Origin of the sequence: Acinetobacter legionensis (assembly GCF_048552295.1) — a bacterium.
Taxonomy (GTDB): domain Bacteria; phylum Pseudomonadota; class Gammaproteobacteria; order Pseudomonadales; family Moraxellaceae; genus Acinetobacter.
Genome location: NZ_JBIMCW010000006.1, coordinates 1 through 57,671, shown reverse-complemented (window position 1 = coordinate 57,671; position 57,671 = coordinate 1). Strand labels below are relative to the sequence as shown.

At 38.8% G+C, this 57,671-nt stretch carries 54 protein-coding genes and 1 pseudogene (1 of these 55 running past the window's edge); 40 read left to right on the top strand and 15 right to left on the bottom strand.

Translation table 11 applies throughout. The features are described 5' to 3' along the window. The 6 genes from ACG916_RS06495 to ACG916_RS06470 all read left to right on the top strand — a co-directional run. A protein-coding gene (locus tag ACG916_RS06495; protein ID WP_419327679.1) for a T6SS effector BTH_I2691 family protein crosses the window boundary here: on the top strand, nt 1-105 show its final stretch. The gene continues 2,880 nt to the left of window position 1, outside the view; the window shows 105 of its 2,985 coding nt (coding positions 2,881-2,985); its start codon lies beyond the left edge, outside the window; the stop codon is at nt 103-105. After that, nucleotides 105-1,100, top strand: coding sequence for a DUF6708 domain-containing protein (locus tag ACG916_RS06490; RefSeq protein ID WP_419327678.1), 996 nt, complete (start codon nt 105-107; stop codon nt 1,098-1,100). The genes ACG916_RS06495 and ACG916_RS06490 overlap by 1 nt, the downstream gene beginning before the upstream one ends. 96 nt (nt 1,101-1,196) lie before the next feature. Beyond that, the gene (locus ACG916_RS06485) at nt 1,197-2,195 is read left to right on the top strand and encodes a DUF6708 domain-containing protein (RefSeq protein WP_419327677.1); all 999 of its coding nucleotides are present in this window, start codon (nt 1,197-1,199) and stop codon (nt 2,193-2,195) included. Between the two features lie 95 nt (nt 2,196-2,290). Continuing rightward, complete coding sequence (locus ACG916_RS06480) at nt 2,291-3,289, top strand: DUF6708 domain-containing protein (protein WP_419327676.1); 999 nt, start codon at nt 2,291-2,293, stop codon at nt 3,287-3,289. Next, a complete protein-coding gene (locus ACG916_RS06475) occupies nt 3,286-4,266 on the top strand; it encodes a hypothetical protein (RefSeq protein ID WP_419327675.1) in 981 nt (326 codons plus the stop codon). The genes ACG916_RS06480 and ACG916_RS06475 overlap by 4 nt, the downstream gene beginning before the upstream one ends. Before the next feature lie 47 nt (nt 4,267-4,313). Further along, entirely contained in the window at nt 4,314-5,321 is a 1,008-nt protein-coding gene (locus ACG916_RS06470) for a DUF6708 domain-containing protein (protein ID WP_419327674.1), read from the top strand. A gap of 35 nt (nt 5,322-5,356) precedes the next feature. Here ACG916_RS06470 and ACG916_RS06465 read toward each other — a convergent pair whose 3' ends face one another. The 7 genes from ACG916_RS06465 to ACG916_RS06435 form a co-directional block, all read right to left on the bottom strand. After that, a complete protein-coding gene (locus ACG916_RS06465; RefSeq protein ID WP_419327673.1) occupies nt 5,357-6,760 on the bottom strand; it encodes an efflux transporter outer membrane subunit in 1,404 nt (467 codons plus the stop codon). Nucleotides 6,761-6,782: 22 nt separating this feature from the next. Further along, complete coding sequence (locus ACG916_RS06460; RefSeq protein ID WP_105714400.1) at nt 6,783-8,774, bottom strand: MacB family efflux pump subunit; 1,992 nt, start codon at nt 8,772-8,774, stop codon at nt 6,783-6,785. Nucleotides 8,775-8,776: 2 nt separating this feature from the next. Beyond that, the gene (locus ACG916_RS06455; RefSeq protein ID WP_419327672.1) at nt 8,777-10,141 is read right to left on the bottom strand and encodes a MacA family efflux pump subunit; all 1,365 of its coding nucleotides are present in this window, start codon (nt 10,139-10,141) and stop codon (nt 8,777-8,779) included. 112 nt (nt 10,142-10,253) lie between these two features. Then, complete coding sequence (holA, locus tag ACG916_RS06450) at nt 10,254-11,246, bottom strand: DNA polymerase III subunit delta (RefSeq protein WP_336953545.1); 993 nt, start codon at nt 11,244-11,246, stop codon at nt 10,254-10,256. Between the two features lie 4 nt (nt 11,247-11,250). Continuing rightward, nucleotides 11,251-11,784 carry an LPS-assembly lipoprotein LptE gene (locus ACG916_RS06445; protein WP_004725857.1) on the bottom strand — a complete coding sequence of 178 codons (534 nt, stop codon included), beginning with the start codon at nt 11,782-11,784 and terminating at the stop codon, nt 11,251-11,253. A 212-nt stretch (nt 11,785-11,996) separates the two neighbouring features. Then, nucleotides 11,997-14,633: a leucine--tRNA ligase gene (gene leuS, locus ACG916_RS06440; protein ID WP_419327671.1), complete on the bottom strand. Its 2,637-nt coding sequence runs from the start codon at nt 14,631-14,633 to the stop codon at nt 11,997-11,999. A 115-nt stretch (nt 14,634-14,748) separates the two neighbouring features. Next, complete coding sequence (locus tag ACG916_RS06435) at nt 14,749-15,144, bottom strand: DUF4124 domain-containing protein (protein ID WP_336953548.1); 396 nt, start codon at nt 15,142-15,144, stop codon at nt 14,749-14,751. Nucleotides 15,145-15,719: 575 nt separating this feature from the next. Between ACG916_RS06435 and ACG916_RS06430 the strand changes: the two genes are divergently transcribed. The 6 genes from ACG916_RS06430 to ACG916_RS06405 all read left to right on the top strand — a co-directional run bounded on the left by ACG916_RS06430 (nt 15,720) and on the right by ACG916_RS06405 (nt 20,924). Continuing rightward, nucleotides 15,720-17,447 (top strand): acetolactate synthase 3 large subunit, encoded by a 1,728-nt coding sequence (locus tag ACG916_RS06430; RefSeq protein WP_336953549.1) that lies wholly within the window; start codon nt 15,720-15,722, stop codon nt 17,445-17,447. Next, on the top strand, nt 17,444-17,935 hold the full coding sequence (gene ilvN / locus ACG916_RS06425) for an acetolactate synthase small subunit (protein WP_004725868.1): 492 nt from the start codon (nt 17,444-17,446) through the stop codon (nt 17,933-17,935). Before ACG916_RS06430 ends, ilvN begins: the two co-directional genes overlap by 4 nt. A 149-nt stretch (nt 17,936-18,084) precedes the next feature. After that, on the top strand, nt 18,085-19,101 hold the full coding sequence (gene ilvC, locus ACG916_RS06420) for a ketol-acid reductoisomerase (RefSeq protein WP_004725869.1): 1,017 nt from the start codon (nt 18,085-18,087) through the stop codon (nt 19,099-19,101). 91 nt (nt 19,102-19,192) lie between these two features. After that, nucleotides 19,193-19,483, top strand: coding sequence for a hypothetical protein (locus tag ACG916_RS06415; RefSeq protein WP_419327670.1), 291 nt, complete (start codon nt 19,193-19,195; stop codon nt 19,481-19,483). Nucleotides 19,484-19,607: 124 nt separating this feature from the next. Continuing rightward, complete coding sequence (locus ACG916_RS06410; RefSeq protein ID WP_419327669.1) at nt 19,608-19,886, top strand: hypothetical protein; 279 nt, start codon at nt 19,608-19,610, stop codon at nt 19,884-19,886. 207 nt (nt 19,887-20,093) lie between these two features. Then, complete coding sequence (locus ACG916_RS06405) at nt 20,094-20,924, top strand: XAC2610-related protein (protein WP_419327668.1); 831 nt, start codon at nt 20,094-20,096, stop codon at nt 20,922-20,924. 109 nt (nt 20,925-21,033) lie between these two features. Here ACG916_RS06405 and ACG916_RS06400 read toward each other — a convergent pair whose 3' ends face one another. Next, nucleotides 21,034-21,564 (bottom strand): SEL1-like repeat protein, encoded by a 531-nt coding sequence (locus ACG916_RS06400; RefSeq protein ID WP_336953552.1) that lies wholly within the window; start codon nt 21,562-21,564, stop codon nt 21,034-21,036. A 140-nt stretch (nt 21,565-21,704) separates the two neighbouring features. On the opposite strand from ACG916_RS06400, the gene ACG916_RS06395 reads away from it, so the two are divergent. The 14 genes from ACG916_RS06395 (at nt 21,705) to ACG916_RS06330 (ending at nt 35,882) form a co-directional block, all read left to right on the top strand. Next, nucleotides 21,705-22,991 carry a glycosyltransferase family 4 protein gene (locus ACG916_RS06395; protein WP_336953553.1) on the top strand — a complete coding sequence of 429 codons (1,287 nt, stop codon included), beginning with the start codon at nt 21,705-21,707 and terminating at the stop codon, nt 22,989-22,991. Between the two features lie 31 nt (nt 22,992-23,022). Further along, nucleotides 23,023-23,574, top strand: coding sequence for a phosphatase PAP2 family protein (locus ACG916_RS06390; protein ID WP_004725875.1), 552 nt, complete (start codon nt 23,023-23,025; stop codon nt 23,572-23,574). 218 nt (nt 23,575-23,792) lie between these two features. Further along, nucleotides 23,793-23,993 carry a Fe-S cluster assembly protein IscX gene (gene iscX / locus ACG916_RS06385; RefSeq protein WP_419327667.1) on the top strand — a complete coding sequence of 67 codons (201 nt, stop codon included), beginning with the start codon at nt 23,793-23,795 and terminating at the stop codon, nt 23,991-23,993. Between the two features lie 143 nt (nt 23,994-24,136). Further along, a complete protein-coding gene (gene ndk / locus ACG916_RS06380) occupies nt 24,137-24,568 on the top strand; it encodes a nucleoside-diphosphate kinase (protein WP_004725878.1) in 432 nt (143 codons plus the stop codon). Between the two features lie 178 nt (nt 24,569-24,746). Further along, nucleotides 24,747-25,991, top strand: a complete 1,245-nt coding sequence (gene rlmN / locus ACG916_RS06375; protein ID WP_419327666.1) for a dual-specificity RNA methyltransferase RlmN — start codon at nt 24,747-24,749, stop codon at nt 25,989-25,991. Nucleotides 25,992-26,056: 65 nt separating this feature from the next. Next, nucleotides 26,057-26,860 carry a type IV pilus biogenesis/stability protein PilW gene (pilW, locus tag ACG916_RS06370; RefSeq protein WP_336953555.1) on the top strand — a complete coding sequence of 268 codons (804 nt, stop codon included), beginning with the start codon at nt 26,057-26,059 and terminating at the stop codon, nt 26,858-26,860. Continuing rightward, on the top strand, nt 26,851-27,639 hold the full coding sequence (locus ACG916_RS06365; protein ID WP_336953556.1) for a helix-turn-helix domain-containing protein: 789 nt from the start codon (nt 26,851-26,853) through the stop codon (nt 27,637-27,639). Before pilW ends, ACG916_RS06365 begins: the two co-directional genes overlap by 10 nt. Before the next feature lie 21 nt (nt 27,640-27,660). Further along, entirely contained in the window at nt 27,661-28,776 is a 1,116-nt protein-coding gene (ispG, locus tag ACG916_RS06360) for a flavodoxin-dependent (E)-4-hydroxy-3-methylbut-2-enyl-diphosphate synthase (protein WP_004725885.1), read from the top strand. Beyond that, nucleotides 28,773-30,068 carry a histidine--tRNA ligase gene (hisS, locus tag ACG916_RS06355; protein WP_419327665.1) on the top strand — a complete coding sequence of 432 codons (1,296 nt, stop codon included), beginning with the start codon at nt 28,773-28,775 and terminating at the stop codon, nt 30,066-30,068. Before ispG ends, hisS begins: the two co-directional genes overlap by 4 nt. Nucleotides 30,069-30,098: 30 nt before the next feature. After that, nucleotides 30,099-30,800, top strand: coding sequence for a YfgM family protein (locus ACG916_RS06350; protein ID WP_336953558.1), 702 nt, complete (start codon nt 30,099-30,101; stop codon nt 30,798-30,800). Beyond that, on the top strand, nt 30,800-31,948 hold the full coding sequence (bamB, locus tag ACG916_RS06345) for an outer membrane protein assembly factor BamB (RefSeq protein ID WP_336953559.1): 1,149 nt from the start codon (nt 30,800-30,802) through the stop codon (nt 31,946-31,948). Before ACG916_RS06350 ends, bamB begins: the two co-directional genes overlap by 1 nt. 200 nt (nt 31,949-32,148) lie before the next feature. Beyond that, complete coding sequence (gene der, locus ACG916_RS06340) at nt 32,149-33,558, top strand: ribosome biogenesis GTPase Der (protein ID WP_004725892.1); 1,410 nt, start codon at nt 32,149-32,151, stop codon at nt 33,556-33,558. A 59-nt stretch (nt 33,559-33,617) separates the two neighbouring features. Beyond that, nucleotides 33,618-34,289, top strand: coding sequence for a 4'-phosphopantetheinyl transferase family protein (locus ACG916_RS06335; protein ID WP_419330225.1), 672 nt, complete (start codon nt 33,618-33,620; stop codon nt 34,287-34,289). A gap of 381 nt (nt 34,290-34,670) precedes the next feature. After that, nucleotides 34,671-35,882: an ammonium transporter gene (locus tag ACG916_RS06330; RefSeq protein ID WP_419327663.1), complete on the top strand. Its 1,212-nt coding sequence runs from the start codon at nt 34,671-34,673 to the stop codon at nt 35,880-35,882. A gap of 94 nt (nt 35,883-35,976) precedes the next feature. Here ACG916_RS06330 and rsfS read toward each other — a convergent pair whose 3' ends face one another. From rsfS to ACG916_RS06305, 5 genes are all read right to left on the bottom strand, one after another. Further along, the gene (rsfS, locus tag ACG916_RS06325) at nt 35,977-36,378 is read right to left on the bottom strand and encodes a ribosome silencing factor (RefSeq protein WP_336953562.1); all 402 of its coding nucleotides are present in this window, start codon (nt 36,376-36,378) and stop codon (nt 35,977-35,979) included. Nucleotides 36,379-36,480: 102 nt separating this feature from the next. Further along, entirely contained in the window at nt 36,481-37,275 is a 795-nt protein-coding gene (locus tag ACG916_RS06320) for a hydroxypyruvate isomerase family protein (RefSeq protein ID WP_419327662.1), read from the bottom strand. A gap of 91 nt (nt 37,276-37,366) precedes the next feature. Beyond that, the gene (locus tag ACG916_RS06315; protein ID WP_419327661.1) at nt 37,367-38,242 is read right to left on the bottom strand and encodes an NAD(P)-dependent oxidoreductase; all 876 of its coding nucleotides are present in this window, start codon (nt 38,240-38,242) and stop codon (nt 37,367-37,369) included. A 36-nt stretch (nt 38,243-38,278) separates the two neighbouring features. Beyond that, the gene (locus tag ACG916_RS06310) at nt 38,279-39,070 is read right to left on the bottom strand and encodes a crotonase/enoyl-CoA hydratase family protein (protein ID WP_419327660.1); all 792 of its coding nucleotides are present in this window, start codon (nt 39,068-39,070) and stop codon (nt 38,279-38,281) included. Between the two features lie 331 nt (nt 39,071-39,401). After that, on the bottom strand, nt 39,402-42,209 hold the full coding sequence (locus ACG916_RS06305) for a GacS-like sensor histidine kinase (RefSeq protein WP_419330223.1): 2,808 nt from the start codon (nt 42,207-42,209) through the stop codon (nt 39,402-39,404). A 314-nt stretch (nt 42,210-42,523) separates the two neighbouring features. Here ACG916_RS06305 and cysM point away from each other — a divergent pair, with 314 nt between their 5' ends. From cysM to ACG916_RS06285, 4 genes are read left to right on the top strand one after another with little or no spacing between them, the layout of a single operon-like run. Next, complete coding sequence (cysM, locus tag ACG916_RS06300) at nt 42,524-43,444, top strand: cysteine synthase CysM (protein ID WP_336953566.1); 921 nt, start codon at nt 42,524-42,526, stop codon at nt 43,442-43,444. Nucleotides 43,445-43,503: 59 nt separating this feature from the next. Then, entirely contained in the window at nt 43,504-44,325 is an 822-nt protein-coding gene (locus ACG916_RS06295; protein ID WP_336953567.1) for a 3'-5' exonuclease, read from the top strand. A gap of 8 nt (nt 44,326-44,333) precedes the next feature. Continuing rightward, nucleotides 44,334-45,728 (top strand): 23S rRNA (uracil(1939)-C(5))-methyltransferase RlmD, encoded by a 1,395-nt coding sequence (rlmD, locus tag ACG916_RS06290; protein ID WP_419327658.1) that lies wholly within the window; start codon nt 44,334-44,336, stop codon nt 45,726-45,728. 27 nt (nt 45,729-45,755) lie between these two features. Then, entirely contained in the window at nt 45,756-48,062 is a 2,307-nt protein-coding gene (locus tag ACG916_RS06285; RefSeq protein ID WP_419327657.1) for a RelA/SpoT family protein, read from the top strand. Nucleotides 48,063-48,208: 146 nt separating this feature from the next. On the opposite strand, the gene ACG916_RS06280 is transcribed toward ACG916_RS06285, so the two are convergent. After that, nucleotides 48,209-48,991, bottom strand: coding sequence for an SDR family oxidoreductase (locus ACG916_RS06280; protein WP_419327656.1), 783 nt, complete (start codon nt 48,989-48,991; stop codon nt 48,209-48,211). Between the two features lie 105 nt (nt 48,992-49,096). On the opposite strand from ACG916_RS06280, the gene mazG reads away from it, so the two are divergent. The 9 genes from mazG to yjgA all read left to right on the top strand — a co-directional run bounded on the left by mazG (nt 49,097) and on the right by yjgA (nt 55,830). Continuing rightward, complete coding sequence (gene mazG / locus ACG916_RS06275) at nt 49,097-49,861, top strand: nucleoside triphosphate pyrophosphohydrolase (protein WP_336953571.1); 765 nt, start codon at nt 49,097-49,099, stop codon at nt 49,859-49,861. Nucleotides 49,862-49,868: 7 nt separating this feature from the next. Further along, a complete protein-coding gene (locus ACG916_RS06270) occupies nt 49,869-50,333 on the top strand; it encodes a ComEA family DNA-binding protein (protein WP_419327655.1) in 465 nt (154 codons plus the stop codon). Nucleotides 50,334-50,480: 147 nt separating this feature from the next. Further along, on the top strand, nt 50,481-51,962 hold the full coding sequence (gene pcnB, locus ACG916_RS06265; protein WP_419327654.1) for a polynucleotide adenylyltransferase PcnB: 1,482 nt from the start codon (nt 50,481-50,483) through the stop codon (nt 51,960-51,962). Then, complete coding sequence (gene folK, locus ACG916_RS06260) at nt 51,959-52,441, top strand: 2-amino-4-hydroxy-6-hydroxymethyldihydropteridine diphosphokinase (protein WP_419327653.1); 483 nt, start codon at nt 51,959-51,961, stop codon at nt 52,439-52,441. The genes pcnB and folK overlap by 4 nt, the downstream gene beginning before the upstream one ends. A gap of 46 nt (nt 52,442-52,487) precedes the next feature. Beyond that, on the top strand, nt 52,488-53,297 hold the full coding sequence (panB, locus tag ACG916_RS06255) for a 3-methyl-2-oxobutanoate hydroxymethyltransferase (RefSeq protein ID WP_336953575.1): 810 nt from the start codon (nt 52,488-52,490) through the stop codon (nt 53,295-53,297). Between the two features lie 2 nt (nt 53,298-53,299). After that, entirely contained in the window at nt 53,300-54,145 is an 846-nt protein-coding gene (gene panC, locus ACG916_RS06250) for a pantoate--beta-alanine ligase (RefSeq protein WP_419327652.1), read from the top strand. Between the two features lie 25 nt (nt 54,146-54,170). Then, entirely contained in the window at nt 54,171-55,022 is an 852-nt protein-coding gene (gene rapZ, locus ACG916_RS06245; protein ID WP_419330221.1) for an RNase adapter RapZ, read from the top strand. Beyond that, complete coding sequence (locus ACG916_RS06240) at nt 55,019-55,288, top strand: HPr family phosphocarrier protein (protein WP_004725933.1); 270 nt, start codon at nt 55,019-55,021, stop codon at nt 55,286-55,288. Before rapZ ends, ACG916_RS06240 begins: the two co-directional genes overlap by 4 nt. 2 nt (nt 55,289-55,290) lie before the next feature. After that, nucleotides 55,291-55,830 (top strand): ribosome biogenesis factor YjgA, encoded by a 540-nt coding sequence (yjgA, locus tag ACG916_RS06235; protein ID WP_004725935.1) that lies wholly within the window; start codon nt 55,291-55,293, stop codon nt 55,828-55,830. 63 nt (nt 55,831-55,893) lie between these two features. Here yjgA and ACG916_RS06230 read toward each other — a convergent pair whose 3' ends face one another. Continuing rightward, nucleotides 55,894-56,505: a hypothetical protein gene (locus tag ACG916_RS06230; protein ID WP_419327651.1), complete on the bottom strand. Its 612-nt coding sequence runs from the start codon at nt 56,503-56,505 to the stop codon at nt 55,894-55,896. 142 nt (nt 56,506-56,647) lie between these two features. Here ACG916_RS06230 and ACG916_RS06225 point away from each other — a divergent pair. After that, nucleotides 56,648-57,577: pseudogene (locus ACG916_RS06225) on the top strand (sensor histidine kinase efflux regulator BaeS); the annotation flags it as partial. Nucleotides 57,578-57,671 lie beyond the last annotated feature (94 nt).

The window sequence follows — 57,671 nt, the reverse complement described above, 5'->3', positions numbered from 1 at the left end:
AATATTCAAATATGGATACAACGATGCCTACTATCGACCAATACTGAAAAGAAAAGATTTAGCGATATCTTCGAGCAAACAGATCAGTTAAAGACGGTAATGTGATGAAAAGTAAAATTAAAAAACATGTGTTTGGTTATGATGTGTTTAAAGAAAACATACCTTTTTCAAAATTAGATAAAGGTGATGTACTTTTAAATCCTCATGATGAATTTAAACGCAATCATAACTGGTCTTTTCTAAGAATGAATGATGATTATATTGAACTGATCGATCAATCTTATGCAAGATTGGGTAAATCACTTAGTATGTTTGTTTTTATATCACCTTTAGTTCTTTTCTTAATTGGTTGTTTAATGTATATGTTGATCAAACCATTTTATAGTGAAGGGATTTATAAATATATATTTGTTATATTTGTTTATTTATTCTTATTGTTTTTTACTTTATATGGTTTTTTGAGTCCATACTTTAAATATGATCATAAGAAACCGTTATGTAAACCGATCTTGTTTAATCGAAAAACAGGTAAAGTATTTTTTTATTTAACTGATGCTGAGTATATCGAGCGAGATTGGAAAGATGTTGTTTATGTTATGGGGACAAGTTTTGGTCTTTCAGGATTTACCTTAAGAGAGCTTAGAGCGCATATTGTAGATGATGGCCTGTTAAAACATACCTTTGTTATTGGCTTTCCAATGATTGGTTGGGATAATACCCAAGGCTTATGGTCATTTATATGTCATTTTATGCATAAAGGACCAGCAGAACTTTATCCAAAGCCTAATCCGATGTATGGAACAATAGATCCGTTTACACAATTAACGTTTTGCCAACAGGTCGTTGGAGCAAAAGAAAGTTATCGAGATACATGGAAGTCATTTCGAATCATTTATCATGATAACTGGGTTCCTGCCTTATTTTCCTATCCTTTCGATGTATGTAATTTTATTGCAAGACGAATATTGCTCAATATAAAACCTCTACCTGTATGGAATAAAGAAGTCATTCTTAAGAATAAAATGGAACAACAACGTCCAGAGGAAATCAGCTTTAAAGACAACTTTGAATTTATTATGTTTGAGATGAAAGATAAATGATAAAGCGCGTAAGCGCTTTGATCTTTAATGATTAAAATGAAAATTATATTTTTTTGTGAGCTTAATATTTGGAAGCATCAGTAAAATGGTTACATAATGAAAAGTAAAATTAAAAAACATGTGTTTGGTTATGATGTGTTTAAAGAAAACATACCTTTTTCAAAATTAGATAAAGGTGATGTAATTTTAAATCCTCATGATGAATTTAAACGTAATCATAACTGGTCTTTTCTAAGCATGAATGATGATTATATTGAGCTTATTGATCAATCTTATGCAAGGTTAGGGAAAGGAATCAGTCTTTTAGTTTTATGTTTTCCTGTATTGTTATTAATATTTCATATCCTATATTTGTATTTTACACTTGGTGGAGGTCCTAACGAGTCTATTTATTTTTCAATATTTGTCGTTATTTCTGCATTGATTACCTTCTTTTTACCACTATACGCATTTTTGAATCCTTTCTTTAAATATGATTATAAAAAGCCAATATGTAAACCGATCTTGTTTAACCGAAAAACAGGCAAAGTATTTTTTTATTTAACTGATGCTGAGTATATCGAGCGAGATTGGAAAGATGTGGTTTATGTGATGGGGAATAGCTTTGGTCTTTCAGGTGCACCTTTAAGAGAGCTTAGAGCGCATATTGTTGAAGGTGGTCTGTTAAAACATACTTTCGTCATTGGCTTCCCGATGATGGGTATATTCCGTACCCAAGGCTTATGGTCATTTATATGTCATTTTATGCATAAAGGGCCAGAAGAATTGTATCCAAAGCCTAATCCGATGTATGGAACAATAGATCCGTTTACGCAATTAACATTTTGCCAACAGGTCATTGGTGCAAAAGAAAGTTATCGGGATACGTGGAAATCATTTCGAATTATTTATCATGATAATTGGGTTCCTGCTTTATTTTCTTTTCCTTTTGATCTTGGTAATTTTATTGCAAGACGAATATTGCTTAATATAAAGCCTCTACCTGTATGGCATAAAGAGGTTATCCTTAAAAATAAAATGGAACAACAACGTCCAGAGGAGATCAGCTTTAAAGACAACTTTGAATTTAGTATGTTTGAGATGAAAGATAAATGATAAAGCGCGCAAGCGCTTTGATTTTTTGGAATTAAAAAGAAAATTATATTTTTTGATAGCTTGATATTTGGAAGCATCAGTAAAATGGTTACATGATGAAAAATAAAATTAAAAAACATGTGTTTGGTTATGATGTGTTTAAAGAAAATATAGCTTTTTCAAAATTAGATGAAGGTGATGTACTTTTAACGCCGTATGATGAATTTAAACGCAATCATAACTGGTCTTTTCTAAGGATGAATGACGATTATATAGAGCTTATAGATCAGTCTTATGCAAGACTTGGGAAAGGATTGAGTCCATTTATATTTTCATTCCCTCTGATTTTAATTGCATTATATTTTTTATATTTATATTTTAGTCTTGGTGGTGATAGTAATGATTCTATTATTATAACTTTTATAATTGTAACTTCTGTTATTTTCATAATATGGTTTTGCATTTTTGTTTTTTTTCGTCCTTTTTATAAATATGATTATAAAAAAACGTTATGTAAGCCGATCTTATTTAACCGAAAAACAGGTAAAGTATTTTTTTATTTAACTGATGCTGAGTATATCGAGCGAGATTGGAAAGATGTTGTTTATGTGATGGGGACAAGTTTTGGTCTTTCAGGATTTACCTTAAGGGAGCTTAGAGCGCATATTGTTGAAGATGGTATTTTAAAACATACCTTTGTCATTGGCTTTCCAATGATCGGTTGGGATAATACCCAAGGCTTATGGTCATTTATATGTCATTTTATGCATAAGGGACCAGCAGAACTATATCCAAAGCCTAATCCGATGTATGGAACGATAGACCCGTTTACGCAATTAACATTTTGCCAACAGCTCATTGGTGCAAAAGAAAGTTATCGAGATACATGGAAGTCATTTCGAATCATTTATCATGATAATTGGGTTCCTGCTTTATTTTCTTTTCCTTTTGATCTTGGTAATTTTATTGCAAGACGAATATTGCTGAATATAAAGCCTCTACCTGTATGGCATAAAGAGGTTATCCTTAAAAATAAAATGGAACAACAACGTCCAGAAGAAATCAGTTTTAAAGACAACTTTGAATTTAGTATGTTTGAGATGAAAGATAAATGAAAAACCCATGGTATTTTGTTCCTCGTACTAAGGTGGGAGAAAGTGTAAAAAAGTATCAACTTTTTAAACTGGATACTTTTGAACTCAAACGAGTGATTAATCATAATTTTTCATTGGTTCAAATGAATTCTGCTTATATTGAATTAACAAATAGAAACTATGTGTGGAAAGGAAAAAATTTAATCTTTTTATTTTTATTGGCTATTCCTTATGTTCTTTTAGTTCTGTTTGGTAGTTATTTTATTTTAAAAGATGGTGTCGAAGATGAAAAAATAATTATTTATTCAGGTGCAATTTTGCTAATGGCTGGAGGATTGTATATTTTTTTTACAATGTTAACTCCCTTTTTGAAATTCGATTTTTTAAAGCCCCTTTATTTACCAATTTTAATACATAGACAAAAAAAGACCATGACCGTATGTTCCGATGTGAAGAACGCCACTCAATTTTCATTAGATGATTTGTATTTTGATATCGTTCAATCACAAGGTGTCGTTGGACTACCGCTATATGAGTTACATGCCTATATACTTGATGGTGAAGTGATAAAACATGATATACAGTTGGGTACACCCAATATTCATAAAGACTATATAGAAGGCTTTTTACTATTTATAAAAACTTATGCAGAACAGGGACCTGAACCACTGTACTATAGAAAAGGGATAGATGATCCTGAGCAAGATTATAAAAGTAAATTAACATATTGTTATGATATTCAAGAGAAAAAAGAATCCTTTAAGCAAAGTTGGCAAACCGTGTTTATCAATCATTTTCAGACACCACTCTATGCGCTTATTTTTGCTTTACCTGAATTTGTTCGGTTCTTTGGGCGACGAATTACAGTTGTTTTTTCAAAACCATTTTACTGGAGTGAACAGCTTAAAAAAGATAATTCCGTAGATGAAAATGATCCCTATATAGTGACAGCAAAAGACAATTTAAAATTTGGTTTCTTTAGCGTGAAAGATAAATAAAAAGATTAAAATTAATTTTTATCTTAAATTATATTAATAGGTTAACTATGCTAAATGGCACTTTACAATACCCAGTTTATAAGAATGATAGACATCTAACCCCAAAAGAAAAGGACAACATTCTTTCCAAAAGAGCCACTTATAAATCAAATATTTCTCATAGCTATAATTTTATAAAAATGAATTCTACCTATATGGAATGTGTGAATAATAGCTTTTTCTTAAAGGGGAATTCTTATTTTAATTTGCTCGGTGTTTTTTTTGTAGCAGTTCCGGTTATTTTAATTGTTTGGCTTATATTTTTTTATATTACAGTAATTCGTGATGCTGAAAGTTTATTAGCTTTTATAGTAGTTTTTTCTCCAATGCATATTTTATTTTTTTGTATTCTTTACGTTTTTTATAAAGGTTTTCAGAATTTTAAAAAGTATGAAAAATTAGGCTATAACTATTACCCAATCCGATTTAACAGAATAAATCAAAAAGTTTATGTTTATGATGTAAGTGGCCAAATATTCACAGGTGATTGGAGTAAAATTGACTTTATTTTAAATAGTCGACTTGGTGGATATGAAGGTACTTTTTGGGAAGTCAAAGGGTTTATCAAGGATAACAAAGATTTGATAGTTTATACCTTTGCCTTTGCACTCAGTAAGAATAAAAAACAAGAGACATTGGAGATATGGGAATTTATCAAAGAATATATGAATAATGGACCTGAGAAACTTTATTTTAATAAAAAGGTAGCAGGTGTAATTCATCGCCTACCCGCTGAAAAGTTAAGTTATTGTCTAAATATCGAAGCACACCCTGAGTCTTTAGAAACAAGTAAGGAAATCGTTGCATTAGATTATCAAAGTGAAATTCGATCATTCTACTCACGAGCAATGATCAAAATTTTAGGGAATACTCGGAACAAATTTATTCGTGCTGATAAACAACCTAAATGGCCTCAGAATGTGGAAAATGAATGTCAGGTTGATGCTACAGACCCCTATGTTGTTGATGCTTCGACAACATACCAATTTGATACATTTGGAAAAATAATCAAATAAAAAGCCCCTCAGGGCTTTCTTATCTCAACACATTCTTAAGGTAATTGCTTAATCGGACTACCACCCAAAGCTTGCATCAAAGTGACATAAGCATTGTATTGGCTTTGCTTGGCTTGGACTAAAGACAAACGAGCACTACGCGTGGTTTCTTGGGCATCCAAAACATTTTTTAAAGCAATTGCACCATTACGATAGCGTACATTGGTCAAACGTTCTGTTTTTTCCGCAAGTTCCAAGTTCTTTTGTTGAAAGGCGACTTGTTTATCTAGCTCAGTACGATTCGACAATGCATTTTCAGTATCTGCAAAAGCTTGGTACAAGGTATTGCGATATTGAACAATGGCTTTTTCATAGTCCAGTTCACTGATTTTTAAATTCTTTTGCATATCATTATATTGCAAAAACGGCAGGCTTAAGCTTGCGCCTAAAGTCAGTGCAGGATTTTTCAATAAATTTGTCAATGATGTGCTGGTTGAACCTAAACTCCCCGTCAAACTGATTGAAGGATAATAGCTGGCTTTGGTGGCATCTTTGGTCGCCAAAGATTCACGTAAACGCAATTCGGCTGCTTTTAAATCAGGACGGCGCGACAAAATATCTGCCGGCAAACCTGCTGAGATATTGGGTAGACTGATCTGCGGTAATTGCTGTGGTTCTTGAATATTTAACTGTTGCACAGGTATTTGTAATAACACGGCCAAAGCGGTACGTGTTTCAACACGTTGCTGTTCAATCTGACTTAAACTGGCTTTTTGGCTTTGTACCGATTGCTCAGCTTGAGTCAAATCTAGTCCTGAAACTGCGCCAGCGCGATATTGAGTACGCACCAATTCAAAGGTTTTTTGAGTAGCAGCTAGGCTTTGTTGGGCAGAGCTATAGCGTTCATTTAAGTAACCCAATTGCCAATATAAATTTGCGGTTGTGGCAATTAAGGTCTGCCCAGTCGCTTGTAAGTCTTGTTCAGTGGCTAAAGATTCCCACTTCGATGCTTCAGTTTGACGTGCTAATTTTCCAAACAAATCCACTTCATAACTGACACCCGCACTGAGTGATAGGCCTTTGGCAGCATCATCACCTGAATGAAGGTCAAAGCTATGGCCTGTAGATACTCCAGAATTAACACGAGGACCTTGTTGGTCACGCGCTAAGCCAGCTCTTAAACGGGCTGTTTGTAGGTTAATCCCTGCGACAGCCAAATCAGCATTACGTTGAATCACTTGATTGACCAGTTGATTTAACTGAGCATCACCAAATAAGGTCCACCACTGATCTGCATATAAATCTGCCTGAACGTGTTTAGATTTTGCATTGTCATAAACAAAACCATTTGGAATTTGCACAGCAGGGGCCTCGTATGGGGTTTTAACCACAGCGGCACAACCGACCAATGAACTCCCAAGAATCAAGGCACTTGCAAGTTTGCTTAAATTCATTTGCATTAATAATTTCCTTATTCTTCGGTTATTCACGCGAAAGTGCATCAACAGGATTGAGCTGCGCTGCATTGCGAGCTGGGATAAATCCAAATACCACACCAATCAAGGTTGAACATACAAATGCTGCAATGATTGAGGTGCTTGAATACGCCATTTGGAAACTGCCTTTGGCAATATGACCAATCAACTGTCCAATGCCTAAAGAGAGCAGGACCCCTAAGATACCGCCCAAAATACACACCAAAACAGCTTCAATGAGGAACTGTTGCAGAATATCACTTTGCCGAGCACCTACAGCCATACGCACACCGATTTCTTGGGTACGCTCGGTCACAGACACCAACATGATGTTCATTACCCCAATACCACCGACAACCAAGGAAATCACCGCAATGGCTGAAACCAATAAAGTCATGGTTTGAGTGGTCTGTTCAATGGTTTGACGAATACTGTCAGAGTTTTGAGTAAAGACATCCTGTGCGCCATGACGTTGTTCCAACAAGCTTAAAATGGCATTTTCAGCAACCGCAGTTGGATATTCATCTTTAATACGCACGATGATGCTACGGACATTGGATTGTCCTAACATTCGGCTCATGACGGTTGAATAAGGTAGATAAACATTGAGACTGTCTGAGTTGCCCATAAAGCCTTGCTGTGCATCAATCACACCAATGATTCGACTCGGAACACTACCCAATAACAGCACTTGGCCTACTGGATTGGTGCCATCTGCAAAGAAAGTCTTTTCAGTATTGGCATCAATCACCACATCCTGCGCTCGCCCAGTGATACTGTTTTTATCAAAAGCTTGCCCAGATTTAAAGGTCATACCACGTACATAGAAGAAATCAGCACTGACACCATTGACGGTTGCAGAAGCTTCGGTGTCTTTAAAACGCGCTGTTACGCTACTATTGACTGTTGGACTGACTGCTTCGACATAAGGTTGCTCTGAGAGTGCTTCAGCATCTGCTGGAACCAAGGTTTTAAACTGTGCTGTTTTCGAGTTATCACCAAAGCCACGTCCCTGAAAGACGGTAATGGTATTGGTGCCTAAACTGCTGATGTTATCAAGAATCTGCTTTTGTGAGCCATTGCCCAAAGCCACCACCGAGACCACAGATGCAATCCCGATAATAATACCCAGCATGGTTAAAAAGGTACGCATACGGTGGGCATTCATTGCCAGCAATGCCATACGAAAGGCTTCTGCAAAACGATCTAATGCAGAGCGCCATTTGGATGATTTTTTACGATTTGACTTAGGTTCTTGGTCGACAACAACATCAATCTCATCATCATGTTCGGGAACATTTGGCTTATCCGCGATGATGTTACCATCACTGATTTCAATGATACGTGTCGCATTTTTTGCCACATTCATATCATGGGTAACCAGAATAATAGTATGACCTTTGGCATTGAGCTCACGCAAAATACGCATAACCTCAACACCACTGTGCTTGTCTAGTGCACCAGTTGGTTCATCCGCAAGGATGACATCACCACCATTCATCAAAGCACGTGCAATTGAAACACGCTGTTGTTGTCCACCCGAAAGCTGATTTGGACGGTTTTCAGTTTTTTCACCGAGTCCTAAGTCAGTCAAGATTTCATGTGAACGCTTTTGACGCACACTCGGGTCCATACCAGCATAAATCGCTGGAACTTCAACGTTTCCTGCGGCATTTAAATCACCCAATAAGTGATAGCGCTGGAAAATAAAGCCAAAATATTCACGGCGTAATTGCGCGAGTTCGTCAGGTTCAAGTTGACCTGTTTCACGACCATTGACTTGATAACTACCTGATGTGGGTTGATCCAGACAGCCCAAGATATTCATCAATGTCGATTTACCCGAACCAGATTGCCCAACAATAGCAACCAGTTCACCAGGGTAAATTTTAAGGTTAATACTCTTTAAAATCTGAATAGTGGATTCACCCGCAGGGAACTCACGAATCAGATTACTGACCTCAAGTAGAGGTTTGATCTGATGATTGTTCTGATCCATGCTTAGAGTCTCATTGGGCCACTGTTTTTATTGCTTCGTTTTGCAGAGTCATTGGATGTATCTGAACCATCTGCTAGTACAACTTGATCACCTTCATTGAGGCCACGTAGTACTTGGGCGGTTACACGGTTATTTAAACCAATTAAAACTTGTTTACGTTGAGCACTACCATCCGCCTGTAAAACGCGAACAATCGAAACCGAAGCTTTACCTTCTTCAATCAAAGTCTTTTCATCTGCTGTGAGTTCAAGGCGTTCTGGGCGATCAGCTGTATTTTGTCCATTTTTATTTGCTTGACCTTGAGGCGCAGATGCTGAACGAGTTGAATTTGCACCAGATGCACCTTTTGCGGATATATTGGCACGTTGTGGACGGTTTGAAGACTGTAATGCCGCAGCAGGAACAGTCAGTGCATTTTTGGCTTCAGCAAGAATGATATACACCTGTGCGGTCATATCAATTCGGAGTTTACCGTCATCGTTTGGCACATCGAATAGGGCATTATAATAAATTGCTGTACTTGTTGATGATGAAGATGAATTGCTTGATGTTTCAGTGTTAATTGATTCTGGTGCTGGCTCTACTTGACGCAGTGTTGCATAGCGTTTTTTCTCACTATCCCCCAGTGTGGTGAAATAAACTTTTTGACCTTCTTGAACTTTCATGACATCTGCTTCAGACACTTGTGCTTTGATGGTCATGGTGTCCAATTTTGCAAGTTTCACAATCGTCGGTGCACTTTGGTTGGCGTTTACCGTTTGACCTTCCTCGGTCACAATGGCTACCACTGTGCCATCCATAGGTGCAACAATACGGGTATAACCTAAGTTTTCTTGTGATGTTGCAAGTGTAAGTTTGGATTGTTCAATTTGTGCATCCATCGAAGCAATATCAGCTTGTGCTGTTTTAAATGCCGCTAAGGCACTGTCATAATCTGCTTTAGACGTTGCATCTTGTGCATACATATTTTTTTGGCGGTTATATTCTGCCTCAGCTTTGGCTAAAGTCGCTTGTTTGGTTGTCAGTTGGGCCTGTTGATTTTTAATATTTGCTTCAGCCGTTTTTAAGTCATTGCTTTGACGCACTGAATCAATTTGTGCAATTAATTGACCTTGTTTAACTTGATCACCCAGCTTGACGTACATTTTTTTGACTTGACCTGAAACCTGGGCACCAACGCTCACCATCTTGGTTGCTTCTAAATCACCTGTTGCAAGAACCGCATCTTCAATATCACCACGTGTAACTTCTGAGGTTATATACTGAGGTTGTGTATTTTTAGGCTTTAACACGTACCATGCGATCGCTGCAATGATGGCTAGACAGACCGCTATAAGAATGGCTTTGGCTGGTTTTATTTTTGGCATAGCGATAATTTGGGCTGAGAGAAAAATTGATCAAATTATAATGAGGAAATAAGGATAAAGCGTGAATTTTTTAAAATAAATCGAAATGAGAATTATTCTGTATAATATTTGCCTAAGCATTGATAAATAAAGTTTTTCCACATAGTTCAGCAATACATTGTTGAATGATATGTTCTGGACTTTCTTTGCTGAGTCCTTTAATAGCGGCATCTACACGCAATAGCAGTTGTGGCCAAGTTAAAAACGAATGTGGATTTAAGCGTCTAAGTGCTTGTTGGTACAAAGAAATCTTAGTTTTCCAAATACCGAGCTGTAAGGCATTTTGTGGTTGTTCATACAACTGCATCAAAAGACGCATTTCTTTACTAATTGTCCATAAAATTAAACTGTTGGGTTCGCCTGACTCCACAAGATATTGGAAAATTTTAATTGACAGCGCCAAGTTTCCAGCAATCAACGCATCACTTAAATCAAATGTACTATAGCGTGATTGATCCTGTAGACATTCTTGTAAATGTTCAATTTCAATCTGCTTTTGATCAGGGAAGGTATCTGCAACACGCATCAGACTATTTTTTGCAGCCAATAGATTGTGTTCATGGTGCTGTTCAAGCCAAATCCAGGCATCTTGATTTAACTGGACACCAAGTTGATCTGCTTCGATTGACAATATTCGTTGGCGGTCTTGTGGGTAATTAGCGGTTAAAGCAACCACAACACCATTGGCCTCAACTGTTTGAAAGAAGCTTGACTTTAGGTTGCTCGAGTCTTGTTTAGGCATAATGATCACAAGTAGGTTGTGTTCATTATGCTGAATATAGTGTTTAAGTTGTTTGAGTCCATTGGCATCAGGTTTGATATTGCCATGGACTTCAAGTGCAAGATTTTGAGAAAATAAAGATAAGCTATTCAAAGCATTAAAGACATTTTTCCAGTCGGAAACGCTATTGAGATCATAGCGTTGTCTTTCTACTTCATGTTTTGCCCAGCTTTTTCTTAAAGCATCCAGTAGGTTTTGTTCTAAAAGTGGTTCTTGACCATGTAAAACCCAGACACCTCGCGCTTCATCAACACGTTTAAGGGCTTGTAAATAGTCAAGTTTCATAGAATTATTGCGCTACAGGTTGGGTCGAAAGAGTACGTGCTTTAGGTAAGCGATTGGCTGCAATTTGACGCGACATTTGTTGTGCAATGTCATCAATCAAAATTTGGCTGAGATATTTATATTGTTGATCATCTGTGTTGACTGTTGCAACATCATATTGATAACTACGAGATGCATTTAAGGTCCGAGGTTCAGTAATCGGATTCCCTTGTTTATCTTCAATCTGGAAAGTAACACTTAGACGGAGTAGTGTTTCCACCAATTTACCATTTAACTCATGACGAACAGGCTTGTAGTCTAATACTCGTAATACATAAGCGTCACTTGAATTACTCAGTTGGACACCTGTTGCAGTTAAATAAACACTGAGTTTCTTTTCAAGATCTTCAGTATTTGCAGGTAATACTAGTTGTAATTTGGTGTAAACCAAAGGTGTTGCTTGGGCATTGGTGCCCTTTAAATGAAAGCCACAACCTACTAAGCCCGCACTTAGACCTAAAGTTAATACAACTGCAGCAACACGTTGAACTAAATGCATGCTTTGTCCTCATGAAATTCCATTGGATATGGAATATTTAATCTTTATAAATTCACGCCATTTTAGAATCAAAGCCCGTTGAATGACAACGGGCTTTGTTTGGGTTTTGTTTATTCTACTAAAGTCCCTTCTCCCTTAGGGAGAAGGTTAGGATGAGGGGAATGACCTCTCCCTAACCCACTCCTAGAAGGAGAGGGGATTTAAGCAGGAAATTAAACCACCAAATTCACAAGTTTATTTGGAACCACAATTTCTTTCTTGGTTGGACCCGTTAAGAATTGTTGAACCTCAGGTAATGCTTTAGCCAATGCCAATAGTTCATCTTTCGATGCATCGACAGAGACTTCTAACTTGCCACGAAGCTTACCATTGACTTGAACTACGATCGTTTGTGTATTACGTGTTAATGCAGACTCATCAACCGTAGGGAACAGTACCGAAGTTAAATCGATATCGAACTCAGTCAATAAGGTCTGACTTAAGTGTGGTGCAAATGGTGCAAGTAAAGTTAATAAAGTGGTAATCGCTTCACGTGCTACAGCAACATCGTTGTCATCTTTTGCTTCAAACTTATTGCTGGCATTGAGTAGTTCCATCAAAGCTGCAATCGCAGTATTGAACGCATGACGACGTTCGATGTCATCACCCACTTTTTGAATCGTTTCATGAGTTTTACGACGTAGGTCTTGTGCTTCAGTGGAAAGTGTCGAAGCATCAATTGCTGTTGCATGGTTGCCTTTTTCAAGGAAGCCTGCAACTAAACGCCATACACGTTTTAAGAAACGGTTTGCACCTTCGACACCCGCATCAGACCATTCTAAAGATTGATCTGGTGGTGCAGCAAACATCATAAATACACGTGCAGTATCTGCGCCGTATTGGTCAATAATCGCTTGTGGGTCGATACCGTTATTTTTCGATTTCGACATTTTCTCTTGGCCACCAACCACAACGTCTTGACCATCACCTGAATATTTAGCAGAAAGTACACGACCTTTCTCGTCTTTTTCTAACTCAATATCCGCAGGATTAAACCAAGTTTTTTTGCCACTTTCCGCTTCACGATAGAAGGTATCCGCTAAAACCATACCTTGAGTCAGTAAGTTGGTAAATGGTTCATTGCCTTGTACCACACCCTCATCACGCATAAGTTTATGGAAGAAACGAGCATAAAGTAAATGTAGGATGGCATGCTCTACACCACCAATATATTGGTTTACAGGCAACCAAGATTTTGCAGCTTCAGGTTTAACTAAACCACCTGTGAAATCAGGAGAAGCATAACGCGCATAATACCAAGATGATTCTACAAAGGTATCCAAAGTATCGGTTTCACGACGTGCATCACCACCACAGCTTGGGCATTTTGTTTGATAGAATTCAGGCATTTTATTTAAAGGGTTGCCTGAACCATCTGGAACCACATCTGTTGGAAGAACAACAGGCAGTTGATCTTCTGGAACAGTGACTTGACCACACTTGTCACAGTTGATCATCGGAATTGGACAACCCCAGTAACGTTGACGAGAAACACCCCAGTCACGTAAACGGAATTGAACTTTAGCGCTGGCAAGACCTTGTGGTTCTAATTTGCTCAAAAATGCATCAAAAGCAGCTTGGAAGTCTAAGCCGTCAAATTCAGCTGAATTGACCAATTTACCTTCTTTAGAACCGTACCATTCTTGCCATTCAGACGCAGAATATTCGGCATCATCTGAGCCTTTAGCATCAATGACTTGTTTGATTGGTAAGTTGAATTTATTGGCAAACTCAAAATCACGTTCATCATGTGCAGGAACGGCCATTACCGCGCCTGAACCATATGACATCAATACATAGTTTGCGATCCAAACAGGGATATCTTGACCTGTAACAGGGTGTTTAACTGATAAACCTGTTGCCATGCCTTTTTTCTCAGCAGTCGCAAGATCCGCTTCTGCAACAGAACCCATACGGCATTCTTCAATAAAGGCAGCAAGTTCTGGCTTGCCTGCCTCAGATTGAATCGCAGCAGCTTTGAGCGCTAGAGGGTGTTCAGCTGCAACCGCAACATATGTTACCCCCATCAAGGTATCGGCACGTGTGGTATAAACCGTTAAACCATCTGCATAAACTTCAGGATTTGCCGACGGGAAGGTTATGTCCATACCCGTTGAACGACCAATCCAATTGCGTTGCATGGTTAAAACTTGTTGTGGCCAACCGTCTTTTAAGGTATCTAAATCGTCTAATAATTCTTGTGCATAATCGGTAATACGGAAGTAATACATTGGAATATCACGTTTTTCTACCAATGCACCTGAACGCCAACCACGTCCATTTTCAACTTGTTCATTTGCAAGAACAGTTTGGTCTACAGGATCCCAGTTTACTGTAGACAGCTTGCGATAAATCAAGCCTTTTTTATAGAGCTGTACAAATAACCATTGTTCCCAGTGGTAATACTCTGGTGTACAGGTGGCAAATTCGCGATCCCAGTCGACAGATAGACCAAGTTTCTTCAATTGATCGCGCATATATGCAATGTTTTCAAAGGTCCACTTTGCTGGCGCAACTTGATGGGCAATCGCTGCATTTTCAGCAGGTAAGCCGAAAGCATCCCAACCCATCGGTTGTAGCACAGTTTCACCTTTGAGACGGTGAAAACGGCTGATCACATCACCAATAGTATAATTACGCACATGACCCATATGCAGTTTGCCGCTTGGGTAAGGGAACATCGAGAGGATATAACGACGTGGACCTTCTACAGTGTCGGCAACTTTAAACGATTTGCGATCTTCCCAGTCTTTTTGGACTTGAGGCTCAATCGCATTTGCTTGATATTCAGGGTCAATATGAGTAGTCATAAATGTATTTGAGAATAATGGTTAAAAAACTGTGCACACAGCATAGCGCAAAATCCATCAAAAAGTGAATTTTGCGCGCTTTTAAATCTGAAAAACTTGTGATTTTACTTTTAATTTAATTATTGACTGGGGCAACACTAATAGGTGTATTTTGCCCATTTTGTGGTGCGACATTGGGCTGTTGTATATTCGGTGGGTTAACCACTGGTGCAGGAGTTACAGGTTGTGTACCTTGTGGTTGCCCATTTTGTGGCTGATTTTGGGGTGTATGCGGCTGAGTTGTTGGCGTTGGGTTGGTGGGTGTCGAATCTCCGTGATAGCCATAAGTATTCACCTTGCTTTGACTACGCGCATTCTTCGGCGGCGGTGTGGTGGTGTAATGGGTAGAGCCTTTGCTGTCTACCCATTTATAATACTGTTTTGCATGACTGGCGCTGACCCCAATCACAGAGAATAAGACAAAAATTGTCGATACAAAAGCTGTGTGTGCAAAGCGTTGACGTTGTTTCATTTTATAAAACCTTTGAGTCATTTTTTATTCAGATAAAAACGAAAAATCATTCTGCTATCTAATATACATCGGATTGTTTTCGCTTGATCTGGGTATTTTAGAAATCGTATTTATTTTATACAGAAAAATAAAATTTTAAATAATTATTTTGCAATTTTATTGGTTTATAAGTCTTTGAAAATTTTATTTATAAGACAACCAAAAAAAAGGAATAGTTTTAAAAATAAACGCTTGGTAAATAAACAATAAAAAGCCTGATAGAAACCTTGACTTTGTTCGCTAAAACTACAAAAATGCTTGCTTTAGTTTCAGATGTTTTTTTCGATCACCCTTCGAGTAAAAATATCAAAGCAAGCAATAACATTTTCTCTAAGCCGAGAAAATGACTCTACCGAAGCATGTTTATCCCAACATATTTCAGTGATTCATACAGCTCAAACAGCTGCGTGACGATTTATTTTTTTATTGCTGCAAAAACTAGTAAATATGTGTGCTATAACAGAGCGCACAATCAATGAATGAAACACAGTCTGTGTCTCCCATAGCGCTGTGGAATAAAGATTAGGGTGAATACGTTGGAACTTTTATCTGGTGGTGAAATGCTCGTTCGTGCATTGGCGGACGAAGGCGTTGAACATGTTTTTGGATATCCAGGCGGCGCAGTATTACATATTTATGATGCGCTATTTAAACAAGATAAAATCAATCATTACCTCGTACGTCATGAGCAAGCTGCTGGTCATATGGCAGATGCTTACTCACGTGTGACTGGTAAAACAGGTGTAGTACTGGTCACTTCTGGACCTGGCGCAACCAACACTGTAACACCAATCGCTACAGCTTATATGGACTCAATCCCAATGGTGATTTTGTCTGGACAGGTTGCCAGCCATCTTATTGGTGAAGATGCATTCCAAGAAACAGATATGGTCGGTATTTCTCGTCCGATTGTAAAACATAGTTTCCAAGTGCGTCATGCAAGTGAAATTCCTGCCGTTATTAAAAAAGCATTTTATATTGCTGCTTCAGGTCGTCCGGGTCCTGTTGTGGTTGATATTCCGAAGGATGTTACTAATCCTGTCGACAAATTTGCTTATGAATATCCTGAAAAAGTGAAGATGCGCTCTTATCAGCCACCTCACCGAGGTCATTCTGGTCAAATTCGTAAAGCTATTGATGAGCTTATTAATGCCAAACGCCCTGTGATTTATACGGGTGGTGGTGTTGTTCAGGGCAATGCTTCTGCATTACTGACTGAATTGGCGCATTTGTTGAATTACCCAGTGACCAATACGCTGATGGGTTTGGGTGCATTCCCTGGCGATGATGAGCAATTCTTGGGTATGTTGGGTATGCATGGTACATATGAAGCTAATATGAGTATGCATAATGCTGATGTTATCTTGGCGATCGGTGCACGTTTTGATGACCGTGTAACCAATAATCCAGCGAAGTTTTGTACCAACGCAAAAGTGATTCATATTGATATCGACCCAGCGACGATTTCAAAAACCATTATGGCGCATATCCCAATCGTGGGTGCGGTAGAGCCAGTACTTCAAGAGATGTTGGTTCAATTGAAACAAATGAATGTTTCTAAACCAAACCCTGAAGAAATCTCGGCATGGTGGTCACAAATCAATGAATGGCGCAAAGTACATGGTTTGCGTTATGCGCCAGGTGAAAATGGCGTGATGAAACCACAACAAGTGGTTGAAGTATTAGACAAAGTAACCAATGGTGAAGCGATCATTACTTCTGATGTTGGTCAGCATCAAATGTTTGGTGCGATGTATTACAAATACAAACGTCCACGTCAATGGATCAACTCAGGTGGTCTAGGCACAATGGGTGTGGGTTTACCTTATGCCATGGCTGCGAAACTTGCATTTCCAGATCAACAAGTGGTGTGTATCACTGGTGAAGCATCGATTCAGATGTGTATCCAAGAACTTTCTACATGTAAGCAATATGGCTTAAATGTGAAAATTCTCTGCTTGAATAACCGTGCTTTGGGTATGGTGAAACAATGGCAAGATATGAACTATGAAGGACGTCATTCAAGTTCTTATGTTGAGTCATTACCAGATTTTCCAAAATTGATGGAAGCCTACGGTCATGTAGGTATCCAGATTGACCATGCGGATGAGCTTGAATCTAAGCTTAGAGAAGCAATGGCGATTAACGATAAATGTGTATTCATTAACGTGATGGTTGATCGTACCGAGCATGTATATCCAATGCTTATCGCAGGTCAATCTATGCAAGATATGTGGTTGTCTAAAGGGGAGCGTACTGAATGAGACATATTATTTCTGTACTCGTTGAAAACGAAGCTGGTGCGCTTTCTCGTTTAGTGGGGTTGTTCTCTCAACGTGGTTATAACATTGAAACTTTAAATGTCGCACCAACTGAAGATCCAACCATGTCACGTTTGACATTAACTACTTATGGTGATGACCATAAAATTGAGCAAATCACCAAACAGCTGAATAAATTGGTTGAAGTGGTTAAAGTGGTTGATTTATCAGAGGGCGCGCACATTGAGCGTGAGCTGATGCTGATTAAAGTTAAAGCCTTGGGTTCTGCACGTGCTGAAATTAAACGCACAGCGGATATCTTTCGTGCTCAAGTGGTTGATGTTACACCAACGACTTATACTATTCAGATTGCGGGTACAACTGAAAAAATTGATGGCTTTATTGATGCACTTGCAGAAAACACAATTTTAGAAGTTGTTCGTTCTGGTGTATCAGGTATTGCTCGTGGTGAAAAAGTTCTTTCACTTTAGTTGCACCCCAACCAGTAATTAATTATTTGATTTTTTATTCCCTCATGTATAACCTCTCCTCGCAATAGGAGAGGGACTTAGACTAGAAGATTCAAAACAATAATCTTCAGGATAGGAAGAGGAAACACAGCATTTTAGCGGAGACAGCAATGCAAATTTTTTATGATAAAGACTGCGACTTATCTATCATCCAAGGTAAAAAAGTAGCGATCATTGGTTATGGTTCACAAGGTCATGCTCACGCGCAAAACCTTCAAGACTCAGGTGTAGACGTTACTGTTGGTTTACGTGCTGGTTCTACTTCTTGGAAAAAAGCTGAAAATGCAGGCCTTAAAGTTGCTGAAGTTCCAGCTGCTGTTGCTCAAGCTGATTTAGTGATGATCTTGACACCAGATGAGTTTCAATCACAGCTTTATCGTGATGTGATCGAACCAAACATCAAAGAAGGTGCGACTTTAGCATTTGCACATGGTTTCGCTGTACTTTATAACCAAGTTGTGCCACGTAAAGATTTAGACGTGATCATGGTTGCACCAAAAGCACCAGGTCATACTGTACGTTCAGAATTCCAACGTGGTTCAGGTGTACCTGATCTTATCGCGATTCATCAAGATGCTTCTGGTAATGCACGTAACGTTGCACTTTCTTACGCTTCAGGTGTAGGTGGTGGTCGTACAGGTATCATCGAAACTTCATTCCGTGAAGAAACTGAAACTGACTTATTTGGTGAGCAAGCAGTACTTTGTGGTGGTGCTGTTGAATTGGTTAAAATGGGTTATGAAACGCTTGTTGAAGCGGGTTATGCACCTGAAATGGCTTATTTCGAGTGCTTGCACGAACTTAAATTAATCGTTGATTTAATGTTTGAAGGCGGTATTGCAGACATGAACTATTCAGTATCTAACAATGCTGAATATGGTGAATATGTGACTGGCGTTGAAGTTATCAACGAGCAATCACGTGAAGCGATGCGTAATGCACTTAAACGTATCCAATCAGGTGAATATGCGAAGATGTTCATCCAAGAAGGTGCATTGAACTATCCATCTATGACAGCTCGCCGCCGTCAAAACGCAGCTCACGGTATTGAAGTGACTGGCGGTAAATTACGCGCGATGATGCCTTGGATTCAAGCCAACAAAATCGTAGACAAAGAAAAGAACTAATTTTTAGTTTTTATCGAAGCCCACTCTTTTGAGTGGGTTTTTTTTATGTTTTACTTTAGCTAAAATTAATAATAAAAAAAGAAAATAAAACATGACATTAAATATGTATTTAGTCAGCATCAGTATGCTTGGCTGTTGTGCTATATATCCAGTATATGCACAGAACGTGAGTGTTGATGATTCTATGCAAAAGCCTAGGCAGAATCATAATCAGCTTCAAAATACACAAAATAAATTACTCGATGAAAAGATTGCGCACAATACTTTAGAAAAAGCCAAACAGTCTTTAAATGCGGCTCATCCACAACAGGTCATCGCAGCATTACAGACTGCAATTCAGTATTTTGAAAAATACCAAAACAGTAGCCAAGACACTCTCTAGGCTGCCAATGGAACAGCTGAAACCTTGCAATACCTAACATTTGATATGGGAAAGCAAAAAATATTCGAGTTTTTCAGCTTGTTGGGCTGATTTATATTTTCAAGTCGCTTATGCGTTTATTGAAATGAATGATCTAAAAAATGCTCAAGTTAAGTTAAAACGTGCTTTAACGCTATCACCTTTCAATAGGGAGTATTTAAAAGAGGCAGGCTTTATTCAGCAAGCACAAAAGCTGTGGCAAGCGTCATTGGAAAGTTTTAAAGTTGCTGAACAGCATCTGTATTTGCTTGAGCCTGAAGAAAAAAGATTGGCGATTCAACAGAGGGTAGGATGGAGTTTAGGGTTGAGTTTGATTGAATTAAATCAACAGGATGAAGCTACTCAATATTTTATAAAGTCTTAAAGCTTGATCCCTCGAACGCAAAAGCATGTAATGAATTAAAGTACACTGAGGAGTTAAATAAAAAAGGTCATGTTGCCAAGCAGCCAATTGGTCGCGTCTAAATCGCGCTTTTTAAAGTCATCTTTAGAGTAGCAATTTTTAACTAACAAAAATTTATTTTGTGATAAATTACACATTATTGATTATGGTTAAACGTGGTATTCAAGCATGAAATCTAAACTTCTCATCGCAATGACGACTTTGTCTATTTCATGCTTTAGTTTTGCTGAAACGCAGTCCACTTCGACCAACACTGCGCTAAAACCGTTGAGTGGCGTACGCGTATCGATGCAACGTATGCTCAAGTCGAGTGAAGGTCGATACTTTATGAACCTTTATGCGGGGGTTGCTCATCCGCATGGTGTGTTGACCGATTTAATGGATGGTACAACAACAGATTTTAAAGGGACACAAAAAGCTGATCAGTTGGATTTAAAGTCGATCACTGCTGATTCAGATTCTTCTGCAAATGGTAGTGATCAATTAACTGGTTTATTGAATGCAAATACAGGCGTGTTTAAAGCAGCATTGTTAAAGAAACCAAATACTGCTTGGCAGTCGATACAGTTTGAGCCTGCTTTTAAAGTCAGCAATAAACCTGTTTTTATCTTTAAATTTTATGGTCAGGATGATGCTAATAGTCCTTATGGAAAAACCTTAAAACGTGTTGATGTATTAAATAAAACCAACAATACAGTGGTACAGAGCTTGTCAGGTTTTAGCGGTTATCCAAACAGTATTGGCTATATGGATATTAATTTTGATGGTTATTATGATGTCATTGTGTCGGACTTGTCACAAGGTCGTACAGTTGATGATAAACGCTATATTTACTGGATGTACAATCCGAAAACACAGCAATTTCAACGTTCTCCGCAACTGGAAAAAATTGTTGGTTTCCCAAGTTTACATGGTGAAAAACAACAAATTGATTTTGGTAATGGACAGCTTTATCAAGTTCAGAATGGTTTGTTAAATCGTATTGCTATACAAAACTGATTTTGTTGTTACAAGCACAATGATAGATTTTACAAGGCTAAGTTTTAAAGCGAGGCTTAGTGAAATCCATATTTGTTATTGGATTTGAATAAATATTTGAACTAAGTTTTTAATTCAATTTTGTCGCGTTGTTGAGTTGTTGGATATATTTCACAATCATTTGTTTTTCTGATTCTCCTCCTTTTTTAGTTGCATAGTGCTTTAAGGCCTGTGGGCAATATTGTTGCGCTTTTTGATAATTATAAACTCGATCTTCTGGTTCAGCGTAGGCATGGCATAGATGGAAAGTAGATTCAGTTTGTCCTAAGTCCGATGCTGTATGCCAAAGTGTTAGTGCTCTTTGACGATTTTGGGTTACACCAAATCCATAAAATAATAAAAAGCCTAGATTATTCATGCTGTCAATTTGGAGCTGATTAAATTTTGCATTTACGGGTCTAATTTGAATTGTTTTCGCCCATTGGGTGGCGGCTAAGGAAAATTCTTGATTTCTATAATGGCACGTCCCTGTAAAGAAGTGTTGTGTTATGGAAGACTCTTGCTTAAGTTGTAAAGTGCTGATCGAACAGTCTTCTTTTGCAAAGCAATTTGTAGTCAATAAAATGCTGGAAAGCATTGCTGTATATACATAAATTTTCATGAGTTTTACTTTTTAAGTGTGTAATATTCTAAGGAGTAAGCTAAGTACATGTCATATTGTAAAAGAAACGTCACGAAATAATCATTAAAATGTCAAAAACTTAGCCTAATCTATTCAAAAATGAAGAGATTAGGTATCGTATGAATAAACCGTACGCGAACACCTTGCAATTTAAACAACAAGATTTTCCCGATAACTTTAAATTTTATTTTAATCCAAACAAGAAAAAAATCGATACGAATAAAGACCAGCTTATTCGTGACTTATCCCGACCTCGACTAAAAATTGCAATCGTGACTGAAACATGGCCACCAGAAATCAATGGTGTTGCTTTGTCTTTAATGCAACTGTGTAAAGGCTTACAAAACCAAGGCCATAAAATATTACTAATTCGCCCTGCACAAAAGACCCAATGTCAAGACTTTAGCCCAAATAAAGAGTGTTTGGTGACTGGGCAATCAATTCCGAAATATCCAGACATGAAGTTTGGCTGGCCCCAATTTCTAAAAGTCTCTCAAGCGATTTCAGCATTTTCACCTGATGTGGTGCATATCGTGACTGAAGGGCCTTTAGGCTTTACTGCGCTGCATGCGGCAAAGACACGACGAATTCCGGTATCAAGTGGTTTTCATTCACAATTCCAAGAATTTAGCCGTTTCTTTGATTTAGCATTCTTGGTCAAACCAATTCAAAGTTATTTGAGATGGTTCCATAACGCAACGCAACTGACCTGTGTGCCAAGCCGTGATACAGAACAAGCATTACGTGAGTTTGGTGTGACCTGTCCATTGGTTGTGGTCGGGCGAGGAATTGATACTGAACGGTTTTCATCACAACGCTACTCCGAACAGTTGAGACAACAGTGGGGTGCAGATGAAGACACCACAGTCTTGATCTATGTTGGGCGTTTGTCTTCTGAAAAAGAAGTCAATGTGGTGATTGATGCCTATTCTGAACTGCGACAACAAGCACAACGAAAAGTAAAGTTGGTGCTGGTAGGGCATGGTCCAGATCGTGGTCGTTTAGAAAAAATGCCCGGTGCTGAACATGTGATTTTTATGGGCAGTCTAACTGGCACACAACTTGCTGAAGCCTATGCGAGTGCAAATGTTTTTGTTTTTGCAAGTCAAGTAGAAACCTTTGGGAATGTCGTTATCGAAGCGATGGCGAGTGGTTTACCGATTATTGCTTATGACTATGCCTGTGCTCAACTTCATGGCAGACATGCACAGAATGGCTGGTTATGTCCAATTGGAGACATCAAGCAATTCACTCAACATGTATTAGATATTCCAGATAACAGCACACTCAAACGTTTCGGGCAACAAGCGATGCATGATGTGCAAAGCATCGGATGGCAACATCCCGTACAACAATTCGAAGAAGCACTATACCAGGTAACGCAGTATGCAAAACGACTGACCTAGTTCATCTCAAATAATGAGAGGAGAGTGGAAAATGAATTTTAAAAATACCAAAATAAAAATGCTCGATCTCGACCTTAGAGGTTGTTTATATCTCAATAATTTATCGCATACCCAAAGTATTGCGACGTTCTTTAAAACTGTGAGCCGTTTGGGAGATGGTCCTTTCTGGTGCGCAATGTTGGTTCTGATTTGGCTACAAAAAAGCTGGATCTATGGTCTGCAACTTCTTTATGTCGTTGTTATGGGACTTTTAGGAACAGGAATTTATAAGTTCTTAAAGCATAAAACAGTGCGACCACGACCTTATCAAGTTCATCAAGTCATTATTCTGGGTGAACGACCATTGGATCATTTTAGCTTTCCGTCAGGTCATACGTTACATGCGGTCATGGTCACAATTGTGTTTGGTTATATTCAGCCAGTGATGTTGTTTATTATGATGCCTTTTACCATTCTTGTGGCGTTATCGCGGATGGTTTTAGGTCTGCATTATCCAAGCGATGTCATTGTTGGCGCACTGATTGGTGCAAGTGTCGCGAGTTTGATTGTGTTAAGCGCACCATATTTAGGAGTGATGTTATGATGGTTTACTTACTGCTGGTCTGTAATTTTATTTTTAAAGAATCTGATGATTTTGATCATCAAGGTTTTAACTTTGAATAACTGACTCAATTCAATCCGTCTTGTAAATTAAACGCTTGAATCCGTGGTGAATCTTGTAAATGTCTAGAATGATTTATTTCTGAATGAATTGAGATTTGATACAGTAGCAGAATTAAATTGAGCAAAGGAAGACCTGATATGGGCTTACGTTGGACAGATACAATTGATATCGCAATTGAACTCAGTGAAACGCATCCAGATGTGGATCCACAATGGGTGCGTTTTACCGATATGCATGCATGGATTTGTGCATTGCCAGAATTTAGTGATGATCCAACCAAATCGACTGAAGGTCTGCTAGAAGCCATTCAAATGGCATGGATTGATGAAGCGAATTAATGGCTTGAGATGTTGCTGAATGATGCTAAACGTCACAGCGCATCGAAAAATCCAAATTTTTTACAGATTAAAAGCAGAAAATTGTTCATTATTCGGTATAATGCGCCCAAATTTTCGTGTCAATTTGACTAAAGGAGCCACTCATGGCTATTGAACGTACTTTATCTATCGTAAAACCAGATGCAGTTGCTAAAAACCACATTGGTGACATCTTTGCTCGTTTCGAAAAAGCTGGTCTTAAAATCGTTGCGACTAAAATGAAACACCTTTCTAAAGCAGAAGCTGAAGGTTTCTATGCTGAGCATAAAGAACGTGGTTTCTTTGGTGACCTTGTTGCATTCATGACTTCTGGTCCTGTTGTAGTATCTGTTCTTGAAGGTGAAAACGCAGTTCTTGCTCACCGTGAAATTCTTGGTGCTACAAACCCTAAAGAAGCTGCTCCTGGTACAATCCGTGCAGATTTCGCTGTAAGCATCGATGAAAATGCTGCGCATGGTTCTGACTCAGTTGCATCTGCTGACCGTGAAGTAAATTACTTCTTCGCTCAAACTGAAGTTTGCCCACGTACTCGTTAATTCGACGTATCTAGGGTCTTTTTTTCTATACGAATAAATCTCCGATTTATGAATTGATAACAGACCCGAAACCAGATAGGTGATATACTACTTGTCTGGTTTTTTTATTTTTGTTGCTTTATTTGGCTAAATATTGGTCAATATGTTTTATTACTACGGCATGATTTAGGTAATCCCCATGAATTCTGAAGTTGTCGCTTCATCGTTAAATCTAGATGAACAGCAGCCTGCATCATCAAAATCTGCACAGGCTGATCGTATTCAGACTGCAAATGTGCAGAAAGTGAATTTACTTGGCATGTCACGTCCGCAATTGGAAAAATTCTTCGAAGAAATCGGCGAGAAAAAATTCCGTGCTGGGCAGGTAATGAAATGGATGCATCAATTTTTTATCACTGATTTTGCTGAAATGACCAATATTTCAGGAAAGTTGCGTGAAAAACTAGAAAGAATTTGTGAAATCAAAGCGCCGGAAGTAGTGCATCGTAACTATTCGAAAGATGGAACCCGTAAGTGGGTATTCCGTGTTGGCGATGGTGCGGGCTCTTTGGTTGAAACGGTATTGATTCCGGCAGAAGATAAAACAGGTTTACGTAAAACACTGTGTATTTCATCACAAGTGGGCTGTGCTTTAGATTGCTCATTTTGTTCAACTGGAAAACAAGGTTTTCAGCGTGATTTAACCCCTGATGAGATCATTGGACAGTTATGGGTGGCCAACTATTCTTATATGGAAGAAGTACCTGTTGCTGAACGTGAGCGCTCGGTAACCAATGTGGTGATGATGGGAATGGGTGAGCCATTACTCAATTATGACGCTGTATTGAGCTCAATGAATATCATGTTAGATGATTTCGCTTACGGAATGTCTAAACGTCGAGTTACATTATCAACCTCAGGTGTTGTACCCAAAATTGACCAATTGGCACAAGATATAGATGTGGCTTTGGCGATTTCTTTACATGCGCCAAATGATGAATTACGTAATGAATTGGTGCCGATTAATAAAAAATATCCATTAGCACAATTAATTGCTGCATGTCAGCGTTATATTGCCAAAGATGGTAATGAAAGTTCTCGTAAACATGTCACCATTGAATATGTAATGTTGGAGGGTGTGAATGATCATCCTGAACATGCACAGCAAATGATTAAGTTACTGAAAAACTTACCAAGTAAAATTAATTTAATTCCATTCAATCCTTTTCCGCATGCGCCATATGGCCGTTCAAGTCGAAATCGTATTATTTCTTTCCAAAAAACTTTGTCTGATGCAGGTTTTGTGTGTACGATTCGTCAGACACGTGGTGATGATATTGATGCGGCGTGTGGGCAGTTGGTCGGGCAAGTGGCAGATCGTACCCGTCGTGCAGAGCAGTGGAAAAAGAAAGTTGCTGAACGTGGTGAGATTATCCGTTCATAAGCTTAAAGATTTGTAGGCATACATTTATATCAACAAATAAGCAGGGGCTGACTTTGAGAAAATCGATGTATCAAAAAGCAGTTGTAATATTGGCAATTGGTTTATCTGCATTGGTCGTACAGGGTTGTCAAACGACAAATTCAGACACAATAATAAAAAAAGATCCTGAAAAAGCCGTTAAAGTACGTACTCAGCTTGCTGCTGAATATATCCGTACAGGTGATTTAGATGCTGCAAAACGTGCATTAGATCAAGCTTTAGAAACTGATTCACGTGATTCAGCGGCAAATATGATGATGGGTGTCTTACTGCAACAAGAAGGAAGTAAGATTAGTCTGGAAAAAGCGGATGGCTATTTTAAGCGTGCGATTTCCAGTGACTCAAAAAATGCACAAGCTCGTAATAATTATGGAACATATTTATTTGTTACTGAGCGCTATAATGATGCGATAGAACAGTTGAGTATAGCTGGTACTACGCTTGGTTATGACCAACGTTACAAAGCTTTAGAAAATCTAGGTCGAGTTTATTTAAAAGTAGGTGATGTGGCAAATGCTGAAAAAGCATTCAAACAAGCTTTACAAGTCAATCGCGATTCGATTATTTCTCTGGTAGAGTTATCAGAGATTTTCTATTTGCAACAAAAAAGTGTACAAGCAAGTCAACTCTATGAGCAATATGTTCGTTTAGTAGGTCAGGACAAACAAGGTGCTAGAGCACTTTGGATTGGTTTACGTATTGCACGTGCCAATAATGATCAGATGGGAATGCAAGTGTTGGTGAACCAACTACGTGCATTATTCCCGGACAGTAAAGAATATCAACGTTATCTGCAATTACAGTACAGTACTGAGGCCGTATGGAAGTAAATCCTAATTCACAGCAACCTACAGGTTCAAACGTAGCATCTAATGGCTTAGGAAATGTTCAACGTCCAGGTGAGTACTTGCGTCAAATTCGAGTCTCCAAGAACCTAGACATTAAAGATGTTGCAAACGAACTAAAAATGCCTGTAAAAACCTTACAAGCATTGGAACAAGATGAGTATAAGTCTTTGCCAGAAGCAACCTTTATTAAAGGTTATTATCGTTCATATGCCAAGTTTTTAGGTGTTGATGCAACAGTAGTCATTCAGCGTTTTGATGAAATTTATCAAAATGATACAGGGCTTTTACCAAATCATGCATTGAACAATTCCCCAATCAAAATTATGGGGAAACTGCCTGGCTCAAACAGTGATCGTAATAAAAAGTGGCTAAAGCGAATTTTAATTGCCATTGTTGCGATTGCTGTGATTTGGGCTGTGATTGCTGGAATTCAAAAAATAACATCGGGTAAAAGTACTGATGTAGATAGCAAACCACAAGAATCAGAAGTAGAAGTGTTGAATTTAAACAATTCTACAGCAACTTCAGGTGATCAAATGGTGTTGAATTTCAGTCATCCTACTTCTGTACATATCGTAGATAGTACAGGAAAAGTTTTGGCGACTGGTCGTCAGTCGGCTGCTTTAACTGTCAATGGCCAATCACCATTCCAAATTCGTCTTGATGATGCAACTGCTGTGTCATTAAGCCTTAATAATGAACAGATTTCATTGTCTCCATATACAGTGAACGGAAAAGCAGAATTCCGTTTGTCACGTTAATGGGCAAGAGTAGATAAGATCATGATTGAGAATCCAATCAAGCGCCGTCCCACTCGTAAAATACGTGTAGGTTCGGTGTATGTCGGTGGTGATGCACCTATCAGTATTCAAAGTATGACCAATACTGAAACCTGTGATGTAGATGCAACAGTTGCGCAGATTCAACGCTGTGCGGATGTGGGTGCGGACATCATGCGTGTTTCTGTACCGACTATGGAAGCTGCTGAAGCTTTTGGTGAAATTCGTAAACGTGTCACTGTACCATTGGTTGCAGATATTCATTTCGATTATAAGATCGCTTTGAAAGTTGCCGATATGGGTGCGGATTGTTTACGAATCAATCCGGGTAATATTGGTTCTGAAGCTAAGATTCGTGAAGTTGTTGCAGCTGCACGTCATCATGATATTTCCATGCGTATTGGTGTCAATGCAGGGTCTTTAGAAAAAGATATCCAAAAGAAATATGGTGAACCAACAGGTCAGGCTTTACTTGAATCTGCAATGCGTCATATCGATATATTGGATCGTTTAAATTTCCATGAGTTTAAAATTTCAGTAAAAGCATCAAATGTATTTTTAACAATGGATGCTTATCGCTTATTATCTGCTCAAATTGATAATCCATTACATTTAGGTGTAACTGAAGCTGGGATTTATCGTACCGGTTCAGTGAAATCTGCGATTGCTTTAGGTGGTTTGCTGTTGGATGGCATTGGTGACACCATGCGTATATCATTGGCAGCTGAGCCTGAAGAAGAAGTAAAAATTGGTTTTGATATTTTAAAATCTCTGAGCCTTCGGTCAAATGGGATTAACTTTATTGCTTGTCCAAGCTGTTCACGTCAAGAGTTTAACGTGATTAAAGTGATGCAGGCTTTAGAGGAACGGTTAGAAGATATTCGTACCCCAATGGATGTGTCTGTCATTGGTTGTAAAGTCAACGGTCCGGGTGAAGCAAAAGAAGCTGATATTGGTATAGTCGGTGCAAGCCCGCGCTCACTCGTGTATCGTAATGGCGAAAAGAGTCACTTAATAGATACAAATCAGTTGGTTGATGAAATCGAAAGCATGGTTCGTCAACGTGTTCAAGAGCTTGAAAAAGCTAAAGCTAAAGAGATTATTCGTAGTTCATCATGAGTTCAATTGTCGCAATTAAAGGTTTTAATGACTTTCTTCCATCGCAAACACCTGCGTGGAGACGTCTTGAGCAGCACTTAGCATCGCTTATGGATGCATACGGTTATCAGCAAATCCGTTTGCCAGTGGTTGAACATACCAACTTATTTAAGCGTTCAATTGGTGATGCCACTGATATCGTTGAGAAAGAAATGTACACTTTCTTCGATAAGGGTAATCCACCTGAATCTTTAACTTTGCGTCCAGAAGGCACAGCGGGTTGTGTACGTGCGATGTTGGAACATAACTTACTCCGTGGTGCAAATCCGCGTGTGTGGTATGTTGGACCGATGTTCCGTTATGAAAAACCGCAAAAAGGTCGTTATCGTCAGTTTCACCAATTTGGTGTGGAAACTTTTGGTGTGGCGACACCTGATCAAGATGCTGAACTGATTCTTATGACTGCGCGTTTATGGAAACGCATGGGTGTTGCGGATAAAGTTCAACTTGAATTGAATACGTTGGGGGAGTCGGATGAACGTGCAGAGTATCGTGCTGCGTTGGTTGAGTTCCTTACAGCACATCACGCTGATTTGGATGAAGATTCACAACGTCGTTTAACCACCAATCCATTACGAATTTTAGATTCAAAAGATATTCGAACTCAGCAAATTCTTGAAAATGCACCAAAATTGCATGATTTCTTAAAAGAAGAAAGTTTGAATCATTTTGCTCAATTGCAACAGTATTTAACTAATGCGGGTATTGAGTTTGTCATCAATCAAAAATTAGTGCGCGGTTTAGACTATTACAACAAAACTGTTTTTGAATGGACAACCACACATTTAGGTTCTCAAGGAACAGTATGTGCGGGAGGTCGTTATGATGGTTTGGTTGGACAGCTTAAAGGTAAGCCGGATCAATCTGTGCCCGCAGTTGGTTTTGCCATGGGTATGGAGCGTTTATTATTGCTTCTTGAACAAGTTGAAGATAATACGCCAGTGCGTGAATGCGAGTTATTCTTGGTATCAGATCCAGCAACACAAGGTCAGGCTTTGGTATTGGCTGAAAAAATTCGTGATCAACTTGAAGCTCTAAATAGTACAATTCGTTTGAAAACAGGTTCACAGGGTTCAATGAAGAGTCAAATGAAGAAAGCAGACCAATCTGGTGCTATCTATGCTTTGATCTTTGGAGAGCGTGAGGCTGAAGCACTACAAGTTTTAGTCAAAGAACTTGCGACAGCAGAACAATATGAAATTAAGGTCACTGAAATTGTGCCTTTCTTCATAGAAAAATTTTCGTCAAAATAAGCCGATAATCATAAGGAAAAGGGGAGTCAAATGAGTGCAATGACTGATGATGAGCAACTGGATAGTGTGAAGTCATTTTTTAAGAAATATGGCTCAGCTATGGTGACAGGTGTCCTCATTGCATTGATTGCCTTTTTCGGTTGGGAATATTGGCAAAAGAAAACTCTGGCTGAAAATCAAAATGAGACAGCCAAAGTTCAGCAATTGATGGATGAGGCGAGAGCAGCTAATGGGGATGCTAAAGTTACTGCAGCTTTAGTCGCATCAGCAGATAAAATTGTGAAAGATAATCCTGATTCAGTTCAAGCGATCCAAGCACAAATTGTCATGGCAAAAGTTGCTTACGATAAAAATGATTATGCATTGGCTGAGCGTGAACTCAAAAAAGTTGAAAATTCTAAAATTAAAGATGCTGGTTTGTTACAAGTTGTAAAAATAAAACTTGCCGATGCACAATTGGCGCAAAAGAAGTTTGATGAAGCTTTGAAAACCTTGTCAGCTGTGAATGATCCTGCTTTTCAGGCCAGTGCTGACGAGTTGAAAGGTGATATTTATGTGGCAAAAAATGACACCGAAAATGCAAAAAAATCGTATCAAGCAGCATGGAATGCGGTCGTTGAACGTAAACAAGAACGTCAAATTTTACAAATTAAACTCGAAAGTGTTGGCGTATTAGTAGAAGATCCTGATCTTGAACGCCCAATTTTAGCAACACAAGTGGATGAGTCTTAATGGATAGAAATTTTAAAATACCTTTTGCTTTAGCAATCTTATCAATCGCTTTAATCGGCTGTTCAAGTAATAAGACGAAAGAAGTGAAGATTAAGCCTAATCCACTGCCTAAAGTTGCACAAGCCTCGAGCTTGGTTCAAGTATTTTCGACCAGTGTATCTTCGACCAGCAGTGAAGATGCATTACGTCTACGTTTAGATACAGACAATGGTGTTGTGTTTGCTTTAGATCCAAAAGGCGAAGTGGCTGCCTATAAAGGTAAACAGCGTCTATGGAATGCTAAAGTGACCAAAGACGGCTTAAGTTCTGGTGTTGAAGCGGCAGATGGTGTGGTTATTGTGGGTAACCAAAAAGGGCATGTTTTTGCATTAGATCAAGCGACAGGTGGGACCAAATGGTCTGCGCAATTGTCGGGAGCAATTATCAGTTCTGCTTTAATTCAGTCTGGTCGTGTGATTGTGGTTGCAAATGACGGTACAGTTTATGCCTTAGATGTTGCGACAGGTCAGCAAGCGTGGACTTATAAATTACCAAGCGCTTCATTTAGCTTAAGAGGCCAAGCCACTCCAGTTAGTCTAGATCCACGTACAGTGCTTATCGGTACCTCTACTGGCTATATTTTTGCAATAGATAGCCTTGCGGGTGTACCGCGTTTACAACGTCGTGTTGCGGTATCTGAAGGGCGTTCTGATATTCAGCGTTTGATTGATGTGGACAGTGAGCCTGTTGTTTCAGGACAGTATGTGGTTACGACAAGTTTCCAAGGTCAAGTCACTGTTCTAGATTTGGCTTCACAACGCGTTTTGTGGAGTGAAAACTCAAGCAGTATCAACCGTCCAGAAGTGACTGATGGTAAAGTCATCGTATCGCAAACTGATGGTCAGATTATTGCTTATGACTTGATTACAGGTCAGCAACTTTGGAAAAATGAGCAACTGCTCAATCGTAACTTAAGCAACCCTGTATTGCTCGGTTCAAATCTTGTTGTGGGTGATTTAGATGGTTATTTACATCAAATTGATCCAAATACTGGAACAACTTTAGGGCGTGCTAAAACCAGTGGTGAAGTCCGTACTTTGAGAGTGATTGACAATCAAGTTTATGTTTCGACACGCAAAGGTGCTATGAGTATCTGGCAAAGTCGTTAACAGTTAATCAACAGACACGATTAGGATTCTCTATTTTTTTAGTCTTGTGTTAAAATAGAGCAATCCGTATGAATTCCATACACGGGGTGATTGAAAATCAATACCCCGTGTTTTTATTTTAGGTTTTTCCTATTCTTCTTCCTATACATTTCTGATGTTCAGACCAGTCATACTGGCTGATCTTGAATAAAGGTTATTTTATGAAACCCGTAATTGCGCTCATTGGTCGTCCAAACGTCGGCAAATCAACGTTATTCAACCAGATTACCAAGAGCCGTGATGCACTCGTTGCTGATTTTGCTGGTCTTACCCGAGATCGTAAATATGGTGATGCAACTTATGAAAATAAATCTTTCATTGTCGTTGATACTGGGGGTATCGGTGAAAATGAAGGTGGTATCGACTCATATATGGCAGAGCAGTCCAAAACTGCGATTAATGAAGCTGATATTATTGTTTTTGTTGTCGATGCACGGGCTGGGCTACTGGCTTCTGATGAGCAGATTGCCCGTGAATTGCGTACACTTGGTAAAAAGGTTTACTTGGTTGCCAACAAAGTCGATGGTGTGCACGCTGAAGCTGCATTAGTTGAATTTTATAAACTTGGTATGGGTGAACCCTTACAAGTTGCGGCAAGTCATGGCCGTGGTGTTCAACAAATGCTTGAGGATATCTTGGTGGATGTCCCTGAAGATGAAAACCCAGAAGAACACGATAAGGCAACAGGTCTACGTTTAGCAATTATTGGTCGTCCAAATGTCGGAAAATCTACTTTGGTTAACCGTTTGTTAGGTGAAGATCGTGTTGTCGCTTTTGACCAACCAGGTACAACTCGTGACTCGATTTATATTCCGTTTGAGCGTGATGGTCGTCAATATACCTTGATCGACACTGCTGGTGTACGTCGTAAAGGTAAAGTTGATGAGATGATTGAGAAATTCTCAATCGTAAAAACCCTACAAGCGATTAAAGATGCGCATGTCATTGTAGTGGTTTTAGATGCACGTGAAGGTGTGGTTGAACAAGATCTACATTTGATCGGTTATGCACTCGAAGCTGGTCGTGCCATGGTGATCGCCATTAACAAATGGGACAACATGACAGAGTATGATCGCAAACAATGTAAATTAGATGTTGATCGTCGTTTTGACTTTATTCCTTGGGCAAAAGTGCATTTGATTTCTGCTTTACATGGAACAGGTGTGGGGGAGATGTATCCAACTATTCACCGTGCTTATGATTCATCCCACTTAAAAGTTTCACCTGCAAAATTAACCCAGATTTTGAATGATGCAACTGAAGCACATCAACCGCCAATGATCAGTGGTAAACGTATTAAAATGCGTTATGCCCACATGGGTGGACAAAATCCACCAACGATTGTGATTCATGGTAATAAGGTTGATAAGACCCCTGCGGATTATCGTCGTTATTTAGAAAATGTCTTCCGTAAAGTGTATAACCTTGAAGGTACACCGGTTCGCGTTGACTTTAAAACAGCTGAAAATCCATTTGAAGGCCGTAAATCTCAAATTGATGAGCGTGTTGCAGCACGTCGTCGTCGTTATGTACAGAAATTTAAAAAGGCTGAAAAGAAATTTAGAAGCTAAATTTAGCGTTGAACACATTAAAACCCAAAGTGATCTTTGGGTTTTTTTGATTTAAGATAATGAAAAATGTTTGGGAATGGATTGTGAATCGTATTATTCAATTGGATGTTAATTCTATTCAAAATATTCTTCCGACTTACCATTCGATCGATCGAAAGGGGCAGATCCAAGAACTGAAACAGGCGATCTATCAATATAGAAACCAATTATTGTCCGATATTTTTTCAGTTGAAATCAGTAACCACTCTTTTGAAAAAACAGATTTTGGTAAACCCTATTTAATTGATTATCCAAAGTTTCACGTGAATCATTCACATAGCCAGCACCATTATGCTTTGGCGAGTAGCCAGCAGATCCAAGATTTGGGTGTAGATGTTGAGGACTTAGATAGAAAGGTGCGCTTTGAGGCTTTAGCTAAACATGCTTTTCATCCCCAAGAATATCAGGCTTGGCAAGCGTTAGACTTTGATCCTACTTTTTGGTTTAAGGTGTGGACCACAAAAGAGGCGATTTTAAAAGCATCGGGCCTAGGGATTCGTTTGAGTCTAAATGAGCTAAATACTGGAGTGCATGTGATGAATGATGGTGGGATCTCTACGCATCCGTTATTGGGCAGCTTTGCCTATCAAAATCTCCAGCTGAGCCGAGTTATGCTTACGGTGGCATGGCGTTCTGAATTATCCTGTAAGGGTTTTGCATTTCCACAGATTCAAATCATTCAACATGGCTAATTAAAGACCGTATAGACGTTTTCATTCAGCATAACATATAAATTGCAACAACGTTATTCCATATTGGAGTGTGGCATCTATACGTCTAAGTGTTGAAATTTTTCAACCTTAAGCCACCTGTATTGCAAATCGGCATTATTTAATAAATCCAGTTAAATGTAAGCTGCTTATCTTTAAATAAAAATAAATAGTACTCGATCACGAACAAACAATCTTGCTAGTCGTGTGTACTTTGGAAGCTATATTTTTTACATAAAAATTAGTTTATTTCTCCATGAAATTCTCTATACTTGATAAATTAAATGATAATTAAGTAGCGAAAATACTAATTATTGTGAATTTAAAGCGATGAAAAAGCGATAGGTTAGGATTAATTATATAGTGCGATTTAAATACTTCATCAGCTTAATTTGCATCATATTTTTTTATCCAAATTTTAGTTTTGCTTCAAGCTTAGAAAGTGATCTTGCTGCTTTTAATCTCATTACCAACTACGAGCTTTTATTCTTTGGTGGAATATTTGTCATTCTGATGCAAGCTGGTTTTGCTGTAGTTGAAGGCGGATATGAAAATACCTATAAGTCAATTTCCGCATTATTGGTTAATTATATTTCAGCAATTTTAGGAACGCTTATTTTTGGTTTCTTCTGCGCAAAAATTCTCCTTGCAGGTGATGCCTACACCGAAAAATATATGAATGGCATGCTACATGGCTGGCATTGGAATTTATTGTTTTTTTATACTTTGATGGCCACGACAATAACCACTGTAGTTGGACGAGTGATTCCGAGTAAAGTTCCTTTATTTGTAAACTGGATAACCGGTTTAATGATCGCAGGTGTGATCTTTCCGTTCTTTAGTAGCTGGACCTGGGGCAATATCTTATTTGGCAAGGGCTGGTTAAAAGAATTAGGCTTTATTGATTTTGCAGGATCAACTGTGGTGCATTCCACTGCGGCTTGGATCGTTTTGGCGGGATATTTAACCTTAAAACCTCACGACCGACAAGAAATCTTAAAAAAAGATTTAATCTTTGAGGATTATAAGATTTTATCTTTGGCATTGGCTGGTTTTATTCTTTGGCTGGCGTGGTCAGGTTTAAATGTGGTTTATATCTCGGCATTTTATGCGGATATTGGGTTAATTGTTGTCAATGCTTTTGCTGCACTCTTTGGGGCAATGGTTGCATCCTTAGTTTTTTCTTTGGTATTGAATAATAAAATTATTTCATGGGTTGAAATGATTAAAGGTGCTTTAGGTGGTTTAGTTGCGATAACGGCAAGCTGTGGCTTGGTGAATTTATCTTCAGCATTGATTATTGGCTTAGTCTCAGGCTTATTGACCATATATTTACCTCGTTTTTTGGCTTATTGGATTGATTCTAAACATATTCGTGAAGTTGTTGTGGTACATGGTGTTTGTGGAGCATGGGGGACACTGGCTGTTTCTTTGACAGATAACCCCGTGATTAATTTAGCCAACAAGGCCAGTGTTATCGATCAAAGTATTGGGATTGTGGTAAATTTTGTGTGGAGTTTTGGCGTTGCATTCTTATTATTTAAACTGATTTGTAAATTGCGTAATACATACTAAATTAAGGATTCAAAAATAAAGCTTTGAAAAAAGCCAAGCACTAAAAAAAGCGACATAAAGTCGCTTTTTTTATATTTAAGTTCTGTATTAAAAGTTAGGCAACACTTTCAGGTGTCGCACGCCATAAACTTTCCAGATCATAAAATTTACGTGCTGTTGGTAGCATCACATGTACGACTACAAATCCTAAATCGATAAGGATCCATTCAGCGTCTCGTTCACCTTCAACACCAATTGGGCGAAAGCCTGCTTTACGTGCTTCTTCAGCAACATTGTCAGCAAGTGCTTTAACATGGCGTGTTGATGTCCCGCTCGCGATGACAATTGCATCTGAAACGTTGCTAATAGCGCTGACATCAAGTTGAATAATATCTTTGGCTTTTACATCAAGTAGAGCTTCTTGTACGACTTTTAAACAAGTCTGTACATCTTCATTTTGAGTGTTCATTGCAAGTTCGTGAGAATTAGAAGCGCTGGGCGATGGTTCTAAATTCATATAAGGTATATTTTCCAGAAAATATCTCACCTTCTAATATAGCGCTTTTGTCTAAAAAATACAAATTATACAATGCAATCGTTTGCCTAAGTACACACTGATTTAATAGCTATGGTTGTTTGAAAAATATTTTTCTTTCCATGCAAATGACTGATTTGAATGAGATTGTGGTTTGTATTCTGCTGCAATAAAGCCTGTGTAGGCGCTTTGTTTTAACCATGAAAAAATTGCAGAATAATCAATTTGTGCAGTATCTGGTTCGTGACGACCTGGGCAGTCAGCAAATTGGATGTGCCCAATCCAATCAATATTTTCTTGTAAGGCTGCCAGTACATCTTCGCCCATCATCGCCATGTGATAACAGTCAAATTGCATTTTTAATGCAGGATGCTGTACTGCTTCTAACATTTCTTGGCCTTGTGCAATATTTTGAACTAAGAACCGTGGCATGTCTGTACCATTAATCATTTCAAATACAGGCTGAATATCACGATTAGAGAGCAGATGACAAGCCAGTTTTAAATTGTTTGCCAATGTATTTAAACAGGGGAGTAAGTCGGCATCTTGTGGTTGTTTACCTGCTAAAATATTGACGTTTGGAACATTGAGCGCTTCTGCATATTCAATTGCAAGTTCTAAGGCTTGATGAAATGCTAGTTCTAGACCAGGCACACCAGCAAGACCGTTTCCACCTTGCATCAAGTCACCGGTGGGAACGTTGATCAGGCAAAGGCTGAGGTCATATTGTTCAAGCTGTGCTTGAATCTCTTCAATGCTTAATTCATACGGAAATTGAATTTCGACATTGTGGAAGCCATGAAGATGTGCCAAAGCAAAGCGTTCAATGAGCGGCACTTCAGTAAAAATCAAGGATAGGTTTACTGCGAGTTTAGTCATAAGAACGCTCCTTGCTATATTTGGACTCTCATCTTCAATGTAGTAGGCAATAGATTATTTTTCAACTTATTTATGTGTAGTTCCGTGTATTTTAACCCGATTTATTTTCCACTTGATGAATGACTGTGGCTAAATCAGACTCAGCAAATCCGTTGTTTTGATGGCTTTGTAATTGTCCCAGTGCACGTTGAGCCACAGGGATTTCTAAATCAAATTTTTGTGCAAGTTGAATGGCATTATTTAAGTCTTTAGAAAGCGTTTGTACTTTCCATTGTACGGGCTCAAAAGTATGTGTCGCCATGCGTGGGGCTAAAATTTGGAAAGGTTTTGAGTCGGCAAAACCACCAGCCAAAGCCGGCGCCAATAGGGTTGTATCTACACCTGCTTTACTGGCAAGCGCAACAGCTTCCGCGATCAAGGTGCTATTGGCAGCAACGATCAGTTGGTTGCAGATTTTAGTGGCTTGTCCAGTACCTGTTTCACCCATACGGGTGACACGCTGTGACAGGATATTGTAAATGAGGCTCAATGCTTGGATCACCTCAGCATTTCCCCCAGCGAAAATGACCAGCGTGCCATTTTCAGCACCTGCGGTTCCACCTGAAACAGGTGAGTCAATCCAAATCACCTGTTTTGTTGTTGCGCTTTCCGCCAGTTGCTTGGTTTTATCTACAGATAAACTGGAGAAATCCACAATCACTTGCTTGGCTTGTAAATAGGGCTCAATGTGCTCATAGACTAGCTGTACAGCTTTATCATCAGCAAGGCAGCTGAGAATAATCGGATATTCTGCAATATTCTCAAGTTGTAATGGGTGAGCACCTAGATCAATAAGGGCGTCACAAGCAGATGCTGTTCTGTTCCAGACAGCGACATGCAAGCCTGCTTGGATTAATCGGGTTGCCATACGGCTACCCATTAATCCCATCCCTAAAAATGCAATTTTACTGTTACGATCAAAATTCATTTTATAACTCAAAAAGCTTTCAATAATAATTTTGGATTATTTGTATTGGCGCGGTAAAAATTTTAATTCAGGATTTTTATCCTTTTTACGTGCAATTTGACTATTTTTACCCAAGAGTAATTTTAACTGCCAAATCTTCTCTAAACGTAAAGATTTCTGAGGTTGATGTTCCATAGCATCTAAAACACGTTTAGCAGCCATCAGCGCATCTGGCGAGCGTTGCAGCATCTCTTCTGCAATGGCTTGAGCTTTTGCCAACGGTGAGTCGTCTACATGCGTCACCAAACCAATGTCTTTGGCATAATTGCCATCAAAAATACGTGCAGTGAGAGTAAGCTCTTTGGCTAAATCAATACCAATCACGCCCTTGATTGAGCGGGTTAAGCCCATGTCAGGCACAAGCCCCCAACGGCTTTCCATGATTGACATTTTAGTCTCTGGGTGTGCAATACGAATATCTGCAGCCAATGCAAGTTGCATCCCTGCACCAAAGCAGAAACCTTCAATTGCTGCAATGACAGGGACAGGCAGTTCTTGCCAGATCAAAAATGCTTTTTGGAATAGGCTTTGACCAGGTTTAATCAGTTCCCAAGCAGCAAAGGCTGTATTTTTTGGACTATTTAAGTCAGCAAGGTCAATACCTGCACTAAATACATTGGCTTCACCTGTTAGAATCACCACACGAATACTGCGGTCTTTTTTAATCTGTTGTGCGACGCTTACCAGTTCTCGGAGTAAAGCAAAACTCATGGCGTTGCGTTTATCTGGACGATTTAATGAAACTGTTGCGATACCATTGTTTTTTTCTATGTGTAGTAGTAGTGCCATGATCTTGACTCATTTTTTCCTTGGTCATCAGCATAGCATGTGAATTGAATAGTTACATGACAGTAGAGTCACCGAAACTGTGTTGGTGTGCCAATTGGATGGTAAAGCCAAAACAGGGTTGAAACAGCGGCTTGTATAATTTTATTGGATTTCTAAAAAGATGATTGCAATGAAAAGATCATTCTAATTCATGGTGATTTAAAGAAACAATAAAACCGTATGTAAGATAAAACCCACAGTAAACTTGGGTTTTATACAGACGATTTAAAACAGCTCAAAACGCCTTAAGAAAAGCATTTATAGAGCTGAATCGGATAGAACAGCGCTGTATTTATGAAACGGGTAAAATCTGCTGTGCAGCTGTTTCAACTTCATGAATCGCCAATTGAAGTTCATCAAAGCGTTTCATCACATCTTGGATAAAGGCTTCATCTGCTTTACGACGATCTTTGCGTAGCATCGAAATAAATTGTTCGAAATCGCCTGTAATGCGTTGCAATTTTGGTGTGCCGACATAACGGGTTGCACCATATAAGCGATGTAAGACATGCTCTAATTGAGGGAAGTCTTCCAGCTCAATGAGTTGCTCAATTTCAGCTAGCTCTGTTGGGAAGCTGTCGACTAACATTTTTAACAAATCTTGTGCGAGATCTTCTTTATTGGCTGCTAAAGCAAGACTTTGTTTCCAATCTAGAATATAAGCATCCAGCGCTTCGATATATACTGTATTTTCGATAGGTTGCTGATGTTGAATAAATTTATCGCTTGTCCAATTGGTGAGGATTTGAATGATTTGTTCAATTTGGATCGGCTTGGTTACATAATCATCCATACCGACCTTGAGTAATTTTTGTTTTTCATCGGCCAATGCGTGTGCTGTTAACGCAATAATGGGCATACGCATACCATCTAAGGTTGATTCCAAAGAGCGGATCGCCCGCGTGGTATCAATCCCTGACATGACTGGCATTTGAATATCCATAAAGATGAGATCAAAAGGCTTCGCACCTTGTTCAACCCCTTGCTGAATAATGGTTAAAGCTTCTTGACCACTGAGTGCCTTAGTGGTTTTTACATTCAATTCGCCTAACAATGCTTCAAGCACGATCAAATTCGGTAAATGATCATCTACAGCTAAAACATGTAAATCTTGCCCTTTAAAGTCTTTGTGATGCTCTTGTTCAAAGACAGGTTGATTGCTGAGCAGTTGAATCACTGAACTACGGCTCAGTGGTTGATATAAAGGACGCGCTTTATATTCAGTCAACATATTTGGATCAAGTGACATTTGATAACCATATACCGCTAAATGACCTTGATAACGACCACGAATTTCTTTAAGTAAGGCTTCAGTATCTCCACTATGATCAACGATCAACCATGTATTTTCAGTATTTTTTTCTAGGCTGTTTAGTCTGCTAAACAGATCTAAAATCGATTGTGCTTCGGCATGTCTAACTTGATAGTCTTCTAAATAATGACGTAATACATTGGCTGTTGCAGGATGGGCCAAGAAAGACACCACATTTAAGTTTTTAAATGATGGGTGAACAATTTCTTCATCTTCATTCACCGTTAACAGGGCAGTAAACCAAAAGGTTGAACCTTTTTCAGTAGGTGCACGTTCTTGGTTATCTTCAAAGCCAATTTGACCATGCATCAAATGTACTAGCTGCTTAGAAATGGCTAAACCGAGTCCTGTACCACCAAATTGGCGAGTGACAGAAGCATCACCTTGAGAGAATGATTCAAATAGTCGTTTACGATCTGTACCACTTAAACCTATTCCACTGTCTTGCACACTAAAATGCAGTAAACATTGCCCAATATCATCATGTTCCATACGCGCACGAACAATAATTTCACCATCGGGTGTGAATTTAATCGCATTAGAAATTAGATTGGTCAGTACTTGTTTAAAGCGTAAGGCATCACCAATGACATGCTTAGGCACATTGTCTGCAAAATAGAATGCCATCTCGATATGTTTTTGCGCTGCCAATGGCGAGAGCATATCCATGACATCGAAAATTGCTTCTTCTAGATCAAAGGGCGCGGTCTCAAGTTCTAATTTACCAGCATCAATTTTTGAGAAATCGAGTACATCGTTAATCAGGGCTAATAAATGTGCAGAAGACTTGCGAATGGTCTGTAAATATAAACTTTGATCATTGCTTAAATTGTCTTGGCGCAACATCAAATGGATAAAGCCATCAATACTGTTTAACGGGGTCCGCAATTCATGACTGATATTGGCAAGGAAGACTGACTTTGCCTGATTGGATGAAATCGCCTGATCACGGGCTTGTTTATAGGTAATGTTTTGAACTTCTAAGGTGTCTAATGTACGACGTAAATCATCTTCTGTTTGTTCAGTATGTTCTTTTAGTTCAAGGAAGCTGAAATGTAGCCGTTTCACCACATTGGCAATATCACGCTGTAATAAGCGTAGTTCACCGGTACTGTTGATCACCATATGTTGATCAAGCGTATCTGCATTTAAACGTTGCAGTTGCATCCGAATTTCGTACATCGGTGCAATCCACCGTCTTGAATAGAAGTTTAGACACAATAGAAGTAGCAAAAGGGTTAGCAAAGCAGTCGTAATCAAAACGATCATGACACGATAATGTGCAATTTCTAAAGGTTGATTATCAAGTTCAATCACCAACCACATATTTTGATCAGAGTTGATGGGGTTAAGTTTAATCCCATAAATATTATTGTACTTATTTTGAACAGGCCCAAAGAATGTGCCTGATTTTGGAATTTTTGGCCAAGCACGCTGATTTTGGTAGCCAACGCTTAAATGATTGACATTATTTTCATCTATGATTGCTGCACTCAATAAATGCTTTTCGTTAAACATTTTTTGTAAAATGCTTTCAGCTTTTGCGTGTTGTGTTGGATTTTGTTCCATTACTGCGGTGAGTTGCTCAGCAGTATATTGGTAACGACTCAATATCGCGATGGCTTGGAAACGCTGTTTAGACTTGGCAGCAGCTGACGTTTCAGAAAGAACAAGTGCTGTTCCAACACCTGCCAAAATCATAATTGGCACGAAAATTAACGCAATAAGTTGACCATAAGCGTGATTGAGTTTTAAGCGTTTAAAGAGTTTTTTATTGAAATTCGACATTGTTCCAGCAACTCATTGCCCATGGCAAAGATATTAACATGCTTTAATCATCCTGCATGACAATATGACTAAAAATCTTGAGAATTGGAAATAAGTTATGCTGTTTTATAGATAACTTTATCATTTCTAATTCTAAGTAAAGTTTATTTTTTTATATGTATTTAATTTTATTCAATAAACAAAATCATGATCCCACTTAGGCTTGTTGATATATATGAATTTAGTTTGATCATTCCAAGTAAAATAAAGCGGAAAGATGTGCAGTATGTTTCTTTTTTTCATACAATATGCCCACCTCGATATAGGTGCAACAGATGAGTCACACACAACCTGATTTCTTAGCCAACGAATTTTTGTTAGATCACTATGTAGGAAAAACTCCTTTAGTGCGTTTACAACGGTTGGCAAGTCATACTCAAGCAACAGTATTGGCAAAGCTGGAAGGGAATAATCCCGCTGGTTCTGTAAAAGATCGTCCTGCATATAATATGATCATGAAAGCTGAACAGCGTGGTCAAATTAAGCCAGGTGATACGTTGATTGAGGCGACGAGTGGAAATACGGGAATTGCGTTGGCGATGGTCGCCGCAATGCGTGGTTATAAAATGAAATTAATCATGCCAGGTAACTCAAGCCAAGAGCGTAAAGATGCGATGCGTGCCTATGGTGCTGAATTGATCGAAGCAACCAATATGGAAGTTGCGCGTGATATGGCTTTGCAAATGCAAAGTGAAGGCCAAGGTCTGGTGTTGAATCAGTTTGGGAATCCAGACAATGTGGAAGCACACTACCTGACCACAGGCCCTGAAATTTGGCAACAGACAGCGGGGAAAATTACTCATTTCGTCAGCTCTATGGGCACAACTGGCACGATCATGGGAATTTCTAAATATTTAAAAGAACAAAATCCAGATATTCAAATTATAGGATTACAGCCTTCAGAAGGTTCAAATATAGCGGGTATACGCCGTTGGCCACAAGAATACTTGCCGACAATTTTTGATCCAAAGCGTGTCGACCAGATCATGGATATTCCGCAAATTGAAGCTGAAAAAACGGCACGCAGTTTAGCGCGTCAAGAAGGCATTAGTGCAGGAACCTCCTCAGGAGGGGCTGTATGGGCATCTGTTAAAATTGCTGAAGAAAACCCAGATGCAGTGATTGTGTGCATTGTATGCGACCGAGGTGATCGTTATCTTTCTACAGGTTTGTTCTCTGTTGAGGATGAAGAATAGTTGCTTCAAGGTCATAAATTGCCTCATGATGGTAAAGTTGATTATTGAGTAAAGTTTTTATGCGCCTTCCAGTTTTAGTTTTTGATATCGAAACCCTGACAGATCTTAAATCTGGAGCGCATTTATATGGTTTGGATTTACCACAGGACGATTTAGAACAGGCGTTGGCAAAATTACGTCGTCAAGAATCAGGGATGGATTTTCAGCGATTATCTTTACATGAAATTGTCTGTATTTCGGGTTTGTGGATTGATGAAAATGGTGTGATGAAACTATTTTCATTTAGTCGTGAGCACTATACTGAAACTGAAATTTTACAAAAATTTTTATCTATCTTTGATAAAAGACACCCAACCCTCGTGAGTTGGAATGGTTCACAGTTTGATTTACCAGTGATTTTGTTCCGTGCAATGTATCACGGACTATCTGCGCCAAGTTTGTTTGATCAAGGTGAGATTGACACACAAAAAAGGTATAATAACTATCAGAACAGATATCACAACCGTCATGTCGACTTAATGGATGTTATGGCGATGTTTAACGGGCGTCATTTTCAGAAATTGGATGATGTTGCTCATTTATTGGGTTATCCCGGTAAACGTGGTATTTCAGGTTATTTTGTTCCCGAATATGTGAATACAAAGCAATGGCTGAAATTAACCAGCTATTGCGAAGGTGATGTTTTAAATACGTGGTTAATCTTCTTAAGATGGGCTTTGTTAAAAGGTCAAATTTCTTTGCAAGATCACCAGTTATGGATTCAAGCCTCTATTCATTATTTGCAAGGACAACCTCAACAACATGAGTTTTTAAATGTTTGGCGTGAAACGTCACAACGAACTGAATTTACTCAAGCAGATTTTTCCTCCACACCCGATTAGGTATCCCTTTGAAACATAGAGCAAAACCTCGACCATCTCAGCTTCCACAATATATTTTTAAAGTTGAAAGATTGTCACACGAAGGGCGAGGGATTGCGCATTATGGAACAGAGCTCAATCATCCAAATGAAAAGCAGGGTAAAAAAGTTTTTATTCGTTATGCACTACCTGGTGAAATTGTAAAAGCTCAAGTGACTCGTCAGGTATCTAAACTTGAAGAAGCGGACAGTATTGAATTACTCAGTGAGGCCAATCCACATCGTATTCAGCCGATCTGTCCACATTTTGGCATTTGTGGTGGATGTAGTATGCAACATATCCATCCAGATGAACAAATTCGTTTAAAACAAGATGTTTTAAAATCGCATCTCAGTCACTTTGCGGGTTTAGCGCCTGAACAATGGTTAGACCCATTGCGTTCAACTCGTTCCGATTATCGACATAAAGCCAGAATAGGTGTGCGTCATTTGCTCAAACAAAATAAATTGCTTATGGGGTTTCGTGAAGCACAGAGTAACCATTTAACTGAAATCCAAACCTGTAAAATTTTAGATATTGAATTGGATCAGGCCTTACCTGAAATAAAGGCATTACTCGAAAGTCTAAAAGGCAAAAGTAGCATTGGTCATATAGAATTAGCCAAAGGCGATAGCGAAATTTCATTATTGGTTCGCCATACTGAAAAATTAAAAGCCCATGATGTCAACCTATTGCAACAATATGCGTTACAGAAACAGTGGCAGTTGTATTTGCAACCTGCGGGTGTGGAAAGTGTACATCGAGTAGATCATGCTCAAGCCGACATGCATTTGCATTACCGTTTAAAAGATTTTGATATTGAGTTTGCATTTAATCCAACAGATTTTACCCAAGTGAATCCTACTGTAAATCCGCAGATGGTTAATCTGGCATGTGATTTGCTTGAGTTGAAAGCAGGTGAGACTGTTTTAGATTTATTTTGTGGATTGGGAAATTTTTCACTCCCGCTTTCTAAACGTGTGGGTGCTACAGGAAAAGTCATTGCTGTAGAAGGTAGTGAAGCAATGGTGAAGCGTGGTACAGAAAATGCACTGAACAATCGCCTCAGCAATGTTAAATTCTATTCACAAGATTTAACAAAAGACTTTTCGCATTATTCTTGGGCAAATCAAGGATTTGATGCATTATTGATTGACCCTCCTCGTGCGGGAGCAGAACAAGTTATGCATTATTTGCCCAAATTTGGTGCGCAAAGAATCGTTTATGTGTCGTGTAATCCTGCAACTTTGGCTAGGGATGCTGGGATTTTGGTACAACACGGTTATCAGCTCACTAAAGCAGGTGTAATGGACATGTTTACTCACACTGGGCATGTTGAATCTATTGCTTTGTTTGAAAAGAAATTAGAGATAAACGATTTATAATGAAATATAGAGTTAGAGGAGTAGGGTATGGTCACAGTACGTGAGCAACTTCCTGATGAGCTCAATGAGCTATCAGAGGAAGCGACTGTAGAGCATGCCGATGAAGCGCAACACGCTCTAGCAACTTGGCTAGATCGAGTGCGTGGAATTTTAGACGGTGCTGAACTTAAGCAGTTAGAAGAAGTCGCGCAATTAGTATTACAAAAAGAATTGGCGACCACAGTAAATTCCAGAACCAATACCTTTGCAACAGGTATTGGAATGGCTGACATCCTCGCGCATTTACATGTCGATGAAGATACACTAGCAGCAGCTGTACTTTATCGTAGCGTGCGTGAGGATCTCACCACCTTAGAGGAGATACAGCAGCGATGCGGTGAGCAAGTTTATAACCTTGTCAAAGGCACTTTGGCTATGGGTAAACTTTCTGAACTGATTGAAAAGAATAAACGGTTAGAAGATCACTTTAATAATAATCAGCGCGAACACCTGACAGGCATCTATAAGATGTTGATTTCTGTGACAGAAGATGTTCGTGTGGTATTGATTAAATTGGCTGAACGGACATTTGCTTTACGTGAATTGGCACACTCTTCAAAAGAGCGTCAAGAGCGTGTTGCACGAGAAATCTTGACCATCTATTCTCCTTTGGCGCATCGTTTAGGGATAGCTCAATTAAAATGGGAGCTCGAAGATCTTGCTTTCCGTTATTTGGCTCCTGAACGCTATAAAGAGATTGCTTCATTACTCAATGAAAAGCGGCTGGAACGTGAGCAATATATTCAGTTTGTGGTTGATAAACTGAAAGGTGAGCTTGGTGAGCATGATATTGAGGCAGAGATTTCGGGTCGAGTAAAACATATTTATTCGATCTACCGTAAAATGAAGAGTAAAAATCTGAGTTTTGATCAGCTATATGATATTCGTGCGTTAAGAGTTTTGGTTAAATCTGTAGCAGAGTGTTATCACGCTTTGGGCATTGTGCATCAAATTTGGCGCCATATTCCTCATCAGTTTGATGATTATATTACCAATCCAAAAGCCAATGGTTATCGCTCTTTACATACTGCGGTGATTGCAGAAAATAAATCTTTGGAAATCCAAATCCGTACCAAAGAAATGCATGAAGAAGCAGAGTTGGGTGTATGTTCGCATTTCAACTATAAAGAAGGCTCGAAAACCACTGATTATTCATTTAATCATCGTTTGCATTCATTACGTGCAGTCCTTGAACATTATCAAGAACGTACTGAAACCAGTGCACATCCCAATGAAGATGAAACAGAAGATTTTGAACAAATTCAAGATTTTGAAGGGTTCGAAAAAATCTATGTTTTTAGTCGTGATGGGGATATTAAAGAATTACCACGTGGATCGACGGTGCTTGATTTTGCTTATCATGTGCATACCGAGGTCGGGAATAAGTGCTATGCATCAAGGGTTAATCAACGCTATGTGCCATTAACCTATACTCTGAAAACAGGGGAACAGGTTGAGATTTTAACCAAGAAAGATCGTGAACCCAATCGTGATTGGTTAGTTAACTCATTGGGTTATATCAAAACTGCACGTGCCCGTGACAAGTTGCGCCACTGGTTTAGACAACAAGATCGCAGTAAAAATCTGGAAGTTGGGCGTGAACTACTCAATAAAGAGCTTTCACGTCTAGCGATTCATCCAAAAAGTATTGATTTAAGTGATTATTGTAATCATTTCAATGTAAAAACTGGTGATGACATCCTTGTTTCATTGGTAAGTGGGGAAATTAGCCTGCATGCCTTGATTAATCAAGTTAATCGCCACATGCACTTAGATCAAGATGAACCAGAACTTGTTCTAAAACCGACGTTAAATCCACGTGCAAGTCATACCTTATCTGCACATGGAATTTTAATTGATGGTTTGGACAATGTTGAATTACACATTGCACAATGTTGTCAGCCTGTTCATGGTGAATCGATTGCTGGATATATCACCTTGAATCGTGGTGTGAGTATTCATAAGGTTGCGTGTCCCGATTACATGCGCATGATCAAGTTAGAACCTGATCGTGCTGTTGAAGCCGATTGGGAAATGCAACCGACACGTGGGCAAAGTGTGCAAATTGTGGTGGAAGCTTATGATCGTCGTGGTTTGTTAAAAGATTTGACCCAAGTGATTTTTTCAGATCAGATCAATATTCGTCAGGTAAATACGATTTCTGAAGCAGATGGTATTGCCAATATGAAATTGTTGATTGAAGTGAAAGGTTTGGCGCAATTGTCTCGCCTTTTAGCAAGATTGGAACAACAGCCTGGCATTATCAGTGCTCGACGTTTGGTTCAAGGTAATTAAGCTATATTGCCTTGATCAGATTTTATGATTTGAACAATAACAAAACTCGCGAAATGCGAGTTTTTTATTATTCAGTATAATAAATTAAACTATGAATTTGATTTATAAAAAGAAAGCTGATATCTGTTGAATGAGTTTTTATAATATTAATACTTAGATTTTCTCGTCAGTATTAAATTGCTCAAGCGATTGATAAATTGAGGGCTAATGGTAGAAAGTGTAAACATCACTTTAGTTTTTAAACCAACTGGACGATGTGTAGCAGTGAAAAGTGAGTCTTTGGCTTTAACTTGTGCAAGCACTTGCTCAGCAACATCTTGGGGTGTGAGGCTAACACCGATATTTTGAATCGCGCCTGCATCCATGTTTGTTACCATAGTCGTTTGGACAAACAGCGGCATAACATCCAGTACACGAATGCCATATTTTTGCCATTCGATATCTAATCCTTCGGTAATACCGCGTACCGCAAATTTACTGGCAGAATATGAGACTAAATCTGCTTGTCCATAAATGGCTGATGCTGAAGAAATATTGATAATACGCGCAAATTTTGCTTCTTTTAGATAGGGAAGTGCGGCGTGACAGCCATTTAAAACACCATTTACATTGATATTGATTGTTCGGTGGTGTGCACTAATTTCAGTTTTCTCAAAATCTCCAGAATAAAGGATGCCAGCATTATTCACTAAAATGTTAAGACCATTTGCCCATTGAGAAAACTCTTTAAGCGCTATTTGCCATTGTGCATAATCGCTCACATCTAATTTGCCAGCTTTGGCATTGTGACCTAATTGATCTGCTAAAATTTGAGCCTGAGCTTCATTGATATCATAAATACCAACTTGATAACCTTGTTGGTAGAATAGACGTGCGATCGCTGCCCCAATGCCTTGTGCAGCACCGCTTATGAATATGCTCTGACGCATTGCAGTATCCTTTTTAGTTTATTTTGATTGCAGTGAGTTGAACATAAAATATGCATAACAACAAGTGTTGTGCAGTCATTTCTTATTGATCTTAAAGGACATTAAATGCAACAGTTATTCGCCATTATGAAACAATTACGTGCAGAGTGCCCTTGGGATCGTGAACAGACCCCTGAAAGTTTAACGCGCTATGCGATCGAAGAGGCGTACGAGGTGGAAGAAGCTGTACGCTCTGGCGATGTTGATGAAATTAAAAATGAATTAGGGGATTTATTGTTACAAGTGGTCTTTCAATCACAGATGTACAGTGAGCAGGGTGCTTTTGATTTTAATGATGTTGTAGAAGCTATTTGTCAAAAATTGATACGTCGTCATCCGCATGTTTTCCAAAAAGAGCAGTTTGAGAATTTAACTCCTGAACAAGTGTCACTTTTGTGGCAGGAGATTAAACAACAAGAAAAACAGGGCAAACCTCAATTTCGGTTAGATGAGTTAAAGCATGGTCCTGCTTTGTCTCAGGCGGAAAACCTGCAAAAAAATGTTGCAAAAGTAGGATTTGATTTTACTGATGTGGCGCAGGCCTACGATAAAGTCAAAGAGGAACTGGCAGAGTTTGAAGAAGCCATGCAATCGGAAAAACCTGATGAAATTATGGATGAATTTGGTGATTGTTTATTTTCTTTAATTAATGTTGGGCGTAAACTAGGCATTTCAAGTGAGATGGCTCTTTTAGGAACCATTTATAAATTTAAATCTCGCTTTGCTTATATTGAAAATCAAATCAATTTTAAAAATAAAAGATTAGAAGATATATCTTTAGAAGAAATGGATCTTCTTTGGGATCAGGCAAAGCAACAATTAAAACCATAGGTTATCCATGAGTAATCATAATTTTTATTGTAATCGTGTAGTAAAGCTAATTAAATTGTCTTTTTTATTGGTGCTTTTAAGCTGCTCTTTCAGCTTATATGCGCAACAATTTGATCAAGCTTATTTAAAATGGAAAGCAGAACAACAAGCACATGATGAAAAAATAAACAAGATTGATGGTCACTATTATCTTTCGACACCGAATAACCAGACATCACAACCTAAGAATAGTGGTAACAATAACACATTGTCACGTGTTCAAAATTCAAATAGCTCAAGTATGAGAATTAGTTTAAATTCTGCAAATATTGAACAATTACAACAGTTAAAAGGTGTCGGTACAAAGAAAGCACAGGCGATTATTGATTATCGCAATCAGAACGGGAAGTTTAAAAGTATTGATGATTTAAAAAAGGTAAAGGGGATTGGGGCGAAATTTTTCGAGCAGAATCAAGCAAGACTTAGTTTGTGACGTGTTTAATGCTGTATGGATCGATGAATTATCAACATATCTTAAATTCAAGTGAAGTTTGCGAGAATCAAATTGCCCTTTAGCTGTGTAAGCGATATCATTAGCACAATTATGATTTTTACGTCCTGACGTAGGAGACAGTGTCTTTTGCAAACTTTGCGTGCGTCAAAGTGTGGGTTATCCACCGCTCAATTACCTTCCTCCATTTTAGATGTTATTGATTCTTTAACTAAAGCTGGCTATGAAGCTTATATAGTCGGTGGTGGTGTACGTGATTTAATGCTTGGCTTAAATCCGAAAGACTATGATGCAGTGACCAATGCAACGCCTTCTCAGGTGAAAGAGGTATTTGGTCGTCGTTGCCGAATTATTGGGCGACGTTTTGAATTGGCACATGTGTATTCAGGTCGTGAATTGATTGAGGTGGCGACATTCCGTGCCCCACCGAAAAAAGCAATTACCTCTGCACAAGGAATGATTTTACGTGACAACAATTGGGGAACTATAGAGCAAGATTTTGCTCGACGTGATTTTTCCATCAATGCCATGTACTACCAACCAAGAAAAGGGGAAGTGCTCGATTTTTGTAATGCTATTGATGATATAAAAACCAAAACTTTAAGGTTATTGGGTGATCCAGGACTTCGTTTTGAAGAAGATCCTGTACGAATGTTGCGTACTTTACGTTTTGCTGCGAAGTTAAATTTTAGTATTGATCCTAAAATTTTAGACGTTTTTACCCAAGAGATGACACAGCTGCTGCGTGATGTTTCTCCGCACCGTTTATATGATGAGTCGCAAAAATTATTCACGATGGGACATTTACATCGTGTTATGCCTATGTTGATTGAATTTGGTATTTGGAAGCAATTATTTGCTGATATTAGTCCTGAAATTACTCAGTTTATTGAACGTGCTGCGAAAAATACCGATCAACGGATTCAAATGGGTAAAACCATTAATCCTGCTTTTTTCTATGCGGTATTGCTATGGAATAATTTCTTAGCGCGTTGTGATTTTTACCATGCTAAAGGGGTTGTTGCTGCAGAAGCACGAGCTCAAGCAGGTTTGGATGTGTTAAAACGTCAAGCGACTCGAACCATTATTCCTCGTTTTGCGGAAACCTTTATTCGTGAAGTTTGGGAAATGCAAAGCCGTTTGTTAAATCCAAAACCTCAACAGATTGAAGCACTTTCTGGTCATGCACGTTTCCGTGCAGGATTCGATTTCCTGTTATTGAGAGAGAAGTCTGGTGATACTTCTACCAACGGTATGGGAGCATGGTGGGAAGCTTACCAAGATATGTCGACTGACGAGAAAGAGCGTGCAATTGGTAGCTATAATCGACAGCGTGCTAAGAGCCGTAAAAAAATTGCTGAAGTCGCACCAATTGAAGATGCAAAAGCTGCAGTTTCAACGCAAATTGAGCCATTGGTCAAAGAACAAGAATCTCGTAGTCGTCGTTCACGGAATAAGCCAAATTCAACATCATCTCATGATTTTAGAACACGAAATGATGCTCGAACAGCTGTAAACAAAGGTGAAATCACTGCTGATCATCCAATTACCAAGCGTAGACGAGTACAACGTGATTTGAACAGTGTGATTTTTGGACCCACCCAGCCATGATTAAAACCTACATTGGTTTAGGAAGTAATCTAGGAGATTCTGAGCAAATTCTACGAGCAGCTGTAGAAAAGCTTAGAAAATTTGGTGGTGTTACGGTTTCAAAGTTGTACCAAAGTCCCCCAATGGGGCCTCAAGATCAACCAAATTATCATAATGCGGTTGTAGAATTGCACACAGATTTAGCGCCATTGGCCTTGTTGGATGAGTTGCAACGCATTGAAAATGAATCAGGTCGAGTACGTTCACGTCATTGGGGTGAGCGTACTTTAGATCTAGATCTTTTGCTTTATGCTGAAAAAAACATTATAAATGAGCGGCTCACAGTACCGCATATTGGTATTTTAGAGCGTGATTTTGTAGTGATTCCATTGTTGGATCTCGATCCTGAGCTTCAAGTCAATGGACAATCATTGCAAAAGTTAGATTTCGTGCAACATTCAACCCTTAGCGTTTTAGCAGATCAGTCATGGGCTGATTAAAGGATTGAATGGGCAGAGGAACTCTCATTGATAGAGGAATATCGTCATGATTAGCCTAAGTGATTTAAGACAATTCAAAACTCAGGGACGTAAATTTTCATGCTTAACTTGCTATGATGCGAGTATGGCAAAAGGTATGGAAGTTGCTGAGATTGACACCATTTTAATTGGTGACTCTTTAGGGATGACAATCCAAGGGCATGATTCTACATTGCCTGTTACTGTTGCAGATATGGCGTATCATACTGCAGCTGTACGTCGTGCGAATCAACACGCATTTATCATGTGTGATTTACCTTTTCTGAGTTACGCAACGCTTAATGATGCGTTGCTTAATTCAAAAACCGTGATACAAGCGGGTGCTCAGATGGTGAAAATTGAGGGTGGTGAATGGCTGGCTGAAACTATACGAGTTTTGACACGAAATGGTGTACCTGTTTGTGTACATTTGGGCTTAACACCACAGTCGGTACATGTCTTTGGTGGCTATAAATTACAAGCGAAAACGCGTGAAGCGGCAGATCAATTAATTGCTGACTGTAAAGCTGTGGTAGACGCTGGTGCAGCTGTGTTATTGCTCGAATGTGTTCCTGCTCAAATGGGTAAAGAAATTACTGAATTATTCCCACACGTTCCTGTGATCGGTATTGGGGCTGGGGCAGATACTGATGGTCAAGTTCTTGTTGTGCAAGATATGCTTGGTTTGACTTTTGGTAAAGTGGCTCGCTTTGTACGCAATTTTATGAAAGAACAAGCAGGTGAATCTGCAATTGTAGATGCATTCAAGGCATATCATGTTGCTGTGCAAGAGAAATCGTTTCCTGCAAAAGAACATACTTTTCAAGTAGAGCTGTAGACATGAAAACAGAAACGACCATTCAAGGACTAACAGCATCACTTAATCCTGCTCGATCGGCACGTAAAATCATCGGTTTTGTACCAACGATGGGAAATCTACATCAGGGCCATTTAAACCTTGTTCGTGAAGCGCGTAAATTATGTGATGTGGTGGTGGTTAGTATTTTCGTGAATCCAATTCAGTTTGGACCCAATGAAGATTTTGATAACTATCCGCGTACACTTGAGCAAGACAGTAATTTACTTGCTGAAGTGGGGTGTGACATTGTTTTTGCACCGTCTGTTGAGCAAATGTATGGTAAATTCCCACGTTTAACAAATATTACTGTGGGTGAAATTACCAATGATTTGTGTGGCTTACAACGTCCAGGTCACTTTGATGGTGTTGCTGTTGTTGTCACCAAATTGTTTAATATTGTACAGCCGAACTTTGCATTTTTTGGACAGAAAGATTATCAACAATTGGCTGTGATTAAGCAGGTTGTTCGTGATTTGAATATGCCAATTGAAGTGATTGGTGTACCAATTGCACGTGCTGAAGATGGTTTGGCCTTAAGTTCGCGTAATGGTTACTTATCTGAACAAGAGCGTCAAATAGCTCCTGTTATTTTTAAGACCTTAACGACTGCTGAACAAGATTTACATGCAGGTAAAACACTTGCAGATGTCTTGGCTCAAATTCGTGAAAGTTTAAATGATGCAGGGTTAATTGTGGATTATGTCGAAGCACGTAGTCTAGCGTTGCAAAAAGTTGAACAATTCGACCAAGATGTTGTATTGTTTGTTGCAGCGAAATTAGGCAAGACTCGTCTGATTGACAATTTACAAGTAAAACATTTTACATAAACTTTGCTTTTAGGATCGCGATGCCATGAAGCGCATACTTATCGTAACAGGACAGTCTGGTTCAGGTAAATCATCTGCTTTGCAGGTGCTTGAAGATTTGGGTTATTACTGTATCGATAATTTGCCTTTGGCATTGCTTCCTGAAATCGTTGAAAAGCTGGATAGAGAAAATAATTTAGAATTATTGGCACTGGGTGTCGATGTTCGAAGCGCCAAAGAAGATTTACAGGGTTTTGATCAAGTTTTTCAACAGTTACAAAAACATGGCAGCGTAGACGTTATTTATTTAACGACGCGTGATCAGGAATTGATTTCACGTTTTAGTGCATCTCGACGTCTTCATCCATTGTCAAACCGTTTTCAGAGTTTGAATGAATGTATTCAAGAAGAAAAAAATTTATTACTTCCGATTCAACTGCGAGCAACAGTACATATCGATACAACGGATAAAAGTGTACACGATTTAAAAGATACCTTATTGTCCAAACTTGGACAGTCCGATAAACTCATTTTAATTTTGCAATCTTTTGGTTATAAACATGGTATTCCATTAGATGCAGATTTTGTTTTTGATGTCAGGCATTTGCCAAATCCACATTGGGATTTAGAGTTACGTAAATATTCGGGTTTAGATGAACCAGTACGTAAATTTTTAGAAGCCAGTGAGCAAGCAAATGAGATGTATCAAGACATCTATCAGTTTTTAAATAAGTGGTTGCCTGCTTTTTCGGAAGGTCATCGTCACTATATTACAGTGTCAATTGGCTGTACGGGGGGACAACATCGTTCAGTTTATATTGTGGATAGGTTGAAAAAGGCTCTTGAGTCAAAATGGACTATTCAAGTATTACATAGAGAAATGAAGCACTGGTCATGATTGACACAACTGTTGACGTAATTAATAAATTAGGATTACATGCGCGTGCATCTGGAAAACTAATCGAAGTCACGACTAAATTTAAATGCTCTATTCAAATTGGTAAGGGTGACAAGTTAGTCGATGCCAAGAATATCCTTTCTTTACTTATGCTCGGAGCTGGTAAAGGAACCACCTTGCGTCTAGTGATTGATGGTGCAGATGAAGAAAAAGCTTTGTCTGAAGTTCAAGCACTGTTCGCAGATAAATTTTACGAGGCAGAATAATCGTGGCACGTCGTCCGCAACGTTTTACTGAAGATGATTTTGAATCTTTAGAAGGGCGTGCAAGTAAAACCGAACAGAAAAAAGCTGTACAACGTATGGCTGCTTTAGGTGAACAACTCGCAGAGTTGTCGAAGAAACAAATTGAATCTTTACCTGTTGAAGATCGGTTGATAGAGGCTTTGCTTGATGTGCAATTGATCACATCTTTTGAAGCACGTCGCCGTCAATTTCAACGGATTGGTAAGCTTTTGCGTAATGAAGATGAAGCCATCATTTTGTCTTATTTAACCCCTAAGCAAGGGATTAAAAAGTTGGCGCAATTGGATCGTTGGGTGGATCGAATGATTGAGCAGCGTGACCCTGCAATTAAAGAATTCTGTAAATCTTATAATGCTGCTGAAAGTCATTCTTTACGTCAGCATGTATTGCGTATTCATCGGGATATCACCCGTCAAGCCACCGCTGAAGAATTAGCGGCTTCTAAACTTAAGTTATTAAATTATGCCCAACAAGTGGCTTTGATTTCGGATAATTCCAAGTAAATTATTGTGACAAATAAAAAACGACCCAACAGGGTCGTTTTTTATATTTAGCCAAGATATGAATTAAACTTTTGATGGTATCATGGGAATGTTATCGCCTGATTTAAACTCTGGCTGGAATTTAACAACACATTTACCATCGATGATTTTATCATCCAGTTTTACTTGGATTGCCTTACCATCAGTCTGGCCTGCACATGATTTTTGAATCGCATCCCACTTCGCTTTACGTTCTGCACGTTTTTGGGCAAATTCTTGCTTAATTTGAGCACGTTGTTCTTCGGTAATGTCTTTCATACGGGGTCCGTCATGACGCATCATATGACCACGTTGTTCTCCATCACGACGGAAATCTTGATTCATCTCTTTCATCGCCTTGTGATCAGGCTTGAATACGATATTACATGTACCATTAATATTTTGCTGACCTGCTCTCACCTGAACCGTTTGACCAATTGCTTTGCCATCACAGGCTTTTTGCATTTGTTGGCGTAACGCTTTATGTTGAGCACGTTTCTGTTTCATTTCTTCACGTTGTTCAGGTGACATTTTATGATGCCCACCATGCATCATCGGGTGGCCCTCTTTTGGACCTGGATTAGATTGACAGGCAGTCAAAGCCCCTACAGTTAAAATACTTGCCGATACCAGTGCGATTTTTGTCATAGCTTTCATTGTTACTACTCCAATGAATATTTTGTGTTGTGTTCTGTTGATACCGTAAAGATTAAATAATAATGATGTAGAAACAATGGAGAGAATTTTGAACAACTGTTGGGTACAATGTTGAAATGAGAAGAAAAACGTGAGATCAGTTTTGAAAATACGTCGAGTCCCCATTGCACTGCGCTTATTTCTCACCGTTTTATTGACGACATTAGTCATTACAACGGTGAGCTTAAGTGTTTTGCACTGGACCATGCAAAAGAATTTTGCCAAATATGTCGCAGATGTCGAAATGCAAAAACTTGATCATCTGATAGAAAATTTGGCAGATGTATATGGGGTCTATCAAGACTGGGGTAATGCGGTTCAAGCACAGATTTTACAAATTGAAGGCGATGCTGCTCCTGATGATTATGATAAGTTGTCACGCTGGTGGCTACGTCGTCAATATGATATTGCTTTACAACAGCGCTATTTTAAAGAACATACGATAGTAGCGACTTTGGGACAAACAGATGGTGCAGTTCATAAGTCTCAGCTGGATCAAGAAGAACTAAAAATTCTTGAAGAGAATTTACCCTCAGCTTATCAGCCATTTGAAGGTTTGAAGTTTCCACTGAGCTCAAATCAAAATTTATTTAGACCCTCTGATCGTAAAGGAAAAAAATCATCTATAGACAAAGGACATCTTTCAGCGGGTCGTGAAGAAGCAGCTTCAGCACCTAAAGAAACGTCAACGAGAGATTCAATGCGGACTGTAAATCCACAGAATGGCAAAAAGATATTTGTATCATTGCCTGACCGCTTAGGACTCAGTTCACGCCTTTCATTATATGATGCAAAACAACAGTTTATTTTGGGTGAACCTTCTGATGATCAGGTTTCTTATCGTCCGATTTTGGTCAATGATCAGGTGGTAGGGTATCTAGGTTTAAAACCAGTTTTAGATCAGGATGATGCATTGAGTATTAACTTTTTTAGTAATCAAAAACGTTATTTAGTACTGATCTATATCTTCACATTCTTATCAAGCTTGGTTGCAGCCTTGTTATTGGCGACTTATTTTAAAACACCGATTAGAGGTGGTCCCACATGTTTGAACAACTAAAAGCTTATTTATAAGTGATACTCTGCTCTAGTTAAGCTACCTTATTTTGTTGTGGTAGCTGGTCATA

Excerpts from the sequence above, each read along its gene's own strand:
- ACG916_RS06490 (WP_419327678.1), top strand. The coding sequence starts at position 105 with ATGAAAAGTAAAATTAAAAAACATGTGTTTGGTTATGATGTGTTTAAA.
- ACG916_RS06485 (WP_419327677.1), top strand. The coding sequence starts at position 1,197 with ATGAAAAGTAAAATTAAAAAACATGTGTTTGGTTATGATGTGTTTAAA.
- ACG916_RS06480 (WP_419327676.1), top strand. The coding sequence starts at position 2,291 with ATGAAAAATAAAATTAAAAAACATGTGTTTGGTTATGATGTGTTTAAA.
- ACG916_RS06475 (WP_419327675.1), top strand. The coding sequence starts at position 3,286 with ATGAAAAACCCATGGTATTTTGTTCCTCGTACTAAGGTGGGAGAAAGT.
- ACG916_RS06470 (WP_419327674.1), top strand. The coding sequence starts at position 4,314 with ATGCTAAATGGCACTTTACAATACCCAGTTTATAAGAATGATAGACAT.
- ACG916_RS06465 (WP_419327673.1), bottom strand. The coding sequence starts at position 6,760 with ATGCAAATGAATTTAAGCAAACTTGCAAGTGCCTTGATTCTTGGGAGT.
- ACG916_RS06460 (WP_105714400.1), bottom strand. The coding sequence starts at position 8,774 with ATGGATCAGAACAATCATCAGATCAAACCTCTACTTGAGGTCAGTAAT.
- ACG916_RS06455 (WP_419327672.1), bottom strand. The coding sequence starts at position 10,141 with ATGCCAAAAATAAAACCAGCCAAAGCCATTCTTATAGCGGTCTGTCTA.
- holA (WP_336953545.1), bottom strand. The coding sequence starts at position 11,246 with ATGAAACTTGACTATTTACAAGCCCTTAAACGTGTTGATGAAGCGCGA.
- ACG916_RS06445 (WP_004725857.1), bottom strand. The coding sequence starts at position 11,784 with ATGCATTTAGTTCAACGTGTTGCTGCAGTTGTATTAACTTTAGGTCTA.
- leuS (WP_419327671.1), bottom strand. The coding sequence starts at position 14,633 with ATGACTACTCATATTGACCCTGAATATCAAGCAAATGCGATTGAGCCT.
- ACG916_RS06435 (WP_336953548.1), bottom strand. The coding sequence starts at position 15,144 with ATGAAACAACGTCAACGCTTTGCACACACAGCTTTTGTATCGACAATT.
- ilvN (WP_004725868.1), top strand. The coding sequence starts at position 17,444 with ATGAGACATATTATTTCTGTACTCGTTGAAAACGAAGCTGGTGCGCTT.
- ilvC (WP_004725869.1), top strand. The coding sequence starts at position 18,085 with ATGCAAATTTTTTATGATAAAGACTGCGACTTATCTATCATCCAAGGT.
- ACG916_RS06415 (WP_419327670.1), top strand. The coding sequence starts at position 19,193 with ATGACATTAAATATGTATTTAGTCAGCATCAGTATGCTTGGCTGTTGT.
- ACG916_RS06410 (WP_419327669.1), top strand. The coding sequence starts at position 19,608 with ATGAATGATCTAAAAAATGCTCAAGTTAAGTTAAAACGTGCTTTAACG.
- ACG916_RS06405 (WP_419327668.1), top strand. The coding sequence starts at position 20,094 with ATGAAATCTAAACTTCTCATCGCAATGACGACTTTGTCTATTTCATGC.
- ACG916_RS06400 (WP_336953552.1), bottom strand. The coding sequence starts at position 21,564 with ATGAAAATTTATGTATATACAGCAATGCTTTCCAGCATTTTATTGACT.
- ACG916_RS06395 (WP_336953553.1), top strand. The coding sequence starts at position 21,705 with ATGAATAAACCGTACGCGAACACCTTGCAATTTAAACAACAAGATTTT.
- ACG916_RS06390 (WP_004725875.1), top strand. The coding sequence starts at position 23,023 with ATGAATTTTAAAAATACCAAAATAAAAATGCTCGATCTCGACCTTAGA.
- iscX (WP_419327667.1), top strand. The coding sequence starts at position 23,793 with ATGGGCTTACGTTGGACAGATACAATTGATATCGCAATTGAACTCAGT.
- ndk (WP_004725878.1), top strand. The coding sequence starts at position 24,137 with ATGGCTATTGAACGTACTTTATCTATCGTAAAACCAGATGCAGTTGCT.
- rlmN (WP_419327666.1), top strand. The coding sequence starts at position 24,747 with ATGAATTCTGAAGTTGTCGCTTCATCGTTAAATCTAGATGAACAGCAG.
- pilW (WP_336953555.1), top strand. The coding sequence starts at position 26,057 with ATGTATCAAAAAGCAGTTGTAATATTGGCAATTGGTTTATCTGCATTG.
- ACG916_RS06365 (WP_336953556.1), top strand. The coding sequence starts at position 26,851 with ATGGAAGTAAATCCTAATTCACAGCAACCTACAGGTTCAAACGTAGCA.
- ispG (WP_004725885.1), top strand. The coding sequence starts at position 27,661 with ATGATTGAGAATCCAATCAAGCGCCGTCCCACTCGTAAAATACGTGTA.
- hisS (WP_419327665.1), top strand. The coding sequence starts at position 28,773 with ATGAGTTCAATTGTCGCAATTAAAGGTTTTAATGACTTTCTTCCATCG.
- ACG916_RS06350 (WP_336953558.1), top strand. The coding sequence starts at position 30,099 with ATGAGTGCAATGACTGATGATGAGCAACTGGATAGTGTGAAGTCATTT.
- bamB (WP_336953559.1), top strand. The coding sequence starts at position 30,800 with ATGGATAGAAATTTTAAAATACCTTTTGCTTTAGCAATCTTATCAATC.
- der (WP_004725892.1), top strand. The coding sequence starts at position 32,149 with ATGAAACCCGTAATTGCGCTCATTGGTCGTCCAAACGTCGGCAAATCA.
- ACG916_RS06335 (WP_419330225.1), top strand. The coding sequence starts at position 33,618 with ATGAAAAATGTTTGGGAATGGATTGTGAATCGTATTATTCAATTGGAT.
- rsfS (WP_336953562.1), bottom strand. The coding sequence starts at position 36,378 with ATGAATTTAGAACCATCGCCCAGCGCTTCTAATTCTCACGAACTTGCA.
- ACG916_RS06320 (WP_419327662.1), bottom strand. The coding sequence starts at position 37,275 with ATGACTAAACTCGCAGTAAACCTATCCTTGATTTTTACTGAAGTGCCG.
- ACG916_RS06315 (WP_419327661.1), bottom strand. The coding sequence starts at position 38,242 with ATGAATTTTGATCGTAACAGTAAAATTGCATTTTTAGGGATGGGATTA.
- ACG916_RS06310 (WP_419327660.1), bottom strand. The coding sequence starts at position 39,070 with ATGGCACTACTACTACACATAGAAAAAAACAATGGTATCGCAACAGTT.
- ACG916_RS06305 (WP_419330223.1), bottom strand. The coding sequence starts at position 42,209 with ATGTCGAATTTCAATAAAAAACTCTTTAAACGCTTAAAACTCAATCAC.
- cysM (WP_336953566.1), top strand. The coding sequence starts at position 42,524 with ATGAGTCACACACAACCTGATTTCTTAGCCAACGAATTTTTGTTAGAT.
- ACG916_RS06295 (WP_336953567.1), top strand. The coding sequence starts at position 43,504 with ATGCGCCTTCCAGTTTTAGTTTTTGATATCGAAACCCTGACAGATCTT.
- ACG916_RS06285 (WP_419327657.1), top strand. The coding sequence starts at position 45,756 with ATGGTCACAGTACGTGAGCAACTTCCTGATGAGCTCAATGAGCTATCA.
- ACG916_RS06280 (WP_419327656.1), bottom strand. The coding sequence starts at position 48,991 with ATGCGTCAGAGCATATTCATAAGCGGTGCTGCACAAGGCATTGGGGCA.
- mazG (WP_336953571.1), top strand. The coding sequence starts at position 49,097 with ATGCAACAGTTATTCGCCATTATGAAACAATTACGTGCAGAGTGCCCT.
- ACG916_RS06270 (WP_419327655.1), top strand. The coding sequence starts at position 49,869 with ATGAGTAATCATAATTTTTATTGTAATCGTGTAGTAAAGCTAATTAAA.
- folK (WP_419327653.1), top strand. The coding sequence starts at position 51,959 with ATGATTAAAACCTACATTGGTTTAGGAAGTAATCTAGGAGATTCTGAG.
- panB (WP_336953575.1), top strand. The coding sequence starts at position 52,488 with ATGATTAGCCTAAGTGATTTAAGACAATTCAAAACTCAGGGACGTAAA.
- panC (WP_419327652.1), top strand. The coding sequence starts at position 53,300 with ATGAAAACAGAAACGACCATTCAAGGACTAACAGCATCACTTAATCCT.
- rapZ (WP_419330221.1), top strand. The coding sequence starts at position 54,171 with ATGAAGCGCATACTTATCGTAACAGGACAGTCTGGTTCAGGTAAATCA.
- ACG916_RS06240 (WP_004725933.1), top strand. The coding sequence starts at position 55,019 with ATGATTGACACAACTGTTGACGTAATTAATAAATTAGGATTACATGCG.
- ACG916_RS06230 (WP_419327651.1), bottom strand. The coding sequence starts at position 56,505 with ATGAAAGCTATGACAAAAATCGCACTGGTATCGGCAAGTATTTTAACT.